Annotated in this window: 45 protein-coding genes (1 of these 45 running past the window's edge); 8 read left to right on the top strand and 37 right to left on the bottom strand. The window is 49.7% G+C overall.

Features of this window, described 5'->3' with window-relative positions:
* Window positions 1–296 carry the 3' portion of a hypothetical protein gene (locus MJZ25_02230; GenBank protein ID MCQ2122982.1) on the top strand. The gene continues 100 nt to the left of window position 1, outside the view, so the window shows 296 of its 396 coding nt (coding positions 101–396); the start codon falls outside the window, past its left edge; it ends in the stop codon at window positions 294–296.
* A gap of 42 nt (window positions 297–338) precedes the next feature.
* The gene (locus MJZ25_02225) at window positions 339–596 is read left to right on the top strand and encodes a hypothetical protein (GenBank protein ID MCQ2122981.1); all 258 of its coding nucleotides are present in this window, start codon (window positions 339–341) and stop codon (window positions 594–596) included.
* 382 nt (window positions 597–978) lie between these two features.
* Here MJZ25_02225 and MJZ25_02220 read toward each other — a convergent pair whose 3' ends face one another.
* Window positions 979–1,803, bottom strand: a complete 825-nt coding sequence (locus MJZ25_02220; protein ID MCQ2122980.1) for a hypothetical protein — start codon at window positions 1,801–1,803, stop codon at window positions 979–981.
* Between the two features lie 463 nt (window positions 1,804–2,266).
* Between MJZ25_02220 and MJZ25_02215 the strand changes: the two genes are divergently transcribed.
* Window positions 2,267–2,434, top strand: a complete 168-nt coding sequence (locus MJZ25_02215) for a virulence RhuM family protein (GenBank protein MCQ2122979.1) — start codon at window positions 2,267–2,269, stop codon at window positions 2,432–2,434.
* Window positions 2,435–2,681: 247 nt separating this feature from the next.
* On the opposite strand, the gene MJZ25_02210 is transcribed toward MJZ25_02215, so the two are convergent.
* The 3 genes from MJZ25_02210 to MJZ25_02200 all read right to left on the bottom strand — a co-directional run bounded on the left by MJZ25_02210 (window position 2,682) and on the right by MJZ25_02200 (window position 5,288).
* Complete coding sequence (locus tag MJZ25_02210) at window positions 2,682–2,912, bottom strand: hypothetical protein (protein ID MCQ2122978.1); 231 nt, start codon at window positions 2,910–2,912, stop codon at window positions 2,682–2,684.
* A gap of 393 nt (window positions 2,913–3,305) precedes the next feature.
* The gene (locus MJZ25_02205; GenBank protein MCQ2122977.1) at window positions 3,306–4,205 is read right to left on the bottom strand and encodes an Rpn family recombination-promoting nuclease/putative transposase; all 900 of its coding nucleotides are present in this window, start codon (window positions 4,203–4,205) and stop codon (window positions 3,306–3,308) included.
* A gap of 261 nt (window positions 4,206–4,466) precedes the next feature.
* Complete coding sequence (locus MJZ25_02200) at window positions 4,467–5,288, bottom strand: Rpn family recombination-promoting nuclease/putative transposase (GenBank protein ID MCQ2122976.1); 822 nt, start codon at window positions 5,286–5,288, stop codon at window positions 4,467–4,469.
* A gap of 1,085 nt (window positions 5,289–6,373) precedes the next feature.
* On the opposite strand from MJZ25_02200, the gene MJZ25_02195 reads away from it, so the two are divergent.
* Entirely contained in the window at window positions 6,374–7,198 is an 825-nt protein-coding gene (locus MJZ25_02195; protein ID MCQ2122975.1) for a DUF6261 family protein, read from the top strand.
* 162 nt (window positions 7,199–7,360) lie between these two features.
* Window positions 7,361–7,915 (top strand): hypothetical protein, encoded by a 555-nt coding sequence (locus tag MJZ25_02190; protein MCQ2122974.1) that lies wholly within the window; start codon window positions 7,361–7,363, stop codon window positions 7,913–7,915.
* 66 nt (window positions 7,916–7,981) lie between these two features.
* Here the strand turns inward: MJZ25_02190 and MJZ25_02185 are convergent, their stop codons facing one another.
* Window positions 7,982–9,148 carry a ribose-phosphate pyrophosphokinase gene (locus MJZ25_02185; protein MCQ2122973.1) on the bottom strand — a complete coding sequence of 389 codons (1,167 nt, stop codon included), beginning with the start codon at window positions 9,146–9,148 and terminating at the stop codon, window positions 7,982–7,984.
* 224 nt (window positions 9,149–9,372) lie between these two features.
* Between MJZ25_02185 and MJZ25_02180 the strand changes: the two genes are divergently transcribed.
* Window positions 9,373–11,958, top strand: coding sequence for a T9SS type A sorting domain-containing protein (locus MJZ25_02180; GenBank protein ID MCQ2122972.1), 2,586 nt, complete (start codon window positions 9,373–9,375; stop codon window positions 11,956–11,958).
* Between the two features lie 128 nt (window positions 11,959–12,086).
* Window positions 12,087–12,473 carry a hypothetical protein gene (locus tag MJZ25_02175; GenBank protein ID MCQ2122971.1) on the top strand — a complete coding sequence of 129 codons (387 nt, stop codon included), beginning with the start codon at window positions 12,087–12,089 and terminating at the stop codon, window positions 12,471–12,473.
* A 95-nt stretch (window positions 12,474–12,568) separates the two neighbouring features.
* Here MJZ25_02175 and lysA read toward each other — a convergent pair whose 3' ends face one another.
* The 6 genes from lysA to MJZ25_02145 form a co-directional block, all read right to left on the bottom strand.
* Window positions 12,569–13,831, bottom strand: a complete 1,263-nt coding sequence (gene lysA / locus MJZ25_02170) for a diaminopimelate decarboxylase (protein MCQ2122970.1) — start codon at window positions 13,829–13,831, stop codon at window positions 12,569–12,571.
* Window positions 13,832–14,051: 220 nt separating this feature from the next.
* Window positions 14,052–14,708 (bottom strand): fibrobacter succinogenes major paralogous domain-containing protein, encoded by a 657-nt coding sequence (locus MJZ25_02165; protein ID MCQ2122969.1) that lies wholly within the window; start codon window positions 14,706–14,708, stop codon window positions 14,052–14,054.
* A 70-nt stretch (window positions 14,709–14,778) separates the two neighbouring features.
* Window positions 14,779–17,526 (bottom strand): CotH kinase family protein, encoded by a 2,748-nt coding sequence (locus MJZ25_02160; GenBank protein MCQ2122968.1) that lies wholly within the window; start codon window positions 17,524–17,526, stop codon window positions 14,779–14,781.
* Window positions 17,527–17,658: 132 nt separating this feature from the next.
* Window positions 17,659–18,309 (bottom strand): hypothetical protein, encoded by a 651-nt coding sequence (locus tag MJZ25_02155; GenBank protein ID MCQ2122967.1) that lies wholly within the window; start codon window positions 18,307–18,309, stop codon window positions 17,659–17,661.
* Window positions 18,310–18,439: 130 nt separating this feature from the next.
* On the bottom strand, window positions 18,440–19,606 hold the full coding sequence (locus MJZ25_02150; GenBank protein MCQ2122966.1) for a macro domain-containing protein: 1,167 nt from the start codon (window positions 19,604–19,606) through the stop codon (window positions 18,440–18,442).
* 153 nt (window positions 19,607–19,759) lie between these two features.
* Window positions 19,760–20,290, bottom strand: coding sequence for a glycogen-binding domain-containing protein (locus MJZ25_02145; GenBank protein ID MCQ2122965.1), 531 nt, complete (start codon window positions 20,288–20,290; stop codon window positions 19,760–19,762).
* Between the two features lie 96 nt (window positions 20,291–20,386).
* Between MJZ25_02145 and rpe the strand changes: the two genes are divergently transcribed.
* Window positions 20,387–21,034: a ribulose-phosphate 3-epimerase gene (rpe, locus tag MJZ25_02140; protein MCQ2122964.1), complete on the top strand. Its 648-nt coding sequence runs from the start codon at window positions 20,387–20,389 to the stop codon at window positions 21,032–21,034.
* Window positions 21,035–21,170: 136 nt separating this feature from the next.
* Here rpe and MJZ25_02135 read toward each other — a convergent pair whose 3' ends face one another.
* The 26 genes from MJZ25_02135 to MJZ25_02010 all read right to left on the bottom strand — a co-directional run.
* Window positions 21,171–22,985, bottom strand: a complete 1,815-nt coding sequence (locus tag MJZ25_02135; GenBank protein MCQ2122963.1) for a glycoside hydrolase — start codon at window positions 22,983–22,985, stop codon at window positions 21,171–21,173.
* Window positions 22,986–23,019: 34 nt separating this feature from the next.
* On the bottom strand, window positions 23,020–24,786 hold the full coding sequence (locus tag MJZ25_02130; GenBank protein MCQ2122962.1) for a DUF4832 domain-containing protein: 1,767 nt from the start codon (window positions 24,784–24,786) through the stop codon (window positions 23,020–23,022).
* Between the two features lie 378 nt (window positions 24,787–25,164).
* On the bottom strand, window positions 25,165–27,900 hold the full coding sequence (locus MJZ25_02125) for a glycoside hydrolase family 127 protein (GenBank protein ID MCQ2122961.1): 2,736 nt from the start codon (window positions 27,898–27,900) through the stop codon (window positions 25,165–25,167).
* A gap of 237 nt (window positions 27,901–28,137) precedes the next feature.
* A complete protein-coding gene (locus MJZ25_02120) occupies window positions 28,138–28,872 on the bottom strand; it encodes a hypothetical protein (protein MCQ2122960.1) in 735 nt (244 codons plus the stop codon).
* The gene (locus MJZ25_02115) at window positions 28,862–29,470 is read right to left on the bottom strand and encodes a hypothetical protein (GenBank protein MCQ2122959.1); all 609 of its coding nucleotides are present in this window, start codon (window positions 29,468–29,470) and stop codon (window positions 28,862–28,864) included. The genes MJZ25_02120 and MJZ25_02115 overlap by 11 nt, the downstream gene beginning before the upstream one ends.
* A complete protein-coding gene (locus tag MJZ25_02110) occupies window positions 29,467–30,216 on the bottom strand; it encodes a hypothetical protein (protein ID MCQ2122958.1) in 750 nt (249 codons plus the stop codon). The genes MJZ25_02115 and MJZ25_02110 overlap by 4 nt, the downstream gene beginning before the upstream one ends.
* Before the next feature lie 117 nt (window positions 30,217–30,333).
* Window positions 30,334–30,579, bottom strand: coding sequence for a hypothetical protein (locus tag MJZ25_02105; GenBank protein ID MCQ2122957.1), 246 nt, complete (start codon window positions 30,577–30,579; stop codon window positions 30,334–30,336).
* Window positions 30,580–30,685: 106 nt separating this feature from the next.
* On the bottom strand, window positions 30,686–32,353 hold the full coding sequence (locus MJZ25_02100) for an HD domain-containing protein (protein ID MCQ2122956.1): 1,668 nt from the start codon (window positions 32,351–32,353) through the stop codon (window positions 30,686–30,688).
* 170 nt (window positions 32,354–32,523) lie between these two features.
* Window positions 32,524–34,338, bottom strand: coding sequence for a glycoside hydrolase family 9 protein (locus MJZ25_02095; GenBank protein MCQ2122955.1), 1,815 nt, complete (start codon window positions 34,336–34,338; stop codon window positions 32,524–32,526).
* 124 nt (window positions 34,339–34,462) lie between these two features.
* A complete protein-coding gene (locus tag MJZ25_02090; protein MCQ2122954.1) occupies window positions 34,463–34,984 on the bottom strand; it encodes a hypothetical protein in 522 nt (173 codons plus the stop codon).
* 13 nt (window positions 34,985–34,997) lie between these two features.
* A complete protein-coding gene (locus MJZ25_02085) occupies window positions 34,998–36,056 on the bottom strand; it encodes a hypothetical protein (GenBank protein MCQ2122953.1) in 1,059 nt (352 codons plus the stop codon).
* 255 nt (window positions 36,057–36,311) lie between these two features.
* Window positions 36,312–37,124, bottom strand: coding sequence for a dipeptide/oligopeptide/nickel ABC transporter ATP-binding protein (locus tag MJZ25_02080; protein MCQ2122952.1), 813 nt, complete (start codon window positions 37,122–37,124; stop codon window positions 36,312–36,314).
* Entirely contained in the window at window positions 37,114–38,112 is a 999-nt protein-coding gene (locus MJZ25_02075) for an ABC transporter ATP-binding protein (GenBank protein MCQ2122951.1), read from the bottom strand. The genes MJZ25_02080 and MJZ25_02075 overlap by 11 nt, the downstream gene beginning before the upstream one ends.
* Window positions 38,113–38,122: 10 nt before the next feature.
* Window positions 38,123–38,968, bottom strand: a complete 846-nt coding sequence (locus MJZ25_02070; protein MCQ2122950.1) for an ABC transporter permease — start codon at window positions 38,966–38,968, stop codon at window positions 38,123–38,125.
* A gap of 2 nt (window positions 38,969–38,970) precedes the next feature.
* Window positions 38,971–40,365, bottom strand: a complete 1,395-nt coding sequence (locus MJZ25_02065; GenBank protein ID MCQ2122949.1) for an ABC transporter permease — start codon at window positions 40,363–40,365, stop codon at window positions 38,971–38,973.
* A gap of 17 nt (window positions 40,366–40,382) precedes the next feature.
* Entirely contained in the window at window positions 40,383–42,209 is a 1,827-nt protein-coding gene (locus MJZ25_02060; protein MCQ2122948.1) for an ABC transporter substrate-binding protein, read from the bottom strand.
* Window positions 42,210–42,539: 330 nt separating this feature from the next.
* On the bottom strand, window positions 42,540–43,955 hold the full coding sequence (eno, locus tag MJZ25_02055) for a phosphopyruvate hydratase (GenBank protein MCQ2122947.1): 1,416 nt from the start codon (window positions 43,953–43,955) through the stop codon (window positions 42,540–42,542).
* A gap of 111 nt (window positions 43,956–44,066) precedes the next feature.
* Window positions 44,067–45,038, bottom strand: a complete 972-nt coding sequence (locus MJZ25_02050) for a hypothetical protein (GenBank protein MCQ2122946.1) — start codon at window positions 45,036–45,038, stop codon at window positions 44,067–44,069.
* Window positions 45,039–45,046: 8 nt separating this feature from the next.
* The gene (locus MJZ25_02045) at window positions 45,047–46,048 is read right to left on the bottom strand and encodes a hypothetical protein (GenBank protein MCQ2122945.1); all 1,002 of its coding nucleotides are present in this window, start codon (window positions 46,046–46,048) and stop codon (window positions 45,047–45,049) included.
* A gap of 32 nt (window positions 46,049–46,080) precedes the next feature.
* Window positions 46,081–46,827, bottom strand: a complete 747-nt coding sequence (locus MJZ25_02040; protein MCQ2122944.1) for an outer membrane beta-barrel protein — start codon at window positions 46,825–46,827, stop codon at window positions 46,081–46,083.
* A gap of 21 nt (window positions 46,828–46,848) precedes the next feature.
* Entirely contained in the window at window positions 46,849–47,469 is a 621-nt protein-coding gene (locus MJZ25_02035; protein ID MCQ2122943.1) for a hypothetical protein, read from the bottom strand.
* Window positions 47,470–47,629: 160 nt separating this feature from the next.
* On the bottom strand, window positions 47,630–48,106 hold the full coding sequence (rpsG, locus tag MJZ25_02030) for a 30S ribosomal protein S7 (protein MCQ2122942.1): 477 nt from the start codon (window positions 48,104–48,106) through the stop codon (window positions 47,630–47,632).
* Window positions 48,107–48,126: 20 nt separating this feature from the next.
* A complete protein-coding gene (gene rpsL / locus MJZ25_02025) occupies window positions 48,127–48,516 on the bottom strand; it encodes a 30S ribosomal protein S12 (protein ID MCQ2122941.1) in 390 nt (129 codons plus the stop codon).
* A gap of 68 nt (window positions 48,517–48,584) precedes the next feature.
* On the bottom strand, window positions 48,585–53,030 hold the full coding sequence (rpoC, locus tag MJZ25_02020; GenBank protein ID MCQ2122940.1) for a DNA-directed RNA polymerase subunit beta': 4,446 nt from the start codon (window positions 53,028–53,030) through the stop codon (window positions 48,585–48,587).
* Between the two features lies 1 nt (window position 53,031).
* Entirely contained in the window at window positions 53,032–57,303 is a 4,272-nt protein-coding gene (rpoB, locus tag MJZ25_02015; GenBank protein MCQ2122939.1) for a DNA-directed RNA polymerase subunit beta, read from the bottom strand.
* 189 nt (window positions 57,304–57,492) lie between these two features.
* Window positions 57,493–57,671 (bottom strand): ribosomal protein L7/L12 (locus tag MJZ25_02010; GenBank protein ID MCQ2122938.1); only part of this gene is annotated, 179 nt, incomplete at its 5' end.

Raw genomic sequence — 57,671 nt, 5'->3', positions numbered from 1 at the left:
CCGGCTCGGGGGCCGGGATGACATGTGGCGGGGAGTTCCTCAAGATTCAGCCGGGTACGGGCGACAACCTGCTTCGCGAAGACAGGGCTCTGGGTTACACTGATTATGTGCTGTGGAGTACCTTCAAGCCGCTGGACCTAGGCATCGACGGGGAACTGGATATGGAGTGTTTGGATAGTGGGATGGTGTTACTTATGGACCCTATCGCTGCGCTCCAGGGTGACATTCTAGAGGCTGTTCTAGAGCAGGCGTATGGCGACAGGAGCCTGGATACTGTTTTTCTTCTAGGGGACTAGCGACTTTCATTTCCATAATATTTTTAGGAGGACTTCCACCTTATGTTATTTAAAACATATAGCCACAGAAACGCAGAAACGATCTTCAAGAAAATTGAAAAATACTCGTCTCTCTACAGAGAGGTATTAACAGCCATTGATTCAATACTGGATGAAGATTTAATCCAAAATTTCAAAAATAGCCTTTCCGAGTCCTTTTTTGAGCTTTTAAAAGAACGTTTGACATCCTTGCAATGGAATACAGACTGTCCCATCTTCAAAGACGAAGCCTACACAGGCGATGCCTGGCGACTGAGCTGAACCATGTGGAAAAGGCAATTCAAACCTCGGCTGGAATCATCATTTGTGCAACCAATTAACATCTCCGTTATTGATTATCGGAATAGATGCTCCCAAAACATTCAGAATCAATCCTAAAACAAAGACTGTTGAAAAGTTGCCGAGGGCTATACCGATTATGTAATCTGGAACCGGTTCCGGCCGGAGTGCCTCGATATCGACGGGGACTTGCCCATGGAATGTATCGACAGCGGAATAATTTTGCTGAAGGAAGATTCTTTCGATGTCCTGGGAACGGTGATGCGCTACGCCTACGGGCAGATCGCCCCAGGCGCCATACCGCTTCTATGGTGAGGATGTGCCGACAAGGCAAACAAAAGGACCCGCGTGGGGTCCTTTCGTTCTATTTCTGCATTTCAGCGAGCTTCGCCTTGAGTTCGGCAATCTCGCGATCCTTCTCGGTCAACGCACGGTCCTTCTCGGCAATAATCTTCTGACTGCGTTCGCGCTCTTTTTCGCGTTCATCTTCCCTGGCGAGCTGGATTTCCTGTTCCCATGTCATGTAGCGCTCCTGCGTCTGGTTGTCGGTCTGGTACCACTTTACCTTGGTGTCGATTTCCTCGGTCTCCGTGGAGTCAGCAGTGTTGGTTGCGAAATACTTCAGGTACGGCTTGAGGGGATGCTCGTCCGGAAGTTTTTTATACTCGTTAAAGATATAAAAATTCTTGAAGGTGCGGTCGTTCAAAGCGATATCTTTATTCTCCACCGCGAAATTCTGGAAACTGTAAATAGGCAGGTCCTCCCCAAAGATGTCATCTGGGCAGATGAAAAGCACGTATTGGTCCTTGAGACTCTTGTACATGGTGCCCCTGTGCAGCTCGTGAGTGTCGCGGACGGACTGGTAGTAGCGGGCGCGCTTGGGAAGTTCCTTGGTGTCCTTTACCTGCATCTCAAGGTCAAAGGAGCTGATGGTCTCGCCGTTCTCGTCGATCTGCTGGGTGAACACGTCGTAGCGGACGCTCTTGTTGAAGATGCTCACCTGCTCCGTCTTTTCCTGCTCGGGTTCCTTCAGGTCGTAAATCTTGATGCCAAGCGCCGCCTCGATGAAGGGCTTGGCTATTTCCTTGTGGCTCATGACCAGCGGGAAAACGAAACTGTTGGTGATGGTGAATTTTGAGAAGCCTCCGGCTCCAGTGCCAAAGTCCTCCGAAGTCCTGCTTTCGTTCATGGAAAGTTCCTGTACATCCGGCGACGCGGCCGGTTCGCGGGTAGGACTGTTTCTACCTGCTTATATACACGTAGCAAACTTCTCTTTTGCGCAAGAAATCTTTGTAAAAAATACTTTTCCTCTCGCGGGGAGTTCCTAGATCCTATCGCAGCTTCGCTGCTCCAGGATGACGTTGGAAGAAAGGCGCTGTTCCAGAGCCCGCCCCCGGCGGCGATTCTATAGTGCAGTTCCGGGGAGCCGGGGAACGCTCATAAAATGCGGTAGTTCGGAAATTCCGAATCACCACTCCGCATAGTGCCATGGAGGGAAAGTTACTTATGGAAGAACCATAATTTCTCGCAGAGCCTTGACGCTGCGCAAACTTTTGCATAAAGAATCAAGCCGTCGCTTTTTAGGCATGTAGCGACTGGAGGAAGAATGAAACATCACCTTGCACATAAAAAATATATTCCAAGAATGCGAGTTGCTAGAAAATTCAGTTAGTAAGGATTTCTTACTAACTGCAAGAGATTCGAAAAAATATAAAACGAAATTTTATAATTTAGACGTCATTATTTCCGTCGGTTACCGGGTCAAATCAATTCATGGAACTCGCTTTCGTCAATGGGCAAATAAGATTCTATCACGATAGATTCTATATCCATGAATTTATTTGGACGCAGGCTTTGCAGAACGGTTCACGTCTTCCTGGGTCTTTTTGCCTTCAGAAAGATATTTCAGGAACTCGTCTACCTGAGACCGACGGATTACCACAGGTTTCATGTTGAGAGCCATTGCCTTTTCCTTTCGCCAAATTCCGCAACATAGTCAACTCTAGACAATATTGCCCATGGAACACGCCACCATTTGCAAAAAAGGACCCGCAAGGGTCCTTTACTTTATCCAACATCTTCCTTTTTAAGAGTCCGTTCGGCATCATCTAGCAGATCTTTTAGAGATTTATACTCATTAAAGGCTGTTTTTCGCCACTCTGTGTAGTCGAAGTTCTCTCGCTTTACTGCCGAGATAAAGTATTCTGCATCTACAACGCCCAAATGCTCAGTAAGGCATTTCATGCCCTTGTTGAGAATTTCCATGGTAGAGGGTGTTTTCACGTCTTTAGTTTCCATTGTAGTTGCCCTCCAGTTCAAAAAGAAAATCAATTGGATTGACAAGTTTCATTGTAGAACTTTTGTACTTCAAAAGCCTCTTGTCTGTGGTTAAAAAATAATCACATTTTGCAAGTTCTGCACACGCCACATGGCATGCATCCATAAATTTCACCCCAGTTGCAACAATTTCTGCTGCCGCATGCTCAATCAGAGTTCTTTTTCCGATGTCAATGTATTCCTTTGAATACTTAAAAAAATCTGCTATTGAACATTGTCTGTCAAGATGTGGATTCTTGAGATTCTCAAATTCTAAAACAAATGAATGATGGGAGCCTAAAGGCGGTCCTGCTTTTGGAAGAATAAAAAAGGACCCCGCGGGGTCCTTGGTATCACGGAGGTTATCCGCGGAAGTTACTTGGCGTTCTTAAGGCGTTCTATTTCCGCCCGGAGAGCAGCCAATTCAGCATCCTTCTCGATCAAGGCATTGTCCTTCTCGGCCAAGGCATTATCTTTCTCAGCCAGGGCATTGTCCTTCTCGGCGATGATCTTCTCGTTGCGTTCGCGCTCCTTCTCCTCGGCGAATGCTGCGGCAAGCTGGATTTCCTGTTCATGAGTCATGATGCGCTCCTGGGTCAAGCCGTCCGTACGATACCATTCCACTTTGTCGTGGATAGCCCTCGTCTCGGAGGAATTTGCGGTGTTGGTGGCGAAATACTTCAAGTACGGTTTCAAGGGGTGCGAATCCGGTAACTTTTCGTACTCGTTAAATATATAGAAATTTTTGAAGGTGCGGTCATTCAGGGCCACATTCCTGTCTTCGGCAGCATAATTCTGGAAACTGTAGACAGGCAGTCCCGCACCGAAAATATCGTCGGGGCAGATGAAGAGCACATACTGGTCACGGAGATTGCTGTACAGCGCACCCTTGTGCAACTCGTGAGTGTCGCGGACCGACTGATAGTAGCGTGCTCGCTTCGGCAATTCCTTGGTATCCTTTACCTGCATTTCCAAGTCAAAGGTGCGGATAGTCTCGCCCTTTTCACTGATTTCCTGGGCATAGACGTCGTAGCGGACACTCTTGCCGAAGAGGCTTACCTGGTCGGTCTTTTCCTGCTCGGGGTCTTTCAAGTCGTAGATCTTGATGCCAAGCGCCGCCTCGATGAAGGGCTTGGCGATTTCCTTGTGGCTCATGACCAGCGGGAACATGAAGCGGTTGGTGATGGTAATTTTCGAGAAGTCGATGACTTTTATTTCGTTATCGGTGTCAGCGATTCCGGCGCCAATGTTTTCCGTTTTAATGCTTTCGCTCATAGTTACCTAGACATCCGGCGACGCGGCCGGTTCGCAGGTAGAACAGTCCCTACCTACTTATATACACGCAGCAAACGTCTCATTTGCGCAAGAAATCTTTGTAAAAAAAACTTTCACTACCCGTGGGATAAGAATGGATTCTATCGCAACTTCGCCGCTCCTGAGCCTGCCGAAGGGATGACGTGTGGAGAGATGCGCCTCCATTTGCAAAAAAAAGACCCCACGCGGGGTCCTTGGTATCACGGAGGTTATCCGCGGAAGTTACTTGGCGTTCTTAAGGCGTTCTATTTCCGCCCGGAGAGCAGCCAATTCAGCATCCTTCTCGGCAATAATCTTCTCGTTGCGTTCGCGCTCCTTCTCCTCGGCGAATGCTGCGGCAAGCTGGATTTCCTGTTCATGAGTCATGATGCGCTCCTGGGTCAAGCCGTCCGTACGATACCATTCCACTTTGTCGTGGATAGCCCTCGTCTCGGAGGAATTTGCGGTGTTGGTGGCGAAATACTTCAAGTACGGTTTCAAGGGGTGCGAATCCGGTAACTTTTCGTACTCGTTAAATATATAGAAATTTTTGAAGGTGCGGTCATTCAGGGCCACATTCCTGTCTTCGGCAGCATAATTCTGGAAACTGTAGACAGGCAGTCCCGCACCGAAAATATCGTCGGGGCAGATGAAGAGCACATACTGGTCACGGAGATTGCTGTACAGCGCACCCTTGTGCAACTCGTGAGTGTCGCGGACCGACTGATAGTAGCGTGCTCGCTTCGGCAATTCCTTGGTATCCTTTACCTGCATTTCCAAGTCAAAGGTGCGGATAGTCTCGCCCTTTTCACTGATTTCCTGGGCATAGACGTCGTAGCGGACACTCTTGCCGAAGAGGCTTACCTGGTCGGTCTTTTCCTGCTCGGGGTCTTTCAAGTCGTAGATCTTGATGCCAAGCGCCGCCTCGATGAAGGGCTTGGCGATTTCCTTGTGGCTCATGACCAGCGGGAACATGAAGCGGTTGGTGATGGTAATTTTCGAGAAGTCGATGACTTTTATTTCGTTATCAATGTCTGCAGCAACAGTTGTTGTATTTTTATTCATGTATAGTCCTTTTGTTCCGGCAACGCAGCCGGTTTGCAGGCAAAGAGCGTTTTTGCCGAATCCGGAAAACGCCACTGCCTACTCTATACACGTTTTTTTTGCAGAATCGGGCACCGGTAATCGCCCCAAAAAGGCCCGCGCGGGATTTCAAACGACACGCGCACCATCATGCGCAAGAGATTTCATTTGACAAAATTCCGTTGCCGCATTTTGCGCATAGGATCGCCCGCAGGTAAAAAGCCGATGGTACTTAATATGCGTAGAATCATCCACCGGAAAAAAGTCGGCGCGGGGTAATGCGCGTATGGTTGCCCGTAAACAAAATTCCGGCACTACGTTTTGCACGCAATATATACCGCAGGTGAAAATCGGTTGCCGTATATTGCACGTAAAGGGATCCGTAGAAAATGAATTGTCGCAGAAAAATGCGCAAATGCCGTGCCATGCGCTAAAGGCGGCCACTATATATTGCGAGTAGAATCGCCCGCAGGCATAAGGCGGAGTATATATATTACGCGCATCATGGACCCGTTACAAAAAGTGATCGGTACAGATTACGTGCATCATCATCCCATCGCAAAAAATAGATGGTACAGAATTCGCGCATCACGGTCCCGTCGCAAAAAGTATACGGTACAGAATACACGCATCACGGCACCGTCGCTAAAATGGACGGTACGGACTACGCGCATCACGGCACCGTCACAAAAGCACACGGTACAGAATACGCGTATCATCGTCCGTGGGCAAAAGGTTGTCGCAGGATAATGTGCAAAAGATCGCCCTAAGGCCAAAAAGGGACGCCGTCTAATTTGTACAAGATGGTCCAGAGAGCAAAAAACGCCACATGATTTCGTACAAATAATTCGCAGCCTAAAAATTTCCGAGCATTTTCCTACGCGCATGATGGTCCACACGAAAAACAAATGAATGACAACAAAAATACAGTGTCATACAATGGTCAAAACGTGACAAAAACGTGACAAAAGTGGCATAAACTTTTACACAATCGTGACCGTTTGTGACCATCTGTGACAAACAAACTTCGTAGTTTAAAGGTACACTCATAAAACGAGGTTACAAAAATGAAAAACATGACTATTATCAACTTCCCTTCCCTCCGCAACGACGAGTTCCTCGGCCTTCATACCGAAGGCGTGAAATACGCCAAGGCGGTTACCGACAAGGAAATCCAGCAGGCCATTACCGACTACGAAACAGCGGTGCAGAACCTGGGCAACTTCTTGAAAGCAAGCATCACCGAAACCACGGCAAGCTTGGCGAAGAACCTGGACGAGGAACGCAACAAGATCTATGTGGCATGCCGCAACGTGGCCAAGGCCGCAGCCCGCATCCCCGACGCAAGCGCCGCCGAAACAGGAGCCTTGATCTGTAAGATCTTCAGCGAAAGCCCCTCCCCCCTCAATAACAACCAGGTGCAATCCACGGGTATCATCCTGAACATCATCCAGGGCATCAAGGATATCGAAGCAGAAAAGCTGGAGGCCTGCGGATTCAAGGAATGGCTCGAAAGGTTGGAAAGCGTAAACAACCAGTTCATCGAAGCCGACATGGCCAGGTTCTCGGAAAGCGGCATGAGGGAACTGGATCACTGCAAGAAGTTGCGCGCCGCCTGCGCCGACGCATACAACATCATGATTGGTGCCGCAACATTCAAGGCGGCAACCGGAAGCGAATCCTGCAAGGTATTCCTCGAAAGCATGGACGCGGCCGTTGTCGCCAAGAAGCTGCAGGTCAAGATCCGCCGAGAACGAAAGAACAACGAACAGGGAGAAAACGGGAACCCGGCGAATAACGCGACTGATAACGCGGCGACTGTTGCCGAAGCGGTAAACGCCGCACCCACCACGGACAATGCTTCCACGGTGGGTGTAGAAAATGCGGCATGATCTACACTACACACATAAGGAAATAGGAGAAAATAAAAGTCCCGGCATCGCAATGATGTCGGGATGTTTTTTTATTTCAAACATCGCAACAAAGGAACTTTGAAAAAAAAGTTACCTCACGAAAAGTCACGGGCTATGGCGCTTTTATATATATTTAAGCCCATGAATTTTTCCCGTAGATTTGCCGCCGTTTCGTCCGCAGTTTCATTCGCCTCCGTTCTGGCGGTTTCTGGCTTGACCGCCGCCGTCTTGGCAGTTTCCGTCTTGGCTGTTCCCGCCGCCGCGCAGACCGCCAACGCACAGGTAAAGCTCTTGCCTCCCGACAAGACCGAGTTCATGGAATACTGCATGGAGAACGGCGTGGAATTCGTGGGACAGTCCACCGCCCAGAGCGTATGCACCTGCGCCTACGGCAAGGTGGTGGCCGACGTTCCCCGCTACAACAAGATGTTCGAGGTGGCCGACGAAGAGGCCCAATTCATCGGTTACGAGTTCTTTGTGGAATGCGCCCCCGACGAATACAACGCCACCATGAAAAAGGCCCTGGTCAACGCCTGCATCGACAACGGCATTCCCAAGGGCCTGTGCCCCTGCATCGTGGATGCCGTCACGGAACAGTACGGCGTCAAGGAACTGTTGAACATCGTGGTGAACGACCGCAACGAGCTAACGAAAATACTCGCGGTCCACACCACCAAATGCATGATCGGCATTTAAAAATAATCCCCGGACCGAACGTCCGGAGATTTTATAAAGCCTCGTACCTCGAGCCTCGCGCCTAAATTAGTACTGCTGAGGCGGCCAACGGGGGTTCTTGGAGGACATGTCGATCTTGTAGAAGTCGCGTTCGAAACGACCGTCGTCCATGCCGTACATCTGCATCACGTGGCGAGCAATCCACTTACCGAGCTTCAAAACGGTGAGCTTCTTACGGAGACGACCCTGGCAGTCACGGTTCATGATATCCGGCAGGGTGGAGGTGGTAAGAATTTCGTCGATTGCGGGGCTGTTCAGCTTTTCACGAGCTTCTGCACTGGTGTGGAAGTGGGTGACGCCGAAGCACACGCGGTTGGGGTTGCCCTTCTTGATGTGTTCGCAGCACTGAACGATGGTGGTACCGGTACGGACCATGTCGTCGAACACGATTACGTCCTTGCCTTCGATTTCGTCGATGCTGATGTCGGAAAGTTCCGGGTTGAAGGTCATGGAGATTTCACGTTCGCCGGTACGGACCTTGTCCATCACCACGCGCTTGCATTCCGGGAGCTGGAGGGCATCGTAGACAGCGTTCATGAAGGGGCGTGCGCCCTTGTCCGGGGAAACGATAACGAGGTTGTTGCCATCCTTACCGCACTGCACGAAGTTGCTGTTCTTGATGTAGTGAGCGTAAACGTCAGTCGGAATCAGGTTGTGGAAGTGACCTTCGAAAATGTCGTTGAAGAGGTTCTGGACCTTGATGGAGTGGTTGTGGCAGGTGACCACAGCGTCCACACCGGACTTCTTCAGGAGTTCAGCATAGAGCATGCTGGAGAAAGCCTGGCCGTCGAACTTCTTGAGGTCTGCATCCGGGCGATCCTTTTCAAGTTCGCCAACGCGGTGCGGGCCGCGGTCCTGTGCAGAGTAGAACAAGTCCGGTTCCACGAGAACGACCTGTTCGGCACCGTTGTCCTTGGCGGCGCGGGCGAGGATCATGTTACGCATGGCGTAGTCGTTACGGCTGCGTTCGTGGTTGGAAACGGAGCAGATAAGGACAATCTTGCCTTCGAGGCGGCGACCGATATGTTCGATGTCATCGGCATCCAGCATGTAGCGGGGGCAGAATTCGGAGTTGGCGAAGGTCTTGAGGGAGACCACGTCGGAAATATCTTCACGAAGACCAATGTACTGGGCCATGTCGATGGCGAACGGATCATCGGTGAAGTTACCGGTCACGATAAAACGATCTGACATAAGATTGCCTTTTTTAAAGGTTTTTAGTGGTTTGTGCGTAAAAATATAGTTAGATAAGGGGCAATTTTCAATGTTTTTTGATTCTCACATTCCCTGTTGCAGGGTTGTAGAACACCTCTCAACGTTTATTATCACACTTCCCAATTCGTTAACTCCTTTTCAATCAAAGGGGTATAAATTATAGTGGCAAAAAAGGGGTTTCACCCCAAAGGTTGTTGGGATTTATGAAAAAGTTTATCGTTTTGGGCCTTTCTCTGCTTGCCACCGCAAGTATGGCAGAAAAGTACGACTGGGGCAACGTCCGTTTCGACGGCGGTGGCTTTGTTAGCGCCGTCCTCCCCCATCCGGCAGAAAAGAATCTTTTGTACGCACGTACCGACGTGGGCGGCATTTACCGCTGGGACGCTGGCCACGGCATTTGGCTCCCCCTCATGGACCAGTTCAGCGAATTGGACAAGGGCCTTTACGGCACCGAATCCTTCGCCCTGGACCCCACCGACCCCAAGCGCATCTATGTGCTGGCAGGTACCGGCTACTTTAGCTGGGGACGTACCGCTGTGCTCCGCTCCGAAGACTATGGTAACACCTGGGACACCACCTACGTGGGCTTCAAGGACGGCACCGGTATTTTGGCACACGGTAACGGCATGGGCCGCCAGACCGGCGAAAAGCTGGCTGTGGACCCCAACATGCCGAACATCATCCTTTGCGGCAGCCGTAACGCAGGTATCTATAGAAGTACCGACTACGGCAAGACCTGGGAGAGTTTCTACAAGGTAGCCATCTCCAGCGCCACCCAGAGCGCCTTGAATGGCGTGAACGGTGTAGCCTTCGTCATGTTCGACGAAACTCAGGGCAAGTTGGCCGACGGTAGCACCGCCACTATTTATATCGGCATTTCCGACACCAAGGACAACCTGCAGGTTTCCAAGGACGGCGGCAAGACCTGGAAGGTTATCGAAGGTGGCCCCGCCAAGTACATGCCCCACCGCGCAAAGATCGTGGACGGCGAAATGTTCATTACCTACGCCGATGGCCCGGGCCCACACACCATCAACAGCGGCGCTGTGATGAAGCTGGATCTCAAGACCAACACCTGGACCGACATTACGCCCTACGATGACGAAGAAGACGATCAGGGCAACATGCAGCACAAGAAGAACGAAAGTTCCTACGGCGGCATCGCCATCGATCCCAAGGACAAGAACCATATCGTGGTTTCCACTTTGGGTAAGTACACCGGCCGTCACGTGACCAAGGACGAACGCGACAACTACGGCGACCGCATTTACGTCACCACCGACGGCGGCAAGAACTGGATTCACGGCCAGCACTACAACGATATTCCCAACATCGACGCCAACGGCACCGACTGGATTCCGGGTAACGCCATCCACTGGGCAGGCTCTTTGGAATTCGACCCCTTCGATAACAAGAAGGTGTGGGTCACCAGCGGTAACGGCATTTTCACTACCGACGACATCACCGCCAAGGTTCCCGTATGGAAGTTTGAATCCAAGGGCATCGAAGAAACCGTTCCTCTGGATATCGTAAGCATTCCGGGCGGCCCGCTGGTTACTGCCATCGGTGACTACGACGGCGGCGTCTATACTGATATTAATGCTCCGGTCAAGCGCCACTTCCCCACTGTGGGCTCCACCGAAAGCATGGGCTACGCTCCCCTGACGGGTACACTGGTCCGCACAGGCGTGACAACGGAATACCTGCAGTACGAAAGCAAGAACCACAACATGATGTACCGCTCCGACGACATGGGCGAAACATGGACCGACCTGGAAGTTGACGGCATCATCAAGGGTTCCAAGGGTATCGTGGCACTCTCCGCAGATGGCAAGGTCATCATGCACAAGCCGGAAAACGGATCTTCCTACTACCGCTCCGCAGATAACGGCAAGACATGGACTGCAGTGACCCTTAGCGCAGGCAGCGGCCGCATGACTCCGGACCCGGTAAATCCTGATGTATTCTACCTGGCCGGCGACAATGGCGAGTTCTACGTTTCCAGCGACGCAGGCAAAACATTCAAGCAGGCATCCAACCTCAAGACCAACGAAAACTGGTCTGGTGCAGGCAACCCCATCCGCACGGTTCCCGGCAAGGAAGGCCACGTTTGGGTAGCCCGCGACCAGGAACAGATTTGGCAAGCCGACGGTTACTCTCATAACGGTCTCAGCTACACCGAAGACGGCGGCAAGACCTGGACTGATTGCAACATCGTGGGTACCGCAGTTGCAGTTGGTATCGGAAAGGCCAAGGAAGGCTCCGACTACGAAACCATCTACATCTGGGGTGGCACCAAGGATTCCATCGGCGAAAAGCAGTGGGGCGGCACGGAATACAAGTACTCCCCCGTTGGCATCTACCGCAGTACCGACAAGTGCAAGACCTTCGAACGCATCAACGATGACATGCACCAGTTCGGCGGTCCGGGTAACGGCAAGTTCGTTGTAGGCGACATGAATACCTACGGCGTCGTGTACATGAGTACCGTAGGCCGCGGCACCATCGTGGGTGCTCCGGAAGGCACCGTGATTCAGGGTATCAAGACCGTCCACATGTCGAACAGAATTTCCGCAAGCATGCAGCTGGCAGGCCGCAACCTCTTCGTGGCCGCTCCTGCAGACTCCCGCGTGATGCTGATGGACACCAAGGGACGCGTCAAGCAGATGCACGCTGTTAACGGCAGCGCCACCATCTCCCTGGAAAGCCTGAGCGCAGGCACCTACTTCGCCAAGGTAATCTCCAACCACGGCGCAGTGCTCATGGTCCGCAAGGTAAGCCTGAAGTAAAAGTTTCGCGGACAGGCTCCGCTCAGTACAAGGCCGCGCGGGTCTTAAACCGCGCACGAATCTCTCCAACAACCAAAACGAAATCCGTAGGAAGCAATTCCTACGGATTTTTTTATAGTTTTGAATTTATGGTTAGGATTTCAAAGATTATTTCAATTCTTTTGTGCGCCGCTGTTTTGCTGGGTACCACCGGGTGCTCCACCTGCAGTACGGGAATGCATCCCATCACAGATGGCATGGCATGCGGAGCAAGCATAGGCGTAGCCCCGGGAGTAGTCATGTTCCTAGGGTTCGCCGCCATTTCAGAAGATGATGACGAAGACTATTATGACAAGTCTGAAAGAGAGCGAAAAATCGAGGACGGCCTTTTTCTCGGTTCCCTTGCCGCTATGGCTGGCGGAGCTCTGATCGGCGGAGCCATAGGCGCTATCGTAGGAACCATCGATTGGCTCACCACAGGTCCAGATCCCAGACCAAAATACGACAAGAACTACGACCCTAACAAGCACCCTTAAAAATTTGAAAACAGATTGCACGAAAAAAGCCGACGAGTAAATCGCCGGCTTTAAAGTTTTTGGATGTCATCCCGGGTTTAGCCCGGGATCTCCTTTTACAATTCAATAATGCGATCGTTCTGGAGGAGCTGTTCCCAAGTCTGACGTTCGCGGACAACCTTCATTTCGCCGTTGGTGTACATCACTTCGGCAGCGTAACGACGGCTGTTGTAGTTGCTGGACATTGCAGCACCGTAAGCGCCTGCATCGTGGAGAACCAGCAGGTCGCCCACCTTAGCCTTGGGGAGCTTACGGGTCACAACGAAGCCGCCTTCTTCCTGGGTGAACACGTCACCGGATTCGCAGAGCGGGCCGCCAACAACGGCGTCAACAGTTTCGTTCAGTTCGCGGCCATCGCGGGCGATGACAGAGATCTGATGGTAGGAACCGTAGAAGCTGGGGCGAACCAGGTCGGTAAAGCCAGCGTCCACGATGTAGAACAGATTGTCGCCCTGCTTCTTGACAGCGCGGATTTCAGCCATGAGGTAGCCGCTTTCTGCAACCAGGTAGCGACCCGGTTCCACTTCCAGATGAACGTCGTGACCGATGCTCTGCTGGATCTTCTTGCGGGCGCCATCCCAAATGCCATAGTAGGCAGCCATGTCGATGTGCGGGCCCTTGTTCTCTTCGTGGTATTCAATGGGAAGACCACCGCCTGCGCTGATAGTGCGGAGGTGAGAGCCGAGACGACGGCTAGCGTCGCACATGGCGTCGGCAACAGAAGCCAAATGTTCAAAGTCAGAACCGGAACCGATATGCATATGCAGGCCAGTGATCCACATGCCGTTTTCCTGAGCCAACTTCACGCAGTCCTTGATCTGTTCGTGCCAGATACCGTGCTTGGAAAGATCGCCACCGGTGTTGGTCTTGCGGGAGTGGCCGTGACCAAAGCCCGGGTTCACGCGGATGGTCAGCTCGGACTTCACGCCTGCATCGGCAAGCTGCTGGATCATGTCGGGAGAGCCAACGTTCACAGCGATGTTGTGTTCCTTCACCAGTTCCAGAGCATCCTTGTCGAAGATGTCGGCAGTGTAAACAATTTCGGGAACCTTACCCTTTTCGCAGCCGCCCTTGTAACCGGCCTTGAGAGCGCGGACAATTTCACCGGCGCTGACAGCGTCCACCACGCAGCCCTGCTTGCGCACAAGAGAAATCACGCTGAGGTTCGGGCATGCCTTCTGGGCAAAACGCACGTTATCAAAAACCTTCACTTCCTTGCAACGCTGTTCGATAGTTGCGCGGTCGTAAATCCAAAGCGGGGTGCCGAACTCAGCGGCAGCCTTCACAAACTGTTCTTCGGGGATGTTAGTATTCTTCATTTTAATTCCCTTTTGGGGCGAAACAAACTACGCTCGCCCTATTCAAATTAACGGGAAAAATTTAAAAACTTTTTGGCTGTTGCCGGCTTGCGCCAGCCGGGCCCTTGCGCTATAAACGCCTTCGGCGTTTTTCGTTCAACCGGGTTTACGGAACATCTTACAAAAAACGTAAACCCGTTCGAATGGCTACGCCACTTCGGTCCCTAACAGGAAAGCAAGCCTAATTCTTCACGCAGCGAACGGCGTGCAGGCTTCCCTTGCTATGCATGTACATTTCAACGTTGTCATAGGCGTAGTCAAAATGTGCGTAGTAGGAATCGGTTGCATTTTCCTCTTCGGAAGACCAGAGTCGAGCCACAACGCCTTCTTCCAAGAAGGCTTCTTCTTCGGGGGCGTACCAGCCGGAGGGTTCAGCGCCAAACTTGAGAGCATCGGTTCCTTCGCCATCGTCGATCCAACCAGAGGTTGACTTCAGCACAATGCCAGCATCGTCGCCTGCTTTCTCGGCGGCTTCAAAGAGATCTTCGAATTCCTGCTGACTGGGCAGGTGCCAGCCATTGGGGCAGGCAGCCATGGCATCGTCCCAGTTATACAGGCGACCATACTTTTCGCAGTTTTCAGGCTTGTCGTCATAGCACTTGCTGGCCACAGTCTTGTAATTCATATTTTCCGCCATCCAGACCATCTTTCCAATCTTCACGGTCTTATATTTCTGGCCATCTCTGGAGTCGGTCATGGAACCGGATTCTGAGGAACCACTGGAAGAACCAGGGTCATCTCCTGCCGAGGAACCCGAATCGCTGCCGCAGGCATTCAATGCAAAAGCCATTGCAGAAACCAAAACAGCGACACCCATTCTTGCAAAAACCTTCTTCATAAAAACTCCTTTTTTGCAGTCACTATTCTACAATTTTTTTTCAAAGATGGCAACAAAAGTGTCAAGCAACCTACTTAAAATTTGCCGTCACCTTCAGGCCACTTTCAGGATCGATGATGCGAGTCACATCGGTAACGCCATCGTTCCAACCCACGAATGTTCCTCCGGCCTTCGGAACTGCGGTAAGCGTCACAGGAGTTCCTTTGAAAAACTTGATTTTCAACGAAGACTCGTCCAAAGGCAAGTAATGAACTTGCACGACGCCATTTCCGGAACTCGCAATAGTTACGTCGACCATTTCTCCCAAGGCAAAATGCTCCTGCATTTCCTTGCGGACCACATCCTGGCGGGTGGTGGCGAAGGTCTTGATTCGGCCATCGTGTTCTGTCATGGTGGCCACGTTTTTGCCCCAGCGCTTCTGATCCCGTTCCACTTCGGCGGCGATATCGCCCTTCAGTTTTTCCATGCGGGCAAGCACGCGTTCGGCACTAAAGTTCATGCAAAGGTTGGTTGCAATTTGATTAATGAAAGCTGCCTTGAAGTTTGCGTTAGTCAGCAAACGACGCAAGTGCTGAGTGAATTCAGGATTGTTGGGCCAACCGGAATTTTCTGCAGTTACGAACTCGAAAATATTTCCCGTCAACTTACTCTGGGTATTATCGAAGGCCATATCTGTATCGAACATGAACCACTTCCAGGCAGTCTTCGGATTTTTAGCTCGCCACATTTTGCGGTTGTTTCCGGGCCAGTCGCGATTGTCCGCGAAAATTTCTGCCGCATAGTAATTGATGAGATTGTTCAGGTCCAGCTGTTCATTCACAATGGCCAGGTTTTCATCGGTCATTGTCTTGCTGAGCAAGAAGTTGGTCATCGAAACAAATTCCACCGGAGAGCCGTCCACATATTCACCGGAGCTGTTCACCAAATCAATTTCATCGCCGTCCAAGTTGTACTTGGCCAGGTAATAGTTCTTATTGGAAGATTCGCGGATGTTGTGGATGCCGAAGTATTCACCGTTGTAGAAAACAATGGATGCACGGCCATGCTGGTAATCAACGCCCAGCCCCTCCGTAATGGAGGATGCCAGCATATCGCGGATGTAGTCGAAATGGAAATTGTTTCCGTTGTTGCGCAGCTTGAAACTCTTGAACTTTTTCAGTTCAGGGAATTCCGGGAACAACGCATAATCCAACTTGTTCTTTCCGTACTTTTCGCGGAAAGTGATTTCCACAGATTTCTTCGGCCAGGTTCGTGTGGCGTTACCGCTAATGGCAAGGCCCGCATTCTCGCTAAAGCCAGGCGTCTTCTGCCCAGCTTCCAGCAATTCAATGTTCACAGGGATTTCCTTGTCGCTCCAGAAATTTTCATTCTTGAACAAGCCGGAATCCGCATGGAACATCTGCAACGGATCGCCGGTAATGAATACAGAAGCTACCGTGGGCTGGTCTTCGAAAATGTAAGTACGGTTGATGACGTTTCCAGGAACGGCGCCCTCTTCAAAAGTAGCGCAGCGCAAAACCGTAGTTTCTTCGATGGTCAAGCTGGCGTTCATCAGCGGGCTCTTTACGGTAGGAACAGTGCCGCCCTTTTCGCAACGGATATTGCTATCACTATCAAAAGCAATGGTAAACGGCTTGGAATAAAAACCGGAGTTGGGGAATTCAGTCTTCACGTTCTGGGAAGCCGCATTTTCCACAGTGCCTGCTGTAGCACCATTAGGCGTTGCCACAGCGAAACCCCACTTGCCATTTGCGCTATTCAAACCACCGGCAACTACAGTTTCGCGGGACCAAGTTTTTCCAATAACAGCCGCCGGATACATCACGGAATCCACCAACTGCTTTTCGTTATTGAACAAGTAGAGGGAACCGCCTTCCTTCTTGGACTTGAAATTGGCGTGAGGTTCGTTGCCGCGGCTGTAAGCGATGTAGCTGAAAAGCTTCACATCCTTCGCAATGGAATCATGATAATCGAAGTCCAGACGAAGTCCCGTAAATTCATTCAAGTTAGGATAGTCCGTATAAAGGGGCGGCCTAATGGAATAAACCGTATTGGAGTCCCCTGTTCCCGTCAGAAGTTTGGCCCAGCTTTTGACTTCGCGGAAACCCTTCTGCAAGAATCTGAAGTTAAGAGATTCGCCCTTGGGAATGTAAGCCTTTAGCAGGAACTGATTTGCCTTGGAAAGATCAACAGGAACCTTGCCCTCGTCCGTAGAGCCAACGCTCAAAGCCAACTGGAAATAACTCAGGTCGCCCTTCACAGGAATCATCTGGGCGCCGGCCATGTTCTTTCCGTTTTCTACAAAGCAGAAATCGGACTTTCCCGGAAGAGGTTTCATTTCGCTCTTGCCGCGGCCCGGACTGGTAATCGCATCGTACTCCACTTCGCAAAAGGAAGTCAAAAGATTGACCGTATCGTGAGGAGCCACATAGTCCGGCAAGTTTCTACCAGACAAATAAACAATCATGTGGGACTTGGGCTTGACCACCACATCGCCAAACTGGAATTTCGTCGGGGTAGCCGCAGAGTTGGTCAAGTAATAACCCTTGAGGTTCACCGCCGTGTCTGCAGGGTTATAAATTTCCACCCAGCCGGCGTCACCTCCCTCTTCATCCTTGTACACCAAGTTCACAGGGTCCACTTCGGTAAAAATCACCGGTGGATTTTTCAGTACCACAATGGCGTTTGTATCAGCCACGGAATCCGCAGAGGAACTGGAAGACAAGTCATCCTGCGTTGCCGAGGATCCGTTATCGCCACCGCAAGCCGAAAGGCCAAGCGCCAGCGCGCCTAAAACACCAAAACAAAAGAACTTCATACTCTCACATCCTTATAATCTTAAAGATAAATTAAAAAAGGACGCCAGGATTTCTCCCGGCGACCCTGCTCCCCTTTTAATTATATGACTTGCGTAGAAACGATTTGCCGTTTGCACGCTTTATTGATGTTTTTAACGGCGGCGGCCACGCTTCTTTACGTCGGCTTCAATGTCGTCCTTCCAGGAAGCATCCTCAATATTCATACGGATATTTCTAATGACCGTGTTCTGAGCGGCACAGCACTTAATAATTCCTGCGTCATCGTTCACGAAGTTGGCGGCACGGTTTTCGGCGATACCAAAACCACGGGCTGTTTCCACGGCGTCAATGTTTGCTCCCAGGAAAATGAATTCCCAGCCGTACTTGGACTTTTGACGTTCCACCATTTCCTTCACCTTCTTGGCGGTATAAATGTGGCTGGCATTTTCGTAGCCGTCGGTGGTAATCACGAAGATGGTCTTTTCAGGGCGATCTTCGTCGCGGGCGTACTTGTGCACGTTTCCGATGTGGTGGATTGCCAAGCCTACAGCATCCAGCAAGGCGGTGCAGCCACGGGCATAGTATTCCTTGTCAGTCATGGCGGGAACATTGGCAATGGGAATACGGTCATGGAGAACTTCCATTTCGTTGTCAAAGAGGACGGTGGAAACAATGGCTTCGCCAGGTTCCTGCTTCTGCTTTTCGATAGTGGAGTTGAAACCGCCGATAGTGTCCTTTTCCAAGCCGCTCATGGAACCGCTACGGTCCATGATGAAAACCATTTCAGTCAAACCCTGCTTCATATTTTACCTCTTTTTGTTCGGGTCGGCGGGATTGCCGTTCCCTCTTAACAAAAACAAAGATACCCTATCGCAAGGCCCGCGAGGTCGCCTGACAAGCGACAAAAAAAACGCCGGTTTCCCGGCGCTATTGTTAACCTAACTGAGGTTGATTGTTATCTGATAATGCAATGTTTATTCGCATGAGGTCGTAAACTTTCCGTTCAATGAACGCTTCAACAATCACATCAGTCAGGTTAATGTTTGGAGTAAATGAATAACCTGCGTACGAAAGTAAATCAGTCGTTTCAACAACATTTAACTTCATACCTACGGCAAGGGCCAAAACTGTTTCGCGCCTTATTGTCTTGATTCTATCATTAAGGATTTTTGAAAAGTGCTTACGATCCATAAATATTGCATTGTAAACGGCAGCAGAGTCAAGACCCTTCTGATTAATGTAATAAATCAAGCGCTGACTAAAAGGCTGAATATCAAAATCTTTAATTTTTCTACCAAGATCCTCTTCTAACTTGCCCTTAAAGGATGCGAAAACCGGCTTTGGCGTTTCCTTTTTCTTGCTCTTTTCTAACGGCACAACCCCGCGAGGAGACATGCAAACTGAAATTTTGTCAATCGCAGCCTGTTCGCAAAGCGGATTCTCATCACGAATTTTTCCATTGAATTTTCCGCGCCGAGGCAGCGAGCTTTCGCCACGCCACTGCCAGCGTTCCTCCTCCGAGGAATTCATTTCGCTGTACATCTCCAGGCGTTCTTCGGTAACTTTGCCAACGTAATGTTCGTCAATGTAGGCCTGCACAAAGTCCGTCAAGTCGGAGGTCAAACCAAAGGATTCCTCATCGTACACAACAAGAATCACATCCAGCTTATGCTCGCTGGTAAATTCCTTGGCAATTTCGGTAACAATATCCAGCGCTTGATCCTTGGGGAACTTGAAGGCTCCCGTAGAAATCAGCGGGAAGGCAATGGACTTTGCCCTCAGAGAAACAGCCTTTGAAAGGCATTCGCGATAGCAGCTGCGCAAGGCCTCGGGCTCGCCAGACTTGCCATCCACCCACATGGGGCCCACCGTATGGATGACATACTTGGCCGGAAGCTTGAATGCCGGGGTAACCTCGGCATGGCCCACCTCGATCTTGCCGATCTTTTGGCGGGCGGCAAGCATATCATCAAAACCGGCAGCCTCGTAAATGGCGGCGTCGGTACGGTAACCTGCGCAAATGGGTTCAGTATTGGCCGAATTTACAAGGACATCGGCCTTGACCTTAGTAATATCGTTTCGTATAATCTTGAATGCCATGCCTTTAATATAGATCAAAAGCAGTGACAAAAGCTGACAAATATTAATTTATTTGGTTTCATCAAACGAAAAAGGCTCCTCCGAGGAGGGGCCTTTCCAAATGCATGTCACGGGTCGCCGCAGCACAGAGCCGCGAATTACCGGGTGCAACGATTACTTGACTTCAACAACCTTGTTGTCGCCTTCGTCCCAGTACTGGTCATCGCAAATGAACTTGTACTGATAGGTGCCAGCAACGAGGGAAAGCTTTGCAGACCAGAGGCCAGTCTTCTTGTCCTTCTTGCAAACAACAGCGGTAGCCTGGTTCCATTCGTTGAAGGAACCTGCAACGGTCACCTTGGAAGCGAGTTCGTAAGCGGTCGGAGTGGTGAGAACAACTGCAACCTTCTTGGCAGCCTTAGGAGCTGCGGCCTTCTTTGCAGCGGGCTTCTTTTCTGCAGCCGGCTTGACAGCCTTAACTGCGGCAGCCTTAGGAGCAGCAGCCTTCTTGGCGGGAGCAGCCTTAGCGACAACCTTCTTTTCAGCCTTTGCTGCAGCCTTCGGGGCTTCCTTCTTTGCAGCCGGCTTAGCAGCCTTAGCAGCAACCTTCTTTTCTGCAGCGGGCTTAGCGGCCTTTGCTGCGGGCTTAGCAGCGGCCTTCTTAGCAGCCGGCTTTGCAACTACAGTCTTAGTACCTTTGGACATATTTTTCTCCTTAATTTTATTTGCGCCCAATAATAGTAAAATAAAGTTTATCTGTCTAGATTGGCAAATGAATGCAAAATTTCTAACTTGCACGCCATGAAGCAAATTATCGCACCCAGCGTCTTAAACGCAAACTTTCTGGAATTAGGCAACGGCCTCAAGGCCATCGAAAACGGCGGCGCAGGCCTCGTTCACTTGGACATCATGGACGGACACTTTGTTCCGAACATCAGCTTTGGCCCGGGCATTTCCGCCTGCGTCAAGAAGGGCACAAGCCTTCCGCTGGATTGCCACTTGATGATCGCCAATCCCGAAAACTACGTAGGTGAATTTGCAAAGGCTGGCGCACACCTCATCAGCGTCCACGCCGAAACCACTAACCATCTGGATCGTTTGCTGCACCAGATTGCAGAACTTGGCGTAAAGCCCGCTGTTGCCATCAACCCGGCAACCCCGCTTACAAGCATCAAGCATGTTCTCGACATCGTTGACATGGTTCTGGTGATGTCTGTGAATCCGGGTTTCGGCGGCCAGAGCCTCATTCCCTACTGCCTGGACAAAATTCGCGAACTTCGCCAGATGAAGCCGGAACTTGACATCCAGATCGATGGCGGCGTCAAGCTGGACAACATCCTCGCTTGCAAGGAAGCTGGCGCAAACGTATTCGTCGTAGGCTCCGCAATCTTCGGCAAGCCCAATCCCGAAGAAGTCTGCCGCGAATTCGTAAAGTTGGTCAACGGCTAATTTTTTGTATCGTCCGCGTCATCCTGAGGGACTCAACCGCGTCATCCTGAGGGAACGCAGTGACCGAAGGATCCAAAAAGCATTAAACCCCGACACTTTGTGCCGGGGCTTTTTTGTATTAAAGCAAACGCAAACCTTACTTCACGACTTTTCCGTTCACATGGAAGATCTTTTCACCATATCGTTCGCCGCCACGGACTTTCACTTGATGATCTTCACGGAAAACCATGGGCTGGTTTCTGACGGTGCGACGATCATATGGCTTGAAAATAGCGTCAATCACATCGCCCGGGTCAGCAGTCAAGCGCACCGCCACAATGGACTTTGCAGGCACTTCGAGAGCCACCGTACCAGCAGCAACATCAACAGTTGCAGCGCCCTTCTTCAATGCATTGCTTTCGTGAGAAACAAAAGTCTCGCCGCTGATTCCAGCCAATGTCAAAGTTTCTGCAGAAGCACCCACATTCTTCAAGCCCTTCACATTCAAGGTCACGCTTTGTGCATCCTTTTCTGCGCGGTTCACAAGAATCACCGTCATGGAATCTCTTGCATTGCTTACAGAGGCATATGCCGAAAGCAAGGAATCGTTGCTGGATTCAGACTGCACCCGGAATTGCTGATTATAGCGGCTAAAGAGATGCACCACTTCGTACATGCCTTCGCCCCATGTCCAAGGCGTGAAAATTTCCACACCATTATCCATAAAGGTTCCAAGCCAGGAGGCGTACGTAAGCGCAGTGGTCATGGGATCGTCCTTGTCAATAATATCTGTTTCGGTCAAGCCCAAGGTAATTCCATGGTCCTTGCCAAAGTACTTTTCCAGCCATCCATTGACGCGGGCAAAAACATATTCCTTTGTCTGGTTGTTATCCCACTTTCCGCTCACCAACTTGATTCCATTGGCACCGGAATAGTTGTAGGTGGTATCAAAGAATACACGATGCCAGTTCACGCGCTCTGCATATGTTTTCTCCGTAGGATACCAATGCATATCGAAAACATCCAACATGCGGACGCCGGACTTTTTCTGTTCTTCGGCAAGGCGCTTGATAAAGTATTCAAGCCAGCAGTAATTGCGGTCTTCGCCCTTGCCCAGGCCAGACTTTCCTTCCGAGGCACCAGTTGTACACCACTGCCATTCGTTTGCAACCACAGGACCAGTCAACTTGATTTCGGGCCATACGGCGCGGGCCTTCTTGGCCACATCAACATAACGTTCCACCAAGAAATCCGGATCCATATCCAAGGGCAAGTCGCCGTGGGTACCATTCCAAATTTCCATTTCATTGTCCATGCTCCAATACTGAAGTCTGGACATATCGTACTTCAATTCTTTTGCCCAGTGGTCAATAATTCCCACAGTGGAATCAGCAGGCCAAGGCTCGCAATACAAACTGTAATCGCCGGCCTTGATGAGAGTTTCGCCATCGTCGGCAACTTCGCCACCGCCAGCCAAGTCAAGGGTTGCCTTGGCCCAGGTATCGTTATGAGCCTTGTAGAAAGTCCAATCTGCAAAGTTGTATTCGTTGGTGGCGGCCGCATAACCCGTCAACTGGAAAGCATACATGGCATCTGCTTGAGGCATGTTGTCCAGAATCTTCTTGGCGGTAATGTCCCAGTCTACGGCATTCACGTTGTTGTACCAGTCCGGATGAACGGTCAACTTTTTTCGCCAGTTGTAGCGGGTAGAATTGTTGCCGTAGTTTGCACGAATAAAACGAATGCCGGCTTCGTTCATCGTCTTGATGGAAGTTTGGTCTTCATCGCTGAGGCGGGCGCTATCGGCGCTGACCTTGTCAATGTTTCGGCCATAGAGGTAAGGGGAAATTTTCTTGACGCCGGCAGATGCATCCACCGTTACAGAAATCTCCGCCTGGGCAGAAGTTCCGAGGAACGCCACCAGAGAAAGCGCAGGAACCAAACTTCCCGCAAACCCAAACAACTTTTTCATAACACCACCTTTTTTTGTCGGCGCCACCCGACTTTTATTTCACGGCTTTTCCATTCGCACGGAACAACTTATCGCCAGACCCGTCGCGATTTTTGCCAAGTGCGTTTGAACGACTGCGACCATCGCGGACCTGGATTTTCTGGTCGGCACGTTCTACGCGAGTTTCAGTCCCCTTGTTTCGAACATTGCGCAACACTCCAATAGCATCTGATTTCTCGCGATCATACACAAAAGAACCTAAGTACATTGCATTTTTATTTTCATGAAAAACAAAAGGATCTCTTGATGATTTATTGGCAAAGGACACGTTACCCACAAGGAGGTAAACATCATTCTTTCCATAAGCCATGGGGCAATCCTTTACATCAATATCAATGTCATTGACTCCATCAAAAGTCATGTTGGTATCACCATCGGCAACGACGATTTTCCTACTCAACACATTTCTAAAGTCAAGATTTTCTAGCAGAAGAGAATCACCACTCGGTTCAACAGCAAGGCCGCCCATGTCACGGTCCTGTTCAATAAGAAGATACACTGGCTGATCTTTAGTCAGATTTCCAAAGCCCACGTTTTGAATTTTCAGCTTCGCCTGAAAATGTCGGCTAGAACCAATTGTATCGGGCAACCAGGATTCTCGCAGCACAAAACGATATCCCAGATGGTCTTCAATAAACTTGTAACCTGTAAGGGAATCAATTTTTGTTCCGTCGTATTCAAAATCCTTGCCGCTAAAATGCTTGGCCTTCCAGCCATCCACCACATTGTTATTCCAATGCATGTTCAAGTAACTGGTGTGGGTACGGAAGCCTTCGTAGGCCAGGAACTCCGGCGTATTGATGACTTGGTAACCGCTGGCCGTCGCCACAGCCTCGCCACCATAAGGCGTGTTGATGCTGTACTTTTCAAGCCAGGCCACACCTTCTTCACGACAGATGGATGTTTCACAATTCGAGCCCCAGGTACCGTAATCATACTGGGTTCCAAGATAGCCGTCGTTAAACATTCCCACGCGGTACATGGTATCGCCCTTGGCTTCCGCAATCTTCTTAAAGACATCGCTGTCGATGTTGAAATCAACGCCCCAGTTTTCAAAGCCAAGAACTGCGGCAGAGTAATTTCCCGTGCGGGTGAGAATCTTAAGTTCCGGAGTCGTCAGGCGCAACATCTTGTTTACCGCCTCGGCCACGCGGGGGTACGTAATCGCCGTATCGCTATGCATTTCACCGAAGGCGCCGTGCATGCCCATTTCAAGAGCCACGATGATGTCTACGTTCTTTGTCAGAAGCGGAGCCAGCTGTTCAATGTGGCGCAGCACCCACTCGTGTTCCGCAGTAGTGTTGGAATGCCCATCAAACCACGGGTCGTAACAGAATCGCACAATGACTTTGCTGCCGTTCTTGCGGATGTTATCGAAGGTGGTCTGCAAAACGTTCAAGGCATCTTCCGTTAAGTCCTGGGACTTGCCCCAAGTGGTATCGCGCCGGCCCCCGGTAGTATCAATCTTCAGCCAGGCGCGGCTGCTGAATTCCGCAAGGTCTGCACGAAGGTGAACCAGCTTACCATATGGCTTTTCAATAGGCTTGGAACCTTCCACCTTAACGTGGAGCGCCTGGGAATAATAAAAACCACGATCGTAATTGGGCAAAGTCTGCAGATGGTCCGTGTAGTTCAAATCCTGAAGCACTAAACCGCCGACCTTATCTCCCGCGACAGGCTGTGCTGCGATAGCGGAACCTGCCAAAGCACACTGCGCAACGACCACCCCACAAACCATCTTGAAAAACTTTTTCAAACTCATAATAAACCCCAGGGATATTCTAAAGATACACCCTGAGGCAGTTTTACGCAAATCGGGTACACCCGAAAAATGCCATTTTGCAAGGAAATGAGCCCACAAATTTCACATTTTTCAAAAAATAGGGTACTAAACAAGTAAAACACATAAAATAGTACCCAAAAAATTAATTTGTAATAAACAAAGTCATTCAAACATTTTGCATTTAGGGTACTAAACAAATAATAAAACGGATTTAATACCCTTCCCAACGCACATCAAGCTTAATTAAGCGCCATAAAAGTTTAGTTTGTATAAAAAATGGGATACCAAACCAAGTTTTCGCTCAATTTAGTACCCCATTTGTCGTTTTTTAAGTCCATTCAAGCATTCAAGCTATCGTCAAATTCCCTTTTTCGTGAAGATGGTATTGCCGAACAGATTTCCGTTCTGCAGCACACGCATAATGTACATGCCATTCTTCATGTCACCAATGCCAATGCTGAAAGTTGCGCTGCCGGCATTCAATGTTTGAGCCTTCACCAGGCGGCCATCCATGGAGAAAATCTTCACAGCCACATTGTTCTGCAACGGAGAGCTAGCTTCGATCTGCAACACATCGGAATTTGCGCGGGCACGGAGCTGCGGCACAGAGCTTGCAACTTTTCGGCTAGCAACAATTGCGTCGGTCGAATCTTCTACAACAGGTTCCGGCTTCGGCTTGTTGCGCAACAGACGTACTCCGAAGATACCGCCCACCATGCCGGTGCTTGCCTGGAACTTTACGGTAATCACCTTCTTGCCCTTCACCATGTTGTCGGGAATAGGATACTTCACGTTGACGAATTCATCCTTCTTCCACTTGTTGGAAATATTTTCGCTGGCAAGCTTTTCACCGTCGATCATGATGTCAAAGGCGCGATTGCAACCTTCGTTACCCCAGTAACGCACCATCAGGTCCAAGGAGTCTTCGCTGTTGGTTTCCAGCTCGTAGCTAATGAATCCGCCATCACCACCGGAACACTGACCCGCATCGCGGTAGAATTCACCCTGATGATTTCCGGTAGAGGAATTCTCCTTCTGCATGCGGTGATCTGCTTCGGGCTGCTGTTCACCCGGCGACACCTTGTCCACTGTCTTTTCGTCAAGAGCCAACGCCTCGGCCTGTTCCTTCTTCAGCTTTTCAAGAATTGCAGGATCCGTCAGCACCATCCAATACATCATGTAGCGGGCGTCGTGTACTTCGTAGAAGGGTTCCAGCAACAGGTTCGCATCCTTCTGGGCGGCGAACAAGTAGGGTGCCTTAAAGTGGAGCGGTTCGCCCTTCACCGGCGTCACCTTGGAAGGAATGTCCTTCTTTTCGCTAGCCAGCATGGGGGCGGCATCCAGAGACTGGAGGGGGCCACCTGCAATATGGCTCCAGCGACCATCATCAGCCACCAAGCCAGAGAGACCTTCAGTACCTGTCTTTGCGCTCAGCACAATAGGACCATGGAGGAGAGCCACGTAGTTGCTCATGCCGCGCAAGTCCTCGGTATGAGTGTGCATGGGGTAAACAACTTCCACCACATCGCCACCCTTGACAGTGCCCGCAGAAACATAGCTGGACACATCAGACTTCGACACAACGGTATCGCCATTCACCACAACCTTGAATTCGTCGGCCTTCACCCAGTAGGGGTGACGCAGCATCATCTTGAAACTGCCCGCACCGCTAACAGTAAATTTCGACACCTCCCCCTTGGGGAATGCAGTTTCCTGCTTGATCTTTACGCCCTTTTCCTTCCAGTCCAATTCGGTGGCTGCGTAAAGGTTCACGTACAGTGCATCATTTTCCTTGGTGTAAATGAACTGGGCATACTTGCCGGGATTTTCCATGCCGGAACCCACACAACACCACATGCCTGCATTCACCTTGGAATACACGCGGTAATGACGGGGACGAGCCGGAGTAAAGTAGCAGTACCCGCCGTGCTTCGGGTGGATTGTAGACAAAATATGGTTGAACAAGGCACGTTCATAGAAATCCGCATACTTGGCATTGGGCGTCATATGGAACAAACGCTCCGTCAGCTTCAGCATGTTATAAGTATTGCAGGATTCAGGTCCTTCACGTTCCTCGATATACTTGTTGTACTTGTCGTAATCCGGGAAGTGTTCCGAAATGCTGTTGCCACCGATGGCAATACTACGCTTGTTCACCACGATGTCCCAGAAGGTTTCGGCGCCGGCCTTGTAAGTCTTGTCGCCACTCAGTTCCGCCACGCGAGCAAAACCCACAACTTTCGGCACCTGGGTATTGGCATGCCTATTGGAAAGCACGTCGTTGTTGGAAGCCATGGAATTCAGCAGCCACTTGTGGGACCATTTCTTTGCTGCATCCAGGTACTTGGAATTCTTGGTGATTTCGTAAGCGTCGGCGTACACTTCGTTCATTCCGCCGTATTCCGTACCCATCATGGATTCCATCTTGGAATCGTTAAGGCCGTTGGTAATGGTAATGCCCCAGTCGCAAAGGGCAAGGAACATGGTCTTGGCCTTGGAAATTCCGCCGTACATCCAGGCGTCACGCAGGCCTGCGTATGTCTTGTGAATATTGTACCAGGGAACCCAATAGCCGTTCTGTGCGCCGGCATCGCCGTTCTTGAATTTGAGCCACATGGACTTTCCGTTGGGAACGCCACTGATGTAGCCTACAAAGTTTGCGTCCTTGGAATTCTGCTTCTGGATGATTTCCAGTTCATCCACCACATATTCCATGCGCTTCTTGATTTCCGTATCGCCGGTAGCCGCATAATGCATAGCCAAGGCGCTCAAGTAGTGCCCCAGAACATGGCCATCCAAACCAGCCCAGTTGCTGAACTTGGTTGCCTTAGGGCGCATGCCCGCCTCTTCGTAGAAAGGCGCAATCAACCTGTCAGTATCATAAGCCAGCAAAGTTTCGCCATTCAAGTCCTGGCGTTCCTGCAGGGGGCCAGCCAAAAGCTTCACCGCTGACAGCGGAAACATTTCAGGATACAACTGATCCTGAGCAAAACCTGCACTCGCCGCAATACCCAAGGACAAAGCCACGGCACGGAACTTGCCCGAAACACAGGACTTTCCAGAGAAAAGCCCACGGAAATCAACTCCAAACATTCTCATTCCTTTTGTTGCACAGGCGAAACACCCAACCCGCCCGTAGGTTACGAGAATAAAATTACCCACAAAAAAAGGGGTTTTGCACCCCTCTAAAACAGATAGTATTGTTAAAAATGCAATGGCAAGAGCCGTTTTTTGCGACTAGTGTCCCCTTCTCCGACAATAAGGGAACCTTCTTTCCTTCCTATGGGCGCGTCTTGCAGAGATAATTCTATTCAATTTCTAAAGGACAAATCAAAGTCCTTCCCGTTTCTTGAGTTCTTTGTATCTAGGACTTTCAACCAACAAATTGCCTGCCCGTCTTTTTACAACTGGGAAAGATGATTCATGTTTTGCAACAATGGAGATCACTGGTTCCGATTTACTGATATAGAATTCATGGACCACAGTTCCTTCTGCGAAGGTGCTGTTCGATCGATGTTCCTTAATTTGCGAACTTTCCACATAGACAGAGTCTCCCCAATAAACAATGCGATAAACGGAGTCTTGGTCAAACAGTTGTGATTGCCGCCTTGTTAAAAATTTAATCCAATCTTGGAGCTCAAATTGATTTGAATACCCATGAATAGGCATGTCGTAATGACTGTATAAACAAGTTACAGTAAAATTCGAATCCTGTTCAATTTTTTCACCAATGAATAAAGGATCACCATACAACGAAGCATTTGAAAAACTAAACTCATTGAAAACGTTTTCCTTGCAGAATGAATCAACTTTCGCTTTTTCAATAGCTAAATCTAGAATTTCGTCTTCACGAGAAGTGTCTTTGACTCTTACATCGGTTCCGACAAGTACGATCTCGTTCCATTCTCTGTAATAATCCAAACGCATCGTACCAAACTCGATACCGCTGTTCTTGGGAAATAGGGACTGCATACCAATTTCAAAGAGGTTCGGGGAGCTTGGTGCGCATGAAACCAGAAGAACGCTTCCCAAAGCAACTAGAACTAAAAACAATCTATTTGTCATTTTCAACTAGTTCCTTTTCAAGTTTTTCTAGATAGTCAAACAACTCGATATATATTTTCAAAAATTGAGGAGGGGTTTCGATCAAAGATCGATTGTCCTTTATGTGAAAATAACTAACGTCTTTGTCTACATCTACGCCCCATATTGTATTCTTGAAAATGTGTGAACGTTCATTGGAATCGTTTTTTACAATAACACGAACATAAGGGATTGTCTTTAAATCGAATTCATGGATTTTTGCAATAGCATCCCCTCGTAGAGTGGACTTTTGCACGGTACCCTGTTGAAGTATTTCCTTTCGTTCTAAAAAGAATTGATGAGGTTCAGTAAAACGATTGGCTTTTATTTCAGGAAACCGAACAAAGAAAAGAAAATCTCCTTCATGAGGAACTATAAACAGAAAAATTTCATTACGTCGTTCATAGAAAATGTATGTCGCCTTACCAGCATTTATCAACGAGTCAGATGAATCATACATCCTAAATTCTTCTCTTAAAAAAGATGCTTCGTATTTGGTCAAATGCAATTCCAATTTTGGTTGAGAGTAAACAAAAGTGGAGCAAAAGAACAATAGCAGAATTATCACAACGTTTTTCATAAATTCTTATAGGAGCAACGTTCATCCACACGTAACATTGCCTTCTTCAATTGGTTGTACAGGGAAATATATTTCAAAAAAAAACGTTTCTTCATGTCAGGATTAATAAGATTTACATTATCCATATGCAACATTTTTACAGGCATTCCATCTTTAACCATGTAAATTGAAAAACCTTCTCTGTTATCGGGATTAGTCAATAAGACGGACAACTCAATATCAATAGATTCTTTTAACAAGTTGTTCAAATCATCGACGAAACGAATATTTGTTTTTGAGGAACAGTATTCTTTAAAATTCTTGGAACTAAGCATTTTCCGAGTGGCAAACCTATCCCATAATTCGAATTGTTCAGAAGTTGCATCCTCCAATTTTTCCGTGGGGCTTCCCGGAATTTTTAGAATTGAGGCATTCTCTCCGTTTGGAGGTATGTAGGCATACACATTGTTGCCAACATAGTATTCATTCTTCGAGGCCTTAGAGTCATAGTTATACACCAAATAAATGCCAGCCTCCATTGTTTTCATAGGAGAAAACAACTCTTCAAGGGTCACGATCACCCCTCGATCATCGCGAAAAACACATCTAAACCCATCAAAACGTTCTTTAATTCTTTCGATAGAAATATTTTGCACAGTAACCGGAGACTCTGCTACAGAACGACTTGCAAAAGATTCTTCAGCAAACGCTTGCAATATTATCGTAACGCATAACAGAATTAAAATTTTAGAGAATTTAACAACCATGCCCACCTCAACTTTTTATTATCTGAATTTCCGTAATAACCCATATAATCAATTAAACTTGGACTTGTTGATTTTTTTAGAGGGTTTTTCATAAACCATATTCATTAATCTGAAGTTTTAAATATACTCTTTTTTCGTATTGATTGTAGAATAGCTCGATGTATTTGAAGATGTCCTCCTGACATCGTCCATGTCGGCATAGGTTCGACGATAGATAAGCTCTTCAATGGAGTTTCTCTTGAGCCGGCGATCTTCCTCGTAGGACGGCAAGTTGTTTTGCCTTCTGTAATCCTGGACCCACCTGCACACGATTTTTGCGGTGACGCCGATACCCTTGGCAATCTTGGCCGCAGACTTTAACAAAGAATATGTGGAAGGAAATATCCAAAGAAGAATACGAAGCGAAAAAATAGTACATCAGCATAAGCTTTATTCATCAAAAAAAGACCCCGCGAGGTCTTTTTCACACTTAGCCGGCGTTGTAATACTTTTCGAGTTCTTCCTTGCAAGACAAGAAGACTGTGGCCAGCTGCTTGTCGAAATGCGTTCCTGAGTCCTTTTCGATTATTTCGTAGGCTCTTTCGTAAGAGAACGCATCCTTGTAGCATCTCTTTGAAACCAGGGCGTCAAACACATCTGCAAGGGCCATGATTCTTGCCTCGATGGGAATTTCCTCACCCTTCAATCCTTTGGGGTATCCGGTTCCGTTGACTTTCTCGTGATGATAGTGGGCAACGTTTTCTGCCACACGGACAAAGTCTGGTTCCTCGACACCAGACAGTATCTCGCTTACCATGCGGTACCCGATTTCCGAGTGTCCCTTCATCTTGTTGTACTCTTCATCCGTAAACCTGCCCTGCTTTCGCAGCACTGCATCGTCCACACCAATCTTTCCTAGGTCATGCATAGGTGCGCTTCGTATAACCAGCTGCAAGAATTCAGAATCCAGACCAAGGCCAGCATCAATCAGTTTTCGCGCAAAGATTCTTACGACATCGCTTGTCCTTTTAATGTGCCCGCCAGTGCTTAGGTCTCTCGATTCCACCATCTGGGCCATTCCAAGGATCGTCTTTTCCTGGATGCTCTTTATGCGCCTTGTCTTTTTATCAACTTCTTCGGACAGCTCGTCGTTGTATCGTTCCTGAAGCGCCAAGGTCTTGTAGTGCTCCGTATTGTCGCGAAGTTCTACTGTATATCCCTTAAGCTTTCCGAATGAATTTGTCAGTACATGAATCTTGCCGTCGTAGTACCGGTCGTTCAACAAAAACGATTCTATTGAAACATGTATGTGTTCCCTGGTCGAACTACCTTTATATAGTTCTTCTATACTTTCAATCTTGTCGATAATGCACTGCAATTCCTGGCTGCTATTTTCGATAATCTGGCCAAGCCTATACTTCGACAGTTCCGGGAATATTTTTTCCATGTAGCCGTTACAGCCTTTATAGGCCTTGTTCTTATCGAATGTCAAAAATCCAACATTGCCAAGCTGTTCGTCTACAATGTTCTTGTTTTCGTAGACCGTAAAAATATTGGAGTCATAGATCGGGAACAAGGCACCGAACATAAGCACGTCGAAGGCAAGCGGAATAATGGTATGTTCCAAGCCAAGTACTTTTTCCATGACATACACATCCGTGGCAATGGCCATCAGCACCAACATGGTTATGGTGTTTTTGACATCTACGGACTTCTTCTTGACAAGGGCGTAGATCACGACAGCGAAGGCCAAAAACAGATACAAGTACATGGAGCCGATTGCCAGCATATGAAGCGGCCCATAAACTTTATCCAGTACCACCATCCCATTGTCCAGGTGCATTTCTACGCTTTTATAAAACAGCTCGTTTCTTCCGATTGTACATACAAAGCCATAGATACAGCATTGGCCTAATACAAGAACGACTTTCACGAACCTGGATAAATCCAGGTGGCAAATTTCCAGGACTAAAAAGAAGAAGAATACCGGTAGAAAAACACCACCGACGTATCCAATGATTTGAGAGTAAAGGGCCTCCTCGAGGGTCCTTGAAATCGACAAGAAATAATACCCGAAGCTTGAAATAATTACAATGACCAAGTTCAAATATTGGGAGACGCTTTTTCTAACGTCAAACAACTTTAGCCATACCAACATACCCATCGAAACCAGAAGGCATGTCAAATACAAATATTCCATAACCAAGGCCTGTCACTTTATAATAGAAAGTTTTCCGTGGCACTAAACTTAAAAAAAAAGGCCTCGCTTTCGCGAGGTCCTTTTCAATCAATCCTTTTTATTTGGCTTAAAAGCAAGCATAAGCCAAATTACTTAGCCGGGGTGTTGGCAACGCCCAAGTAAATTGCCTGCAGGGCGCCAGCCACATAAACCAAGGGAGAATTCCAGTTGATAGCCACTTCGTTGGTTGCGTAGCTGCAGCGGTTGTCGATGTAGGCCAGGGCCGGCTTGTCGGCAGCTGCGTAGTTTTCGCACTTCCAGGATTCCTTGCCATCCAGGTTAATGTCCTGCTTGCCCAGGTGAGGACCACCCACCAGCATGCCGGGCACCGGATCGTCTACCCAGTCGCCTTCGCTGGGGCGATGGTGCGGGTTACGTGCGGCGCGGTAGCCAAAGCCAGTGACGTAGGAGATTTCCATGGGGTTCTTGCCCAAAAGATAGTCGAGCACCTGCTGGGCGCCATCCACATAGCTCTTGTCGCCGGTGAGATAGTAGGCGTGGAGCAGCACCATGGCGTTGTTTGCCATTGCACTGTTGGAGCCCCAGTTCCAGCTCCAGGGGAATGCAGGCAGATGGTAGCCGCTGGTATCGCCCACGGCGCGGAGGTTGTTGGCTTCGTCCATCACCACCTTCTTTGCGGCCTTGTTCAGGTCTGCACCGTAGGTAGCCTTGTCCATAGCCACGCGGAATGCAGCAAGCATATTCACGTTGCCCCACCAGGCGCCATCGGGAGTGAACTTGTTTGCCTTCAGGTCGGCGAGATAGCCGTTGGCAGCCTTGTCCTTCTGGCTGGCCACAACCTTGGCACGGTAAAGTTCGGTAGCGGCCCAGCGGAATTCATCCTTGCCGTTTTCGTCGCCGGGAGCGTAGCTACCGGTCTGAACGTCCTCGGGCTGCTTGTAGAATGCCTTGGGGTACTTCTTTGCCCAGGCGTAGGCCTTTTCTGCAGCCTTCAGCATCTGGTCGGCATAAGCAGCGTCGAACTTCTTGTACACAACGCTTGCCTGAGCCATGACTGCGGCAAAGTCCAGGGAAGCGGTCACGTTCTTGATAATGGCGTAGCGGGGTGCGCCATCAAATTCCGGCATCACGGAACCGCCGAACATCAAGGTAGTCACCTTGTGGTAAACACCACCGTCTGCATCCTGCATGGTGAGCATCCAGTCCAGATTGTACTTCACCTCTTCAAGAATCAGCGGCATGTTCTTCAGTTCACGAGGAATGTTCCAGGTGAGGGTGTCCATGTAGGTCGGAAAGTTTTCGTAAAGCTGGAGCAAGGTGAACACGGTAATACCGGAATTCACAATGTACTTGCCGTAGTCGCCAGCATCGTACCAACCCTTGGAGGAGTTGATGATGACATTTTGGCCAGCCTTGGGATGCTTCTTGCCAACGGACTTTTCGTAGCCTGCAGCGGTACGAGCGTCGGTACCGTAAACGATCACCTTGTCGTCGGGATGGCCTGCGGCACGAACCCACTTGTCGCCGTACTGGGCTTCAATAGGCATGCTGGCGCGCTGGTAGTAGAACCACTTGATAGCGCCCTTGGTGACTTCTTCGTAAACGCGGTCGCCAATCACAATGGGATTGCCCAGGTAGCCGTCGCGATAGAAGCGGTAGGTACCCGGAGTCTTCACTGCAGAAAAATCGTATGTCTGGACTTCTTCGCCGCTAAAGTCCCAGTCGTAGACCAACGGGGCTTCCATGGTAAAAACAGTCTTGCCGTTCAGGTCACGGATTTCGGCCGGGTTGGCGTCGCTACCGGGAATCACGGCAAGCTTCTCGGAATTGGGAGCAAAGCCCAGTTGGTTGATCAGGAGGGGGCCAGCAACAGAGTTGGAGGCGAGCATCAAAGGTGCGGCGGCCAAGGCCACCTTAGCAAAACCAAAATTTCTTTTCTTCATGACTTGAATATACACACAAAATAAAAAAAGGGGAACTATAGCTCCCCTTTTTTGCGTTTTCAGCAGGAAACAAGAAAAAAATTTTTTGGGAGGGGCAACGATTGCCAAACTCAAAATTCGACGATTAAAATATAAGGGAAAGACCAAAGCCACACGGGAAACCAAGCGCATCATTATCTAAGGTCCCTCGACCCTGATTGAATTCCAGGAAATAGCTTCCATTTCCAGCATAAAATTCAAAACCCATTTCAAAATAAGCGCTCAAATGCCTATAAAAACGATGTTGATATCCAAATCCAAAAACAAGACGCCAATAATTTATATCAATAATATTTTCCGAGACTAATTTTTCTATCCCGTCCTTATATGTGTAAGTTGAAAGATTTTTTTCACCACGAATCCATTCTGAGCTATGAAATACATATGGACCATTCAAGCCCTCGAAGTGATACGCCACACCTACTCCCGCTAAAAAATCATAATCGGAATCATAATTAGCCAAGTGAATATTCACAGAATATTTATTTTCCAAAAAAGTCTGTTCTAGGCCCAACATACCATGATATGGGCCAAAGCCAAAATTCAAAGCAGTCTCTGAAAATGCAACACAAACAAACATCAACATCATTACAATTAATTTTTTCATTCTCAACCATCCTTTATCTATAATTGAATCCCGAATAAGTGTGCAACAATTTACGAACCTCACTTGAAAAACCCTTACTTGTCATAGCCTTAAACTCAATATCTTTATGTTTAACATAATGCAATCCTACGACACCTCCATTGAACTCCTTAACATTATCGTTCACAGGAGAAACAGAAACATCTGACGGTCCATCATCATCTATACTACCACTCACTGAAATACCAAACCTCAATGCACATCGTTCAGTAATATCTTCAGTATCACCTGATGTATCTAAATCTGAACTCGACGTAGGTTTAGTACAAGAAAGAGCCCCCGCATCTACAGTACACCTTTCAAAACAATAAGCACGAACGCCGTTTCTATCCGGGTCAAAAGCGGCCCAACGCCAAACAGTTCCAACAAAAGGTCCTCGCCAAACCTGTTGCCTTTTCTTAAAATATGTTTCAGCTCCAGCCGATGAATAGAGCGAAGAAATATTCGTTATGAATGAACTAGCCACCATTCTATAAGGATAGACTTCTACGGAGACCTCATTTTCAAACGATTCTTCTTTTGCAATTTTTTTCAAAGTTTTATGCTTTAAATACGGATCCTCCTCAGAAGATTCATCGCAATCATCACACTCTAAACCGATATACTCACAACCCTCATATATAATTTTATCTGAAAGCAATGTATCTCCAGATTGAGTCATGATATACTCATAATTCTGTCCCATTGCAAGCAAAGATAAACGGCAAACGTAGTCTAAAGGACGTTCTATGCTTCGTTTATAATCTACATCTTCTTGCAAATGTATGGCATAATCTCTTTCTAGCTTTGCAAATTCATCAAAAGAACCCACAATTAGTACATTACGAGTTTCAGGCTGTTTGAACAAAGCCCTAACACCTTGCTCATAACGAATTCGTTGCCCATTTTCACCAAAATCAAAATACGGCAGGATATATTCCTCTTCTGCCAAGGAAGAATCATTGGAGACGACATTTTTCGAATTAATTGAAGCTTCTTCGCTACACCCAAAGAAACTCATGGCACACGCCACGATAACGAAACATTTTTTCACATTATCCTCCTAACAAGAATACTTTCATATCATAAAAAAAAATCCTTCCCTCATCAAGGAATTATTTCTTTACAATCCCCCCCCCCAAGGCGAATGTCGCAACAGAGCACTTGTGCTCTAGTATGGCTGAGCCGCCAGGATTTGGCTTGAAAAGCAAATTCGGTATAAAAAAATCCCCGGCGCCAATTTCTTGGTACCGGGGTTTTTCAATAGTTTGCGCAGTTACCTACGCGGGACCATTAACCTTAGGATTGATTAGCCCTTCTTAGAACGACGGCTGTTCTTGATCCATTCGGTCTTGTGGACTTCAGGAATATCGTCGAGCAGCTTCAGGGTGTGCGGTTCGTTGGTGTTATCCAACACTTCAGCCGGAGTACCCTGGTTAACGATCTTACCATCGTGCATAATGAAGATACGGTCGGAAACGTAGTTTGCAAGACCGATATCGTGGGTAACGAACACCACGGTCATCTTCAGTTCGTCTTTCAACTTACGGAGGTAATCGAGGATGTTTGCACGAACGCAAGCGTCCACCATGGAGGTAGCTTCGTCAGCGATCAAAACCTTCGGACGGAGTGCGAAGATACGAGCGAGAAGCATACGCTGCATCTGACCACCGGAAAGTTCGAACGGATACTTGCCTTCGATATCAGACGGCTTAACGTTCACAGCCATGAGGCCTTCGTCAACGCGGCGACGGATTTCTTCCTTGGAGGGCTTGTCCTTCAGGATGTTGAGAGCGTCTTCCAGCTGAGAGCGGATGGTGAAGAACTGGTTGAAGCAGCCGAACGGATCCTGGAACACGGACTGGACTTCGTTCCAGTGGTCCTTCAGGTTCTTGATGGGCTTGTCGCGATAGAGGAACTGACCGCGGGTCGGTTCGTAAAGACCGAGCATGATCTTTGCGAGAACAGACTTACCGCAACCGGAACCACCCACGATGGAGATGAATTCTTCGTCGTAAATGTCGAAGGAGACATCCTTCACTGCAGTCTTCAGAGACTTGCCGGCACCAAAGTCCTTGCTGATGCGCTTAGCGGAAAAAACAACGGGCTTATTAGACAGCATAATCGCACCTCACTTGACGGCCGCCAACAATGCGGATTTCCTGAGTGTTCTTCTTGCAATCCGGGCATGCCTTCTTGCAGCGGTCTGCAAAGCGGCAACCCACGATCTTGTTCTTGAGGCTAGGAGGAGCACCTTCGATAGCTTCCGGATGGCGAGTACGCTGAGAAGCTTCGGTAGAGAGCATAGCGCCCATGAGAGCCTGGGTGTACGGATGACGCGGATCCTTGACGACCTGTTCTGCAGTACCCATTTCAACGATTTCGCCAGCGTACATGATGGCGATGTTGTCAGCCACATGGTAGAGGAGCGGAAGTTCGTGGGTAATGAAGATCATGGTGCTGAAGATCTTCTTGTCGAGAAGGTCGAAGATCATGGAAATCACTTCCTTCTGGGTGGAAACGTCCAGAGCGGATGTGGGTTCGTCAGCAATCACCATCTGCGGGTTGAGCAAGGTGGAGATACCGATCACGGAACGCTGACGTTCACCAGCGGTGAGCTGGATCGGATAGGAGTTCAGCACACGCTGAGTGTCCATGCCGAACAAGTCGAAACGTTCGCAAAGACGCTTGTAGATTTCAGCCTTGTCCAGCTTCTTGCCGGGCTGCTGATGAGCTGCGATAACGTCGGCAGCGATATCCTTGATCTTACGAACCGGGTTCAGAGCGTTGAATGCGCCCTGAGGAATCATGGAGACCTTCTGAGCCAAAACGTTGGCGCGGACGTCTTCGATGGAGCGGTTCATGAGGGATTCCATCTTGTCACCGGACTTAACGCGGACATCGCCGTGTTCCGGGTACAGAGGAGGAATGCACATACCCATAAGGCCAGACACGAGAGTGGACTTACCGCAACCAGATTCACCTGCGATACCGAGGATTTCGCCCTGCTTCATGGAGAAGGACACGTCGGTAACAGCGTGAGTCTTGTCGCCAAAACGACCCAAGTAATAGAGGCCGAGGTTTTCTACTTCAAATACATTTTCAGACATTTTTTACCTCTTACTTGCGGAGACGCGGGTTGAAGACGCCTTCCATAGAAGTATTGATCAGGTAAAGTGCGAACACCGTCAAGGTAACGACGAGAGTTGCCGGCAGGAATGCGATCCAGATGGAGTCAGCAAGAGCGCCGTTATCCTTAGCCTGGTTCAGGATGATACCGAGAGAAGTGGTATCGACCGGGCCAAGACCGATCATAGAGATGGAAGCTTCGGAAAGAATACCGGAACCGACCTGCATGATGAACACCATGAACACGTAGGAGAGCAAGTACGGGAGCACATGCTTGATAACGATGGTCAGGGTGCTTGCACCGTTGATACGTGCAAGGGAGATGTGGTCGCGGCTACGGAGGGAGGAAGCCTGTGCACGGACTGCACGAGCAGACCAGCTCCAAGCGGTAAGACCAATCACCACGCCGATGAGGGTCAGGGAACGGCCATCCTTAAAGGCAGAGCTGATGAGCACGAGAATCACGAACTGCGGGATCACGATGAACAGGTTGGTGAACATGTTCAGGACTTCGTCGATCCAGCCGCCGCGGAAACCGCCGAACAAGCCGATAAGAACACCGAGAGTAGTAGCGATGATACCAGCAAGGAAACCCACATAGAGGGAGTTGCCAAGGCCTTCGATCAACAGGGAAACGTAGTCACGGCCGAGGTGGTCGGTACCGAGCAAGTGAGCGGAGCTAGAACCAGCATAGGGACCAGCGAGAATGTCACGAGCATGGGTGTCTACGTTGTAGAAGATGGGTCCAAAGACGGCGATCAACAAGGTGAGCACGAAGATGGACAAACCGACGACGAACATCGGGGACTTGAGAAGGTTTCTAAAGAGCTTTCCCATGATTACTTACCTCCCATCTGGAGACCAGCCTTAACGCGCGGGTCGAAGATTGCGATCAACACGTCAACGGCGAAGTTAGCAATAAGCACGCAGGTAGAGATCATCAAGGTACAACCCTGGATGGTTGCGTAGTCCTGCTTGTTAATGGCGTCGAGCATAGCCATGCCGAGGCCCGGGTAAGAGAAGATCATTTCGGTAATGAGAGCACCACCCACCATTGCACCGAGAGACTGGGCAAGACCGGTGAGCTGCGGGAGCATTGCATTACGGAACACATAGCTAATGATCTTGCCTTCCTTAAGACCCAGCCACTTAGCATACTTCATGTAGTCGGTACCAAGTTCATAGATGGACATGGAACGCATACCAGTTGCCTGACCAGAGAGAAGAATCGGGAAGCAAGAGAAGAACGGAAGAATGTAGTACCAACCGACGCTCTTCAAGCAAGTCCAGGAGAAGGAGAATTCCTGAATATCCGGGCTCATGTTACCCACAGCCGGGAACCAGCCGAGAGTGATGGAGAAGAGTGCCACGAGGAGCATACCGAACACGAAGTACGGAACACCGTTCAAGAACATGGCGCAGGGGAAGAACACCTTGTCGAAGATGCCGCGCTTGTAAGCAGCGAAGGCACCGAGGAGGTTACCAATGATCCAGCCAAGGAGAATGGTCGGAGCCTGGATGAGGAGGGTCCAGGGAAGAGCATTCTTGATGATGGTGGTAACTTCAGTGTTGTTGGTATAGGACTTACCAAGGTCACCCTTGAAAACGTTGCCAATGTAAGCAAAGAACTGAGACACAGCAGAAGCACGCTTCGGTTCCGGGTTCATGACGACTTCGTCGACCATGACGGTATCGATCTGTTCGTGTTCAGACTGGACAGATTCCATAACTGCAACCTGTTCAACCTTGGCAACCTTCTTCTTGGTCTTCTTGTCCTTGATCATGACCGGCTTGCCCTTTGCGTCGAGCACCGGCTTTTCTTCGAACATGGGCAGGCCTTCAGCGTCAACCTTCTGGCGTTCGACCATCACCGGGTTGCCTTCAGCGTCCACGTCCTTGACCATGTACTTGGTGGTAACAGGAGCGCCGTTTTCGTCGAGCTTGGCAACCTTCTTGGTGACCATCTGGCCGTTTTCGTCGACCAGCGGTTCATAGACAGCGTTGCCCTGGTCATCGGTTTCGGCCATGCCGAAGGAAACCAGGAGTTCAGCCTTCTTCAACTGAGCTTCAGTCGGAGAAAGGCCCTTACCGGCCTGACCCATGATGATATCGACCGGATCGCTACCGCCGATACGGGGCAGCGCAAAGTTCAATGCCACTGCAAAAATGAAGGTCAGGACATACCAGAACCCCTTCTGCAGGACATAGCGTAGCATAGGATATTGTTTAAGCATTTGTATTCCTTTTACCTTTATTTAGCAAGCTTCAAGTTCCAGAGAATCTTGGTGCCGGATGCTACCCAAGGAAGCTGGGCAGGAGCATACGGATTTTCAGCGGTGGGCCAGTTGGTCCATACGCGGTCGCTGAATTCGTAGAACTGTTCCGGGAGGTATACCAGCGGAATGGACGGCTGATCTTCCATGAAGATCTTGTTCAGTTCGCGGTAAGCCTTAGCGATTTCGGTGGAGTCAGTCATCAGAGGAATTGCAGACAACAGTTTGTCGACTTCCGGACGGTATTCAGGAGAACCCGGCTTGTTGTAACGGCCGATGTTCACGCCAGCCCAGCCACCAAGCGGCTGCCAGTCACGAGAAGACATGATTTCGTTGAAGCGGCTCCACGGGAGAGACGGGGTAACGTCAGCAACCGGCTTGTGCATCACGAGGTCGAAGTTGCCGAGACCCATAGCAGGCCAGTAAGCACCGCCATCTACGAAGCCTTCGCGAATGTCGATACCAGCCTTACGCATACCGTCGACAGCGATGGTGACCATAGCTTCCCAGTCGGTCCAACCAGCAGGGGAAGTAATGGAGAGAGTGGGGAGCTTTTCGCCCTTGGCGTTTTCCATGTGGTCCAGGGAACCATCGGAATTGAACACAGACTTGTAGCCTGCTTCGGTAAGCATCTGCTTAACTGTAGCGAGACGTTCTGCGTCGTCGTTGATGGAAAGGTTTGCACCGTACTTCGGGAGGTCTTCGTCAACAATATACTTGCCTTCGAGGTCGGTCGGCATGATGAGGCCAGCCTTGAGGGTAGAGGTGTAGTTGGAGACTGCGAACTGACGGAGAGCGTTGTAGTCGATTGCGGTAGCAAGAGCGCGACGGAAACGCTTGTCGTTCAAAGGTTCCTTAGTGGTGTTGATGACGAGCATCGGCATTGCACCCGGACGGAAGTAAGGCGGTTCGTTCCACCAGGTGTGGACGCCTGCGCCGGCCTTGCGGTTGATACGGGGAATGAAGCTCTGAGAAGCGTCCAAGTTACCTTCGCGCATTGCGATGGTGTTATGTTCGTTGTTCTTGTAAATCGGGTGAACGATGTACTTCGGAGCAGGGAGCTGACCATTGTGGAGAGCAGCGTTGCCCCAGTAGTCGTCACGACGTTCGAGAACGATCTTGGTTTCGTTGGTAGAGCGGAGACCATACGGGCCGGAAACGACCGGATTCTGGTCCATAGCCATCTTCTTGACTTCGTCCAGACCCTTTTCCTTGATCATGGGTTCGAAGACGTGAGACGGAGCAATACGGGTTGCCTGGAGCAAGTCACGGACGGTAAGCGGGTTGTTACGAGCCTGCTTGTTAACCATGAAGGAAAGACGTTCGGTAACCTGACCTTCCGGTCCGTTCTTCAAGGTGTCGACGTGAATTGCGGAAATCTGTTCTGCAGTGTTCAAAGAACCGCGGAGGAACATGAAGGTAACGTCGGTAGAGGTAACCGGCTTGCCATCGCTCCACTTTGCAGCGGGGTTCAAGTCCACAACGATGCTGTCGTTGTTGGAGAGTTCTTCAACCAAGTGGCCCAAAAGGTCTTCGATCTGACCGTTGAGGGAGTTATAGGTGATGAGCGGTTCATACATCAAGTTGAAGCGGCCACCTACCGGCCAAGATGCAGCCCAGCTTTCAGCCAAGGGGTTGAAAGAACCCGGAGCAGAAGTCTGCTGACCAGACAAGTAGAGCGTTTCCTGACGGGGCAAAGCGCCGCCCGCAAGGCTACCATCCGAAGCGTCGCCGCAACCGGAAAGGAGAGCGCCTGCAGCAGAAAGCGCAACGGCCGTTCTGGCAATCGATTTCAATCCAATCATTTGTGTCCTCGTTTATAAGCTTAAAATCAAGCTTCTGTGAAAAAAATTTCTCTCGTAATATAGTTTTTAAAAAACAAAATGTTTTTTTATTTGGGAAAATATCGTTTACAGCGAGTAATAAAATCGCAACACCGATTTTCAACAGTTTCCAAAAGTTTACAAAATAGGACAGAACCGCCATTCCCATTTTTTCCGCGACATAGGTGAAGCCCTCATCAATAACGGGATCTGATGAATTAGTTTGTACAAAATCAAAAAGTTGCGACCACAAAAAAAAAGAAAGCCCCGACCTAAGTCGGAGCTCTCTTCAATTTCTAACAGAGTTAAAAATTACTTAGCGCACTTTTTGCAAGCGGCCTTCTTAGCAGCCGGCTTTGCAGCCTTAGCAGCCTTACGCGGATCACCAGCGTAGACAGCAGCCTTGCCAAGTTCTTCTTCGATGCGGAGAAGACGGTTGTACTTGCAGACGCGGTCGGTACGAGAGAGAGAACCGGTCTTGATCTGGCCAGCAGCGGTACCAACAGCGAGGTCAGCAATGAAGGTGTCTTCGGTTTCGCCGGAACGGTGAGAAACGATCGGAGCATAGCCTTCGTTCTGAGCGCGCTTGATAGCAGCGAGAGTTTCAGAAACGGAACCAACCTGGTTCACCTTGATGAGGATAGCGTTGGCGATGCCAGCCTTGATGCCTTCGTCGAAGATGGTCGGGTTGGTAACGAACAGGTCGTCACCCACGAGGTTGAGCTTAGAACCGAGCTTGTCGGTCATAACCTTCCAACCTGCCCAGTCAGCTTCATCGAGACCGTCTTCAATGGAGAAGATGGAATACTTGTCGATGAGCTTTTCATAGAGCTTCACCATGTCAGCAGACTTGAGGGTCTTCTTGGTGGACTTCTTGAAGGTGTAGGTTTCCGGCTTGCCGTTCTTGGTGTTCTTGTCGCAGAATTCAGAAGAAGCAACGTCAAGAGCGATCTTGATGTCGGTGCCGAACTTGTAACCAGCATTGGTGGTTGCAGTCTTGAGAGCGTCGAGAGCCTTTTCGAGGGTCATAACGCCAGTGATTTCATAACCGAACTTGTTCTTAGCCGGCTTGATGGAAACACCAGGAGCGAAGCCACCTTCGTCACCAACGGTGGTGTCGAAGCCAGCCTTCTTAAGGACAGCCTTAAGAGCGTGGAAGATTTCGGTCACCATCTGGAGACCCTTGGAGAAAGTCTTAGCGCCAACCGGAGCGATCATGAATTCCTGGAAGTCGATCGGAGCGGAAGAGTGAGCACCGCCGTTGATGACGTTGCACATCGGGCACGGGAGAGTGAGCTTGGTGGTGCCGTGCATCTTAGCGATGTACTGGTAGAGCGGCATCTTAGCGTCGTTAGCAGCAGCAACGCAAACAGCCATGGAAACGCCGAGGATAGCGTTTGCACCGAGCTTGTTCTTGAGCATGCGGTTGCCGTCGAGAGCGATCATAGCGTCATCGATTTCGACCTGCTTGGAAGGATCCATGCCGACGAGCTTCTTAGCAATCTTGGTGTTGACGTTCTTAACAGCGGTGAGGGTGCCCTTACCGAGGTAGGTCTTCTTGTCGCCGTCGCGGAGTTCGCAAGCTTCGCGTTCACCGGTGGAAGCACCACTCGGGACAGCTGCGTGACCGGTCACGCCGTTTTCAAGAGTAACATCAACTTCGAGAGAAGGATTGCCGCGAGAGTCGAGGATCTGGCGAGCAACAACGGATTTGATTTTAGAAGCCATTATTTGACCTTTGGTTAGAGTGAAAAAATTTCAACTACACAAAATATAGAACAATTGTGAAAATGTTTGTAGTAAAGGGTGAAAGAAATGGGGGCGAAAAAGAACAAGTAATCAATGGAAGCAAAGCCCCACGAACATCCCCATATATTTCCAAACACCATCAACCTTCTTGAATTTGAAAATATCACAGCCGCTAGGTAGGTAAGCCTCTCCCTTGTCCAAATACAGATTCACATGATCAAAGGAACTCGAGCCGTAATCAAAACACATATCGTATTGATTCAAACTGGTTTCAATGGGCATAAATCCGTTCATGTCATAACGATCATACTCGAACTCCATTACCCCCTTGAGGCGATTACACCCTGAAAAAATATCCAGTTCTTCCTCATCATCATACGTCAAGAATATTCTCTTGTATTTCGTTCCTCTCGTATCAACGCACAAGGTATCTGCATATATGTAATCCCGAGCTTCACAGTTACTTTCGTAATCCCCTATTGAATCAAGGACTAGTCTCATAGTACCCGGGGCTTGCGGTCTTCGAGGTTTCTGAACACAAGGCTGTGTGGTATAGGCAACATTCATTCTTTCAACGAAATATTCATTCCTGCCAGTTTTCGTGTACCACGCCAAAAGAATCTTGCTTAATTCTTTTAATGTGTCATTTTGCAACACCCTGTCTTTACAGACAAGTTCTGATCGTTGGTGCAATCTTTCGAAGTAGGGATAACTTAAAGCCTTGATAGAGTCGGCGATTTTGGTCCGCTTCACAGTCAATATTTCATCAGTGCGTCCCGAGTCCTCAGGATATAGCAAACTCGGCACCTTTGTCTTTACAGCATACTGCTGAAAAATTTCATAAGCGCGTTTCAGTTGAATGAATGCAGTATCATTTTCTAGACGAGCCTCCGTCGTATCCACCATTTTACAATAGGCATTTTCTCGAGCAGGATAATCCAACATCCACCATCTTACGGCTTCTTCCTTCCCCCCTTCAGGCTGGATAGCAAAACAAGAAACATTCACCATATAAAGGAGAATCAAGGCAAACACATAAAGAAACCGTTTACTAAAAGCCATCTGAAATCCTAGTTAATAAATCCGTCCACCGAAAAATTCACATATTTCCATACGCCATCAATTTTTTTGAAATTATATGCGGCAAGCCCGCTTTCGACGGTCGCCTTGCCATTTTCTAAATCCAGATTAATTCTCCCTATGTACGGGCCATAGTCAAAACACATGTCAACACTGTTGTAGCCAATCTCAAAAGGCAGGAATCCGTTCTTGTTGTATCGATCGTCTTCTACCTTCATACTTCCTGTCCAACGATCACAGCCCGAAAAGACGTCTAACGCTTCCTCATCTTCATTCGTCAAAAACATTCTCTTAAAATCAAGGCCTTTGGTGTCCACGCAAAGCGTATCAATTTTTTGATAATCCTCAAATTTGTTTCGGCATTCCTGAACAGTACGACCGATTAAATCAACGTAATCATCTACGTCTTCCATAACACATGGTTTCGTCGTATAATAGATTTCTGTTTTTTCAACAAAGTAATCTTTCTTGCCGTTTTTCAGATACCATGCCAAAAGTACGTCACTCAATTCTTTCAAGGTATCGTTATTCAAAACGCGATTCTTACAGACCTTTTCGGATCGCTGGTGGATTCTTTCAAAGAACGGATGATTCAACGTATTGACAGAATCAACAACTTTCGCCTGCTTTATAGAATCGCCCATTCTAACAACCCACACACGACCCCCCAACGCATAATCTACAGGATCGCCATCTTTTGGAATTTCAATAGACTCCTCATCCCAATTCAACTGTCGAAACGCTTCCATGTCAAAACGGGTCGTACGAATCTCTACGGCATACTTCTTAAAAATGTCATAAGCCTGAACCAGTTTCACGAAATCAGAATCTTTCTTCAGGCTAGCCTCAGTCGACTTCATCTTATCGTAGTAGGCTTTCTTTGACGCGCCATTGTCATTATCATAGCGCCCTTCAGGCAGCCTAGCAAAACACAAACTGCCAAGCCCGCACAAGCAGGCTAGCAACAGCACAATGAGCTTTTGACACTTCATGAATTAATCGACTCTAGCAAATTAAGAACAAACTAATGTCTAGACACGTGGATCTGCGCACCGATGGTGTAATAGCTCTCTGGTGCGATTCCGTCGGAATACCTGGCCGGGAAATCCCAGGAACCAATGATGGAGAAGCCCGTATCCCAACGGCCGGCGATAAGCCACTTCTGGCCGATTTCAACCTGGAGGCCCAGGCCCAAGTCGCTAAGGGTGGAACGGTGGTTCGCATATTCGGAATCGTCCGTAGATGTTTCTACAAGGGAGAAACCGCAGGAGGCGCCAAAGTAGAATCCGGACATGCGGGACATCGCCTCCGTGCCTCCGAAAGGCGTAAGCATAAAGCCTGCCGCGGCAGTGAAACGGGTGGAGCTGGACTGCTGCAATTCATACTTCTCATGGCCGATACACTTCTCCGCGTTGGTTTTCGCGTATGCGCAATCCTCGACAACAAAGTAGTCTTCGCCCTCATGGGAGCCATAACCCATGCTCAGGCCGAAGTCCCCAAACAAGGCGCCATACTCCCAGGCATAGCCCACCTTAAGATCAAAGCCAGGGCCAATGCCAGTAAACTTCTGACGGTCGGAATCCACCTTGACTGTGTTGGCGGAACTATCGCTATAGGTCTTGCCCGCATCCGTCTTGGAAACGTAGTAGGGCTTGTCCTCCACCTGGAAATAGGAGTAGGTCAGGCCGGTTCCAAGGTCCGCATAAAAGCCCGCAAAGGCACTGGCCGCAAGGGCAGAAACCATCAGCAAGGCAGCCTTGATAACCTTCATACAAACTCTCCTTTCTTAACCTTATTTTCTTGCAAACCTAACGCTCGCGCCAATAGAATATAGGTCATTTTCGTATTTACCCTCCCCATAGCGGACTGGTAAATCCACGGCCGAGGTTACAACGAAGCCCAATCTCCACTTTTCAGTAATAGGCCAGGTCTTGCCAAGCTCAAATGCAAGGCTAAAGCCCTGCTCCTCTATTTCGCAAGTAGAACCCATTGCGAAAGTGTCCATCATGCTCTGCCCTCTCCAGTCAGCGGCAATCATCATGATACCTGCCGATACACCGACAAAGGCGCCATGCATGGGAGAATCGCCTCCGTCAAAGGGATACCACGCGGTGCCGCCACCCAAGAAGAAGCGATAGCCGGAAGCATCCATACTACCGATGGAACCGAACACCTGGGAATACTTGACCGCCGCGAAGAAGACGAAAGACTGGCTGCTGTGAGCCCCGCCAAACTTGAGGTCAACCACAGGGCCTAGACCATCGAATTCCTTAGACGGATAGCCGTAATGAGAATGGGATAGCCCCAGTTCCACATCCATGAACAGTCGCGACTGACGCTTGACAGGTTCCTGAGCAAAAGCGAGTCCTGAAACCAGGACACACAACAACATGAAAACTTTAATCGAACGCATGGTTCCCCTTTTTTTTAACGCGCACCCAACAGCGCTAATCCCCACGCTTAATATAAGTAAAAAAGGGCCTGCGATTTCTCGCAGGTCCATTCTACAACAAAAAAGAACCTGCACCGTAAGTACAGGTTCTCTTCTAGGATATTCTTTACTATCGCAAGAATTAGAAACGGAAGTGAGCGAAAGCCTTGTTAGCTTCAGCCATCTTGTGGGTATCGTTCTTCTTACGGACAGCATTGCCTTCACCGTTCTTTGCAGCAACGAGTTCTGCAGAGAGACGCTGAGCCATGTTCGGTTCGGTGCGCTTGCGAGCTGCATCGAGCAACCAGCGGAGAGCCAGAGCCTTAGCGCGGTCCGGTGCAACTTCCATCGGAACCTGGTAGTTTGCACCACCGATACGACGGGACTTGACTTCGAGACGCGGCTTGATGTTGTCGAGGCACATTTCGAACTTTTCGAGAGCGGTTTCAGAACCTTCGATCTTCTTGTCGAGAGTTTCGAGGGTGGTGTAAACGATCTGTTCAGCGATGGTCTTCTTGCCCTGCTTGAGAACGACACCGACGAGTTCGGTAACGAGGGTAGACTTGTAACGCGGATCCGGGAGGATAGAGCGATGGAGAGCCTTTCTTCTTCTAGACATGTTTTACCTTCCTTTCCTTATTACTTCTTTGCAGGAGCGGCGCCCTTCTTCTTGACACCGTACTTGGAGCGACCGTTCTGACGACCGTTAACAGCCTGGGTATCCAGGGTGCCACGGATGATGTGGTAACGAACACCCGGAACGTCCTTCACACGACCACCGCGGATGAGCACGATGGAGTGTTCCTGGAGGTTGTGGCCTTCACCGGGGATGTAAGCGGTAACTTCCATCTTGTTGGAAAGGCGCACACGAGCGATCTTACGAAGAGCAGAGTTCGGCTTCTTCGGGGTGCTGGTATAGACACGGGTGCAAACGCCGCGCTTCTGGGGGCAGGACTTCAAGGCCACGGAAGCGGTCTTGTTGCTGATCTGTTCACGTCCGTTGCGGACGAGCTGTTGAATAGTAGGCACTTTATTAATCTCCTAGATTTTGGAGTGCAAATATAGTTCTTATTTCCAATTATTTCAAGTACTTAGGGTTAATTCTCCGAATCTTCTTCGTCAGAAGCACCGATTTCGTTGTCCATCATCTGGATTCCGGTATCGATTTCATCTTCGAATTCGACCTGAGTACTGTAAGGACGTGTCTCAGCTTCCAATGCTGCATCGGCATCGACCACCTGGACGTTCCTCAGATGGCGGGCACCGGTACCACACGGAATAAGACGACCCATAATCACGTTTTCCTTAAGGCCCATGAGCGGGTCCACGCTACCTTCGATGGAAGCGCGGGTAAGGATCTTAGTGGTTTCCTGGAAGGAACAGGCAGAGATGAAGCTGTCTGTTGCCAAGGAAGCCTTCGTGATACCAAGGAGCATCGGCGTGAAGGTCGCCGGAGTCTTGCCAACAGCTTCCAACTGGTCGTTGATGGCGCGGAGACGAGCCTTGGAAATTTCTTCGCCCGGAAGCAGTTCGGAATCACCAGAATCCTTGATCTTCACCTTACGCATCATCTGACGAACGATACATTCGATGTGCTTATCTGCGATAGCCACACCCTGCAGGCGGTAAACTGCCTGGATTTCGTTCACCAAGTGACGCTGGACTTCTTCAGGTCCGAGAACATCGAGGATGTCATGAGGATCTACGCTGCCTTCGCTGATCTTGTGACCAGCACGGACACGGTCACCTTCGTTGACCGCCAAGTGGACGCCGCGGGGAACCAGCACTTTCTCTTCCTGGTCGTCCATCTTGATAATAACAACTTGATTGTTGCGAACTTCTTCACCGTAGCTCACCAAGCCGTCGATCGGAGCGATGAATGCCTTGCCCTTCGGAACGCGAGCTTCGAAGAGTTCAGCAACGCGGGGAAGACCACCGGTAATATCGCGGGTCTTACCAGCTGCACGCGGCAACTTAGCAACAGTCTGACCAACGCTTACAGCATCGCCGGACTTCACGGTGAGGATAGCGCCGTCCGGAAGCATGTAGTTACCAATCTTTACGTTGTTGGCGTCTACGATGACGACTGCCGGATGGAGGTCCTTCTTACCGTGCTGCTTATCGCTAATCACGGTCCAGGTTTCAACGCCGGTAACTTCGTCAGTTTCGGAACGGTAGGTACGGTTTTCGACCATGTCCGCAAACACGACCTTACCAGCAACGTTACTGATAATCGGGCTGTTATACGGATCCCATTCGAACATCACGTCGCCCTTGTTAACGGAAGCGCCGTTAGTTACGGAGAGGATTGCACCATAAGGAATCTGGTAACGACCCTTATTAATGCCGGTCTTGTCAAAAATCACGAGTTCTGCCATACGGCTGGTCACGATCTTCTGGCCTTCGTGTTCAACGGTTTCAACGTCGGTCAATTCGACGCGGCCGTCAACGAGAGCCTTCTTGTTGTTTTCAACAGCAAGACGAGAGGAAGCACCACCGATATGGAAGGTACGGAGGGTAAGCTGAGTACCCGGTTCACCGATGGACTGTGCAGCGAGCACGCCCACGGCTTCGCCCAGGTCAACAGGGCGACCGGAAGCCAGCATACGGCCATAGCACTTGGAGCAGACACCGGTACGGGAATCGCAAGTGAGCACGGAACGCATCTTGATGTGTTCCAGACCAGTTGCGGTAATCTTCGGGAGGACGCGTTCGGTAACGAGTTCGCCAGCCTTCACGATCACTTCGCCAGTGACCGGATGCTTGATGTCTTCAACCGGTGCGCGACCGAGGAGACGTTCTTCGAGAGCGATGATGGTGTCATCACCGTCCTTGAATGCGGAAACTTCAATACCGTTGGTGGTACCGCAGTCTTCTTCGGTAACCACGAGGTCCTGACCTACGTCGACGAGACGGCGGGTAAGGTAACCTGCGTCAGCGGTCTTCATAGCGGTATCAGCCAAACCCTTACGAGCACCGTGAGAAGAAATGAAGTATTCCATTACGTTCAAACCTTCACGGAAGCAGGACTTAATCGGGTTTTCAATAACTTCACGACCATCGAGGGACTTAGTCGGCTTCTGCATCAAACCACGCATACCAGACAGCTGCTTAATCTGTTCACGGCTACCACGAGCGCCGGAATCAGCCATCATGTAAACGGGGTTGAAGCCGTCACGGTCACCGGAGAGAAGATCCCACTGCTTAGCAGCGACTTCTGCGGTGGTCTTAGACCAAACGTCAACAACCTGGTTGTAACGTTCGCCATCGGTAATCACACCGTCTTCGTACAGGCCGCGGATGCGGGACACAGCTTCTGCAGCCTTGTCGAGCATTTCCTGCTTTTCCTTCGGGATCACCATTTCGGCGATAGCCACAGAGGAACCAGCGCGGGTAGCCCACTTGTAACCATTGGCCTTCAGGTCATCAAGGTAGTCAACCGTGATGCGGTTGCCGGTACGACGATAGAGGTCGTCAATGGACTTGGCGATAACCTTCTTACCGAAGGTTTCGTTGGCGTAGCCGAGCTGCGGCGGAACGAATTCGTTGAAGATGATTCGACCGACAGTGGTCTTGATAATGTTTTCTTCCTTAAGGGTAAGGAACTTGATCTTGTCGCCAGCCTTGACGTTCACATCCCAGTTGCCGTTATCGTCGGCAGATTCACGGGTCATGACGCAATCCTTTTCCACAGCGCCGATGTAGATCTTGCGACCTGCAGGGAGCTTGAGGTAAACGTAGGCGTTCAGATCAACGACACCGTTTTCGTAAGCACGGACTGCTTCAGCGGCGTCAAAGAAGTGCATGCCTTCGCCCTTGCGACCCGGACGGGGCTTGGTCAAGTAGTAAAGACCGAGCACGATGTCCTGGCCCGGCACAGCAATCGGCTGACCGGATGCCGGGTGAAGAATGTTGTTGGAAGACAGCATGAGGACGCGGCATTCCAACTGAGTTTCGAAGGAAAGCGGAAGGTGGCAAGCCATCTGGTCACCGTCGAAGTCTGCGTTAAATGCAGTACAGACGAGGGGGTGGAGGCGGATTGCATTACCTTCGATGAGCTTCGGGTAGAAGGCCTGGATACCGAGGCGGTGAAGCGTCGGAGCACGGTTCAACATAACCGGATGGTCTTCAATAATTTCTTCGAGGATGTCCCAAACTTCAGGACGTTCTGCATCAACGTACTTCTTAGCGGACTTGAGGGTATATACGATACCTTCTTCTTCCAAACGCTGGATGATGAACGGCTTGTAAAGTTCCAAGGCCATACGCTTCGGGAGACCGCACTGGTGCATGCGAAGTTCCGGACCGACGACGATCACAGAACGACCAGAGTAGTCAACGCGCTTACCGAGGAGGTTCATACGGAAGCGACCCTGCTTACCCTTCAAGAGTTCAGCGAGGCTCTTCATCGGACGTGCGGAACCAGTACGTGCGGTACGACGGCCGCTATCGAACAGCTGGTCCACTGCTTCCTGCAGCATACGCTTTTCGTTGCAGAGAATGACGTTCGGGGCACGGATGTCAATGAGCTTCTTCAAGCGGTTGTTACGGTTGATGACGCGACGATAGAGTTCGTTCAAGTCGGAAGTAGCGAAACGGCCACCTTCCAGCGGAACGAGCGGGCGCAGATCAGGCGGAATCACCGGAAGAACGTCGAGGATCATCCAAGACGGCTGGTTAGCCAGCAAGCGGGATTCGGACGGATACTTTGCGCGGAATTCGTCGTATGCGTCAGCGACAATGAACTTGTCGTGAGAAGCTTCGTAGGAAACCTTGAATTCAGCAACGGCTTCTGCGAGACCACGGAGCCACGGCTGCTGAGCATCCTGCTTCATAGCCTTTTCCGGGTTTTCGTAGTAGTTACGGAAGCTGTCGCGCTGAGACTTCAGGAAAGCGTCAACGATCTTCAAACGCTTCAGGGCGTCTTCCTGCTTGGTGCGGGACTTGGACTGAGCCTGAATGCGGAGATCTGCAGAAAGTGCAACGAGGTCAACGCGGTCGAGGAGCTGCTTAATAGCAGATGCACCCATCTTGGCATCGAACTTACGGCCTTCAGCGGAGAGGTCCTGATACTGGGCTTCGTCGATGAGGGTGTTCGGAGCGAGGTCAGTGGTACCCGGGTCGATCACTACGTACTTTTCGTAGTAGATGATGTTGTCCAGGTCCTTGGTGCTCAAGTTGAGGAGGGCGCCAATGACGCACGGCTGGTTACGAACGAACCAGGTGTGGGTCAGAGGAATGGCCAGTTCGATATGGCCCATGTACTTACGACGGACGTTGGAGTGAGTCACTTCAACACCGCAACGGTCACAAACGACACCCTTGTAACGGATACGCTTGAACTTACCGCAGTTACATTCCCAGTTCTTCACAGGTCCGAAGATCTTTTCGCAGAAAAGACCATCCTTTTCGGGCTTGAAAGAACGATAGTTAATGGTTTCCGGCTTGGTCACTTCGCCGTGAGACCAGCTACGGATCATTTCCGGAGCTGCAAGGTGAATGGAAATATCACCAGAATTTTCACGTTCAATTTCTTCGACCATATTACTTGTCTCCATTGGTCTGGATGTTCAGACCCAAAGAACGAACTTCGCGGATCATAACGTTAAAGGATTCAGGTACACCCGGCTTCGGAGTGTTCTGACCATGAACGATGGCGTCATAGACCTTGGAACGGCCCTGGACATCGTCAGACTTGACGGTGAGGAGTTCCTGCAAGGTGTAAGCGGCACCGTAAGCTTCCATAGCCCACACTTCCATTTCACCGAAGCGCTGACCACCGAACTGGCTCTTACCGCCGAGAGGCTGCTGAGTAACCAGAGCGTAGGAACCGATAGAACGAGCATGAATCTTGTCGTCTACCAAGTGGCCCAGCTTGAGGTAGTACATGTAACCGATGGTAACCGGGTTGAGGAATGCTTCACCGGTCTTACCGTCGTAAAGCTTTGCCTTACCAATGATCTTGCCATTGTCCGGATCCATTTCGTAGTTAACGATCGGGTTCTTTTCGTAAGCCTTCTTAAGTTCTTCACAGATGTCTTCGAACTTTGCACCGTCGAACACGGGAGTCGTAACCTTGAAGCCGAGGGTCTTTGCAGCCCAGCCCAAGTGCACTTCCAGCACCTGACCGATGTTCATACGAGAAGGCACGCCCAGCGGGTTCAGAAGGATCTGAAGCGGACGACCGTCTTCGGTGAACGGCATGTCTTCGACCGGAACGATCTTGGACACGACACCCTTGTTACCATGGCGACCTGCCATCTTGTCACCGATGGAGAGGCAACGCTTCTTGGCGATGTAGACCTTGACGGACTTGAGAACGCCCGGCTTGAGTTCATCGCCCTTAGTCACCTTGTCAATTTCCTTTTCCATGGTGCGGGTAAGGGTATCGAGGTTATCACGTGCAACGAGCACGAGGGTGAGGACACGTTCCTGGAGTTCGTCGTCGCCGACAACGAAGGTAGAAGCCGGAGAAACCTTGGTCACGTCGATCATGGCGAGGTTCTGTTCGGTATAGGTAGTGCCTTCGCGAATCAGGAGTTCGTGAGTTTCGTTGTCCATCACCTTGCCGGCAGCCTTGCCGCCGAGGAGTTCGAACAAGTGTTCGGAGCAGGAATCCTTGATCTTGTCGATCTGGGTCTGGAAGTTAGCGCGGATTTCTGCGATAGTTTCCTGATCCTTTTCCTTGCTGTTCTTGTCAGACTTTTCCTTCTTGCTGAAGATGCGGGTTTCGAGCACGATGCCCTTCATTCCCGGAGGAGCCTTCAGAGAAGAGTCGCGGACATCGCCGGCCTTTTCACCGAAGATTGCACGGAGCAAACGTTCTTCAGGAGAAAGTTCGGTTTCGCCCTTCGGAGTAACCTTACCGACGAGGATATCGTCAGCGGTAACTTCGGCACCAACGCGGATCACACCGTTTTCGTCCAAGTTGCGGAGAGCATCTTCGCCAACGTTGGGGATTTCGCGGGTCAGTTCTTCCGGACCACGCTTGGTGTCGCGAACTTCCAATTCGTATTCTTCGATATGGATGGAAGTGAAGGTGTCCTTGATAGCCAATTCTTCGGAGATGATAACTGCGTCTTCGTAGTTATAACCATTCCACGGCAAGAAGCCGATGAGAATGTTCTTACCGAGAGCCAGTTCACCGTGGTCAGTGGAAACGCCGTCAGCCAGCACGTCGCCAGCCTTGACGAAGTCACCAACGTTAACGATGGGCTTCTGGTTGATGCAGGAATCCTGGTTGGAACGTTCGAACTTGCGGAGAACGTATTCGTCGATAGGATCCTTGCCGAGGAATTCATAGTCTTCGCCGAGACCGGTGAGCGGAACGAAGTTGCCGTCGACCATGTCGCCGCGTTCAACGACAACGTTACGAGCGTCAACGAACTTCACGCGACCGTCGTGCTTAGCACGGACAACGGTACCGGAGTCGAGAGCGGCACGACGTTCCAGACCAGTGCCAACGACCGGAGCTTCTGCGCGGAGCAGAGGCACAGCCTGACGCTGCATGTTGGAACCCATCAATGCACGGTTAGCATCGTCGTGTTCAAGGAACGGGATAAGACCTGCTGCAACGGAAACGATCTGCATCGGAGCAACGTCCATGAGGTCGATACGTTCAGTTTCCATGTCATCCAGTTCGAAGGAATCCTGACGCATGAGGTGAGTGTATTCACTCTTGTCACGAACGATTACGAGACCGTCCATGTCGCCCTTGAAGCGATTGTCGTCAGTGAGTTCGGTGGAAGCCGGAGCGACGCGGAAGGAGTCTTCTTCGTCAGCGGTGAGGAAGGTGATGTAGTCGGAAACGATCTGTTCGACACAGTTGCCGACCTGTTCGTAGTCAGCCTTGCCGTTGAAGTTTTCAACGGTGAAGCCGTTACGGTAGTAGGTCACCTGACCATCAGCATCCTTGAATGCAAATACTTTGTTCACAAAGCCATCGAACAAGTCACGCTGGGTGTTGTCCAAAGTCATGCGGACCTGGTCCATCTGCTTCTTGGAAAGTTCAAGTTCCAGGAACAGGTGCGGGTCATGAACGAAAGCCTTGAAGATACCGAAATGCCACTTGGATTCCGGAACCTTTACAGTGTTGCCCTTTGCGTCCTTGAAGTCAATGAGGCCCACGATACGGTACGGGGTTTCAATGAAGCCGAAGTGGTTAACAACAGCGAAGGAAGCGAGGGAGTTGATAAGACCGATGTTCGGGCCTTCCGGAGTTTCGATCGGGCAGAGACGGCCATAGTGAGTGTAGTGCACGTCACGGACTTCGAAGCCTGCGCGTTCGCGGGAAAGACCACCAGGACCGAGAGCGGAGAGACGACGCTTATGAGTCAATTCAGAAAGCGGGTTCATCTGGTCCATGAACTGGGACAGCTGGCTGGAGCCGAAGAATGCCTGGACGACGGTGGACACCATGCGGGTGTTGACCAGTTCACGAGGAGTGGTCTGTTCGTCTTCACCGTGGAGGTTCAGGTTTTCGCGGATGACGCGAGACATACGGCTGAGGCCAACGGAAATCTGGTTAGCGAGAAGTTCGCCAACGGAACGGGTACGACGGTTGCCCAAGTGGTCGATATCATCGAGAGCGTAACCTTCGGTGCCGTTGTAGAGGCCGACCATGTATTCGATGATGGCAAGGAAGTCTGCCTTGCTCATGGTCATGGTATTGAGGGACGGAATCTTGAATTCCGGACCAAGTTCTGCGAGGACTTCGCGGATTTCGGCCTTGTTGTAAATCTTGGTGTTCAAGCGGTAACGACCGACTTCACCAAGGTCATACTTGTGCGGATCGGAAATGAACTGGCTGTCGAAGTAGATTTCGGCAGTGCGCATATCCGGAGCTTCGTCCTGCTGCTGATGAGTGACGGAGTAGATAGCCTTGAGAGCATCTTCACGAGACTTGGTCTTGTCTGCAGCGAGGGTGTAGTGGATGAGGAGGTTGTCTTCTTCCTTGGAGAGGAGAACGATAGATTCTACGCTGCTCTCGCGGAGGCGGTCCAACTTCTTTTCGTCGATAACAGTGTTGGCTTCGAGAATAACTTCGCCAGTGCTGGTGTCGATGATGTCTTCGAAAATGATGCGGTCGATGAGAACGCAAACGCCGTTTTCATCGAACTGTTCGGACATTTCAGCAACGTTGACAGTTTCGGTCTTCTTGTAGAAGAGCTTGAGAATGTCCTGAGTGGTTTCGAATCCGATGCAACGAAGCATGGCAGATGCAGCCAACTTCTTCTTACGGTCGATGATGAGGTAAAGGATGTCACCTTCGGTGTTGAATTCAACCCAAGCACCACGGTGCGGGATGATACGGCTCTTGTAGTCGTCACGACCGGTAACCTGCATTTCCTTGTCGAAGCTGACACCGTAGGAACGATGCAACTGGGAAACGACAACGCGTTCAGCGCCATTGACGATGAACGTACCATTTTCAGTCATGATCGGGAGTTCGCAAACGAGAACGTCATTCTTGACTTCTTCCTTGAGCTTGCGGTCTTCGCCGTCTTCTTCAAAAATCTGCAAAGACAGAGTGGCGAACAATTCCATGGAGTAAGTAAGTCCACGTTCGCGGCACTCGGGGATGCTGTATTTCGGGATGCCGAAATAGTAACCTTCGTAATTAAGGGAGTAGAGACCCTTGACGTCAGTAATCGGGAAAATGTCCTGGAACACGCGTTCCAAGCCAACCTTGAGACGTTTTTCTTGCGGAATATCCTTCTGGAGGAATTGCTCGTACGAAGCCTTCTGGACTTCAATCAGGTACGGGAGTTCCAACTGGAATTTGTTGGAGGAGTATGACTTTCTCTCCGTGGTCATTTGAAATACCTCATCCGGTAAAGAGCTAAATGTTGGCACCAAAGGTAGAAAAATATTAAGAATGACTATCTTCTTGACCTTGCTGCCATGGGCTTTTTTCGGTAGAAAAAGCAGAAAATCTTAATACACCAAAAGCCCGCACGGAAGTGCAGGCGATTGGCGTAAAAAAGATTCAGTGAAGTGAAAGCATTACTTCAGAGCGACCTTTGCTCCGAGATCTTCCAATTCCTTCTTGAGCTTTTCAGCGTCAGCCTTCGGCATAGCTTCCTTAACGACGCTGTTGGCCTTTTCGACGAGGTCCTTAGCTTCCTTAAGGCCGAGACCGGTGATAGCGCGGACAGCCTTGAGGACGTCCATCTTCTTAGCAC

The sequence above is a fragment of the Fibrobacter sp. genome, assembly GCA_024399065.1.
Classification (GTDB): domain Bacteria; phylum Fibrobacterota; class Fibrobacteria; order Fibrobacterales; family Fibrobacteraceae; genus Fibrobacter.
The sequence above is the reverse complement of the archived record's forward strand: the minus strand, read 5'-3'. Positions and strand labels throughout refer to the sequence as shown.

Excerpts from the sequence above, each read along its gene's own strand:
- MJZ25_02225 (MCQ2122981.1), top strand. The coding sequence starts at position 339 with ATGTTATTTAAAACATATAGCCACAGAAACGCAGAAACGATCTTCAAG.
- MJZ25_02220 (MCQ2122980.1), bottom strand. The coding sequence starts at position 1,803 with ATGAACGAAAGCAGGACTTCGGAGGACTTTGGCACTGGAGCCGGAGGC.
- MJZ25_02210 (MCQ2122978.1), bottom strand. The coding sequence starts at position 2,912 with ATGGAAACTAAAGACGTGAAAACACCCTCTACCATGGAAATTCTCAAC.
- MJZ25_02205 (MCQ2122977.1), bottom strand. The coding sequence starts at position 4,205 with ATGAGCGAAAGCATTAAAACGGAAAACATTGGCGCCGGAATCGCTGAC.
- MJZ25_02200 (MCQ2122976.1), bottom strand. The coding sequence starts at position 5,288 with ATGAATAAAAATACAACAACTGTTGCTGCAGACATTGATAACGAAATA.
- MJZ25_02195 (MCQ2122975.1), top strand. The coding sequence starts at position 6,374 with ATGAAAAACATGACTATTATCAACTTCCCTTCCCTCCGCAACGACGAG.
- MJZ25_02190 (MCQ2122974.1), top strand. The coding sequence starts at position 7,361 with ATGAATTTTTCCCGTAGATTTGCCGCCGTTTCGTCCGCAGTTTCATTC.
- MJZ25_02185 (MCQ2122973.1), bottom strand. The coding sequence starts at position 9,148 with ATGTCAGATCGTTTTATCGTGACCGGTAACTTCACCGATGATCCGTTC.
- MJZ25_02180 (MCQ2122972.1), top strand. The coding sequence starts at position 9,373 with ATGAAAAAGTTTATCGTTTTGGGCCTTTCTCTGCTTGCCACCGCAAGT.
- MJZ25_02175 (MCQ2122971.1), top strand. The coding sequence starts at position 12,087 with ATGGTTAGGATTTCAAAGATTATTTCAATTCTTTTGTGCGCCGCTGTT.
- lysA (MCQ2122970.1), bottom strand. The coding sequence starts at position 13,831 with ATGAAGAATACTAACATCCCCGAAGAACAGTTTGTGAAGGCTGCCGCT.
- MJZ25_02165 (MCQ2122969.1), bottom strand. The coding sequence starts at position 14,708 with ATGAAGAAGGTTTTTGCAAGAATGGGTGTCGCTGTTTTGGTTTCTGCA.
- MJZ25_02160 (MCQ2122968.1), bottom strand. The coding sequence starts at position 17,526 with ATGAAGTTCTTTTGTTTTGGTGTTTTAGGCGCGCTGGCGCTTGGCCTT.
- MJZ25_02155 (MCQ2122967.1), bottom strand. The coding sequence starts at position 18,309 with ATGAAGCAGGGTTTGACTGAAATGGTTTTCATCATGGACCGTAGCGGT.
- MJZ25_02150 (MCQ2122966.1), bottom strand. The coding sequence starts at position 19,606 with ATGGCATTCAAGATTATACGAAACGATATTACTAAGGTCAAGGCCGAT.
- MJZ25_02145 (MCQ2122965.1), bottom strand. The coding sequence starts at position 20,290 with ATGTCCAAAGGTACTAAGACTGTAGTTGCAAAGCCGGCTGCTAAGAAG.
- rpe (MCQ2122964.1), top strand. The coding sequence starts at position 20,387 with ATGAAGCAAATTATCGCACCCAGCGTCTTAAACGCAAACTTTCTGGAA.
- MJZ25_02135 (MCQ2122963.1), bottom strand. The coding sequence starts at position 22,985 with ATGAAAAAGTTGTTTGGGTTTGCGGGAAGTTTGGTTCCTGCGCTTTCT.
- MJZ25_02130 (MCQ2122962.1), bottom strand. The coding sequence starts at position 24,786 with ATGAGTTTGAAAAAGTTTTTCAAGATGGTTTGTGGGGTGGTCGTTGCG.
- MJZ25_02125 (MCQ2122961.1), bottom strand. The coding sequence starts at position 27,900 with ATGTTTGGAGTTGATTTCCGTGGGCTTTTCTCTGGAAAGTCCTGTGTT.
- MJZ25_02120 (MCQ2122960.1), bottom strand. The coding sequence starts at position 28,872 with ATGACAAATAGATTGTTTTTAGTTCTAGTTGCTTTGGGAAGCGTTCTT.
- MJZ25_02115 (MCQ2122959.1), bottom strand. The coding sequence starts at position 29,470 with ATGAAAAACGTTGTGATAATTCTGCTATTGTTCTTTTGCTCCACTTTT.
- MJZ25_02110 (MCQ2122958.1), bottom strand. The coding sequence starts at position 30,216 with ATGGTTGTTAAATTCTCTAAAATTTTAATTCTGTTATGCGTTACGATA.
- MJZ25_02100 (MCQ2122956.1), bottom strand. The coding sequence starts at position 32,353 with ATGTTGGTATGGCTAAAGTTGTTTGACGTTAGAAAAAGCGTCTCCCAA.
- MJZ25_02095 (MCQ2122955.1), bottom strand. The coding sequence starts at position 34,338 with ATGAAGAAAAGAAATTTTGGTTTTGCTAAGGTGGCCTTGGCCGCCGCA.
- MJZ25_02090 (MCQ2122954.1), bottom strand. The coding sequence starts at position 34,984 with ATGAAAAAATTAATTGTAATGATGTTGATGTTTGTTTGTGTTGCATTT.
- MJZ25_02080 (MCQ2122952.1), bottom strand. The coding sequence starts at position 37,124 with ATGCTGTCTAATAAGCCCGTTGTTTTTTCCGCTAAGCGCATCAGCAAG.
- MJZ25_02075 (MCQ2122951.1), bottom strand. The coding sequence starts at position 38,112 with ATGTCTGAAAATGTATTTGAAGTAGAAAACCTCGGCCTCTATTACTTG.
- MJZ25_02070 (MCQ2122950.1), bottom strand. The coding sequence starts at position 38,968 with ATGGGAAAGCTCTTTAGAAACCTTCTCAAGTCCCCGATGTTCGTCGTC.
- MJZ25_02065 (MCQ2122949.1), bottom strand. The coding sequence starts at position 40,365 with ATGCTTAAACAATATCCTATGCTACGCTATGTCCTGCAGAAGGGGTTC.
- MJZ25_02060 (MCQ2122948.1), bottom strand. The coding sequence starts at position 42,209 with ATGATTGGATTGAAATCGATTGCCAGAACGGCCGTTGCGCTTTCTGCT.
- eno (MCQ2122947.1), bottom strand. The coding sequence starts at position 43,955 with ATGGCTTCTAAAATCAAATCCGTTGTTGCTCGCCAGATCCTCGACTCT.
- MJZ25_02050 (MCQ2122946.1), bottom strand. The coding sequence starts at position 45,038 with ATGGCTTTTAGTAAACGGTTTCTTTATGTGTTTGCCTTGATTCTCCTT.
- MJZ25_02045 (MCQ2122945.1), bottom strand. The coding sequence starts at position 46,048 with ATGAAGTGTCAAAAGCTCATTGTGCTGTTGCTAGCCTGCTTGTGCGGG.
- MJZ25_02040 (MCQ2122944.1), bottom strand. The coding sequence starts at position 46,827 with ATGAAGGTTATCAAGGCTGCCTTGCTGATGGTTTCTGCCCTTGCGGCC.
- MJZ25_02035 (MCQ2122943.1), bottom strand. The coding sequence starts at position 47,469 with ATGCGTTCGATTAAAGTTTTCATGTTGTTGTGTGTCCTGGTTTCAGGA.
- rpsG (MCQ2122942.1), bottom strand. The coding sequence starts at position 48,106 with ATGTCTAGAAGAAGAAAGGCTCTCCATCGCTCTATCCTCCCGGATCCG.
- rpoC (MCQ2122940.1), bottom strand. The coding sequence starts at position 53,030 with ATGGTCGAAGAAATTGAACGTGAAAATTCTGGTGATATTTCCATTCAC.
- rpoB (MCQ2122939.1), bottom strand. The coding sequence starts at position 57,303 with ATGACCACGGAGAGAAAGTCATACTCCTCCAACAAATTCCAGTTGGAA.